The following is a 57472-nucleotide window of genomic DNA, read 5'->3' as shown; positions in this document are numbered from 1 at the left end:
ACCTTCAATGGACGTGACAATGACAAATGGCGTAATGAACGCCCTCGTCCGGTCGCCGTTCGCATGATGCAGCGCTTCAATGACCGCTTCCGCCCCTTTCAGGACATCCTCGTATTCCACTTCTTTCGTCATTCTCCTGCCGTCTTTCCAGCGACTGTAAAGCTTTGGCCAGACGGGATTTGCCGGACCGGTGCAGACGATCTCGCGGATGCCGACCTCGTTATAAGCCTTTGCATGATTCAACGCGAAAATGGGGTCGTCTGATCTCGGCGTAGAGCCTATTACGGAAACGCCTGTAGTAATGCCGGCTTTCAGCCGTTCAAGCGCAGAGATCTTCCCTTCGTAATACCAGAAGTCATCCGTAACGTAATGGTTGTATGTATTGGTCATGACCGGCATCCATTGCTCCAGGTTCTCCATAGCAATCGTTTTGAACATGGAATGCCCCCCGTGTCCATGGACATCGATCAGACCAGGCAATACGCAATGATGGCTGCAGTCAATTGTCTGTTGCGCTTCGTATTTCTCCATCAATTCCGCAGAGCTTCCCACTTCCAAAATTCTGCTTTCATGGACCGCTACTGCTCCCCCGTAGATGATCCGGCGGCTGGAATCCATCGTAATTACCGTTCCATGCACCATAAGCAAATCAATCATCGTTTCCCTCCTCTTCAGTCGCTGTATGCCTGTGTTGATTATTTAGTATAGAGATTGGGCTAAAATATTAATTGCGCAAATAATACAACTTTTTAAACTATTTATACCTTTTTTCGGATTCATCTCTTTTCAACACAAAAAAGGCCTTCCATTAAGGAAGGCCTGCTGATTTGAATTGGTCGTACCGGTATTGAATATGGAATGCAGCGGCCATACGTGCAGCGGCTCGCGTATCCGGCACCGCCGCGTTTCTGTAACCGCTGCATTTCTCTTTCTATACCCGATTTTTGCATTCGAAACCTTTTTGGTTCAAGAAATTTACACCACGGGGTATAATAAGGGGGCTTGATGCTTTTTGATGAATTTTAATGGAATTATACGGCGGTTCGTTGGTTTTTTGGCCATTTCCATTCTTTTCAGCCAAAATCCCCGTTTTATGACAAAGGTCTTAAGACCCGTTCCTGTTGCTCAAATTCGACACAAATAGAAAATTTTTAATAGTGTTCACCAAATGCGGTTGACTTTCTCAATTGCGTCCCTATAATTGAGACTGAGAACAGTTTTCAATTACATAGCAAAGGGAGAATCAGTGATGAAAAAACTTTTTTATCTATTAATAGCATTCGTGCTTCTAATCTTGACGGCTTGCGGAAGCGATACGGCATCCGAACCGGCTGCTACAGAAACTCCGGAAGAATCAACTGAAAGCAAAGAAGTCAATCTCTACACGGCACGCCACTACGACGTGGACGATGAACTATACAAGAAATTCGAAGAAGAAACCGGCATCAAAGTGAACCTCATCAAAGGCGAAGCAGACGAACTGCTTGAACGCATCAAGCGCGAAGGAGACGGCACGGAAGCCGACTTGTTCCTGACTGCTGACGCCGGACGCCTGTTCCGTGCAAAAGATGACGGTTTGCTGCAGGCCGTTTCAAGTGAAACGCTGGACAAACAGATTCCGGAAAACTACCGTGATACCGACCAGATGTGGTACGGTTTGACGAAACGTGCACGCGTCCTTGTCTATAACAAAGAAACGGTGAAACCTGAAGAATTGTCAACTTACGAAGCGTTAACGGAAGACCAATGGAATGGCCGCGTGTTGATCCGAAGCTCTGAGAACGTCTATAACCAGTCGCTGCTTGCGTCATTCATCGAAATCGATGGCGAGGAAAAAGCGAAGGAATGGGCTGCCGGCCTTGTGAAGAACTTTGCCCGCGACCCTGAAGGCGGAGACCGCGACCAGGCGAAAGCAATTGCTGCCGGTGTCGGCGATGTCGCTGTCATGAACAGCTATTATTTCGGCCAGATGCTGAATTCCGAAGATCCTGCAGAAGTGGAAGTGGCTGAAGGGCTTGGCCTGTTCTTCCCGAACCAGGAAACAACTGGAACACACGTCAATGTCAGCGGTGCCGGCGTTGTCAAATCAGCGAAAAACAAAGAAAATGCCATCAAATTGCTTGAATTCCTTTCTGCACCTGAAGCTCAGGGAACATTCGCAGAAGCCAACTATGAATATCCGGTAAACGGAGAAGTTGAACCTTCCGAGTTGCTGAAATCATGGGGCGAATTCAAGGAACAGGATATTCCGTTGTCCACTCTTGGAGAGCACAATGCGAAATCGATCTTGATCTTCAATGAAGTCGGCTGGAAATAAACCATAAACAATAAGCAATCCCCTTGCTGCAGCTTTTTGCGGCAAGGGATTTCTTGCGATTGGAAGGGAGGAACAAAGACATGCAAAGAAGAATGGCGAACATCAATATTTGGACAATCGGCGCCCTCGTCATTATTGCCGCACTGTTCTTGCCGAATCTGACGATTGTATCGGGCTTGTTCACTCCCTCCAATGAAAACTGGGAGCACATGAAGGAATTCGTTCTGGCTTCATTTATCAAGAACTCCTTGATCCTCGTCACGGCGACCGCGGCTTCGACGATTTTTATCGGGCTGAGCCTCGCCTGGCTGATCGCCCAGTACGAGTTCCCTTTCCGGCGGTTTTTGAAATGGGCGTTGATCCTGCCCCTCTCCATCCCGCCGTTTATCGGCGCTTATACGTACCACGGCATCGTCAATTACACCGGCGTGGTGCAGACAACGCTGCGGGAGCGTTTCGGGATGGCGCTGGATCCGGCGTTCTTTGACATCATGAACTTGCCGGGCGCTATTTTCATCTATACGGTGTTCCTGTACCCTTACGTCTATACCATTACGCAGGTTTTTCTGTCGCAGCAATCCGCTTCCCTGATCGAAAGCACCCGGCTCCTCGGCAAAGGCCCGTGGCGCACGTTCTTCCAGGTGGTGGTTCCGATATCCCGGATTTCGATCATCGCCGGCGCCAGCCTGGTGGTCCTCGAAGTGCTGAACGATTACGGCGTGGTGAAATACTACGGCATCCAGACATTCACAACGGCGATCTTCCAGACCTGGTTCGGTTTGGGCGACATCGAATCGTCAATCAAGCTCGCCGCATCACTGATGGGCTTTGTCATCATCATCCTGCTGATTGAGAAGGTGCTGCGCGGCAGACGCCAGTACAGCTATTCGACCACGAAGGTCCGGCCTTTGCCGCTGATCCGGCTGAAAGGCTGGAAAGCATTCGCCGCTACCGGCTATGGCTTGACGGTCTTGTCGCTCGGGTTCTTCATCCCGATCATCCAGTTGATCGACTGGACGATCCTGACATTCGGCACCATTCCGGCAGATGAGTTTCTCTCCTATATCAGGAACTCCGTCTTTGTGGCCGGATTCAGCGCCGCCGCGATCATCGTCTTTGCGTTGATCGTCGGCAATTTCGCCCGCATGGTCCGTGGACGGGCTGCGAAGCTCTTGCCGAAGCTGACCGTGCTCGGCTATTCGATTCCCGGTGCAGTCATCGCGGTTGCGGTCGTCACAGCCTTCATCGCTTTGGACGGGTTCCTGGCGCCGCTCTACCGAATGGCCGGGCTCGATACGACGCTCGTCCTCAGCGTCAGCATCGTCCTTCTCATGTCGGCGTACATCATCCGGTTTTTCGCTATCGGCTACAGTTCCATTGAGACCGGCTACGACAAGATCGGCACCAACTTCCGGGATGCTTCCCGCCTGCTCGGTGCCGGCCTGACGAAAACCTTCTTTAAAGTGGACATGCCGATGATGAAAGGCGCCATCGCCAGCGGCTTCATCCTGGTGTTTATCGATGTGCTGAAGGAAATCCCGCTGACGTTGATCCTGCGCCCATTCAATTTCGATACGCTTTCCACGAAAGCATTCCAATACGCCAGCGATGAAAAGATCATGGAGGCTTCCCAGTCTTCACTCTTGATCGTCGGCATCAGCGCGTTAGCCATTATCGTATTCTATAAGTTTCTGGAAAAGGAGTCGGATTAATCATGTTTGTATCGATTGAAAACTTATGTTTTTCGTACCCGAACGCAAAAACCGCCGCACTCGACAATTTCTCTTTGCAAATCGAAAAAGGCGAAGTCATTTCCATCCTTGGCCGCAGCGGCAGCGGAAAAAGCACCGTCCTGCGCTTGCTTGCAGGATTGGAAATGCCGGCTGCCGGCAAAGTGGCCATCCAGGAACAGGTCCTCTTTGACGACCGGACATTCCTGCAACCTGAAAAGCGCGGCATCGGCATGGTGTTCCAGGATTATGCCCTGTTTCCCCATATGACCGTTGCCGAGAACATCTTCTTCGGACTTTTCCGGATGAAAAAAGCGGAAAAGAAGAAGCGCCTTCAGGAAGTGCTCGAACTGGTTGAATTGGAGGGCTACGAGAAGCGCTATCCGCATCAATTGAGCGGGGGGCAGCAGCAGCGTGTGGCAATCGCCCGCGCGCTCGCCCCGAACCCGCACCTTCTGCTGCTTGATGAACCGTTCAGCAATCTGGACGCGGAATTGCAGGAGAAGATCCGCAAGGAACTGCGGGACATCTTGAAAAAAGCCGACATCACGTCCATCTTTGTGACGCATGACGAAAAAGATGCCCACATCCTGGCAGACCGGATCGTCAAGATCAAAGACGGCTGCACCGATTTCATCGGCCGCCCGTGCGACCTGCTGGACGTTTACCGCCAGGAAGCGAAAGCTGCACAGGCTGAGAGCGAAACAAAGGAATTAGTGCAAATCTAAAAGAGCAAAAGAGCTGCTGGGAACTCCCGGCAGCTCTTTTTTTATTTGCGGTCCGTCCTTGCGGGTTGTCCCGGAATCCTTATACGGTTTCAACAACTTGTTTGCATAGGTTCTTCATCAGGCTCTCCAGCAGATAGGGTGTGTGGACAAATGCGCTTTCCATATGCAGCCGTTCTGTATACTGGTGGGCGTCTTTCCCGAACGGCCCGACGTTCAATACTGGCGCCTGCAGCTGCAACATGCCTGAAAACGGGATGCTGTAGGTTTTTCCCCAGACCGGCGTGTTGCGCTCATAGGAGCTCCAGCCTTCTCCGCTGTCTTGGTAATTTACATAGCTCAGATCGCAGAGTCCGTTAAAGTAATGGATCTGTTCCACTTCGATGCCGATTTCACCGGCTGCCTGTTTCACGGTGGCCACACATTCCTCAATCAGCGGATCTTCCGAAGAGTTGACCGCCGGGTAATAAGGAGGAGCGAACAGCAGAACGATGGCTGGCGCCAGTTCATGGCATTGAATCATCAATTTATCGGCGATGCGGAGGGATTTTTCACGTTCATCCCAATCTGTATGCTGCAGAACTTCGACCTTGAGACTGCTGACAAAAGCCGATCCGCGTTTGTTTTCTGCATACGCCAGCAATTCCTCATAGCGCAGAACCCGAACCTCGCCGATGCCTTGTATGCCTTCCCGCTTGCAGAGCTCGCCATATGCTGTATTGCACAACAAGGCGGCCTGCTCTGCGGCTTGTTGGAACAGTTCCATCACTTCCGCGGCATTGCGCTTCATAAGGAAAATATTATAGAGAGCAGTTCCCCGATAAGGCGTCTGGGTTGAATACTGCGCCTTCAAATCTTTCTGCTGCAGCGAGACCGGAAGCGGCGTGTTTTCACCAAAAGCCGTCTCGTGGAACAGCTCGCTCCATTCCATCGCCTGGGTCAGGTACGAAGCGATGTAATTTGCCGTCATTCCCTTCAGCGGTTCCCCGACATGCGTTTCTTTCCCGTAGAACAAAGCAGCGGGCATGATTTTACCAAGCGTCCCCGAATAGATGTAATGCTTCTCGTCTCCCGGCTTTTGGGAAAAGGCCGGTTCGCTGTTGAAGAACATTTTATACGTCAGCCCGTGCAGGGCGCGCAGTTTCACCAGTTCCTCGACGGCTGCGCGCATGCCAGCTGAATTGACTTCTTCATCCGGCACTGTAAGCAGAACCAGGTTGATCGGCCACTGTTCCACACTCGCCCGTTCGATGAGCGCCATGTGCAGCGCCAAGCCCATTTTCATGTCCATCGTGCCTCGGCCGAAAAGATAATCACCCGATTCGAGATCGAGGCGCGCCTCTTCAGGCAATTCACTCTTGCGGCTGTGCAGTATATGCGTCAGCTCTTCCGGGCGGCAGGACAGCGGTTCAAGATCTCCGTATTCTTCTGTCTGCACCGTATCGAAATGACTGATGAGGACAATGGTGTCGGCTGCTTCCGGGTGCTCATAGAGTGCCATCAGCAAATTCCTACCAGCGTCCGCTTCATGGACTGCCAGGAGCTCGGGATGCTGCTGGAAATACCGGAGGCCAAGCAGCTTTTCCCTGACTTTATAGGGAAATTCTTTTTCCCCTTCCGTCAATGTCCGGCTCTCCCAACTGACCAGCTCACACAACAATGATTTCAACGATGCAGGCGACCCCCAAAACAGTCTTTCCATTCCCATTTCCTCCTTATTTGACAGGCTCCGCTTCCACTTCCACTTCGGACGGGGCACCATTCACTTTTTCCAATTTCACTTTGTAGAACACCATGCAGGCAACGAAGAATCCGATGCCGTACAGCAAGCCGATCCGCTGCGTCGGGTCGAAAGCCAAAAACCCGAGGATCAGCAAGCAGAAAGCGATACAGAAAATCGGCACGAACGGATAGAATGGAACCTTGAATTTAAGGTCCTCCGTCTTACCGCCCGCCTTGACATACCGGTAGCGGAACATCAGCTGTGATGCGGCGATGCCCATCCAGGAAATCGTGACGGAAATCCCCGCAATGGACATCAGCAGGATAAAGACGGTATCCGCCTGCATGACACTCGTCAATAGCGACAGCAATGAAAACGACATCGTGAAAATCAATGCCATGAGCGGAACCTTCCGATTGGTCAGTGTACTGAAAATCCGGGGCGCCATGCCTTCATTGGCCATTGCCCAAAGCAGGCGGGTCGAAGCGTATAGACAGGAATTCCCCACTGACAAGATCGCTGTCAGAATGACAAAGTTCATGATGCCTGCAGCGTACGGGATGCCTGCCACTTCCATGAGCGTGACAAACGGGCTTGCAAGCAGGCCGAGTTCTGACGCTGGGAAGATGGCGGACAGAATAATAATGGAAGCGATATAGAAGACGATGATCCGGAAAAGGATATTGCGTATGGCTCTCGGAATGTTTTTTTCCGGATTTTCCGTCTCCCCTGCAGCGATCCCCACCAGTTCCGAGCCTTGATAAGAGAAAATGACATTCATCATGGTTACGAAGATGATGGCGATGCCAGCCGGGAACAGCCCTTTCGGAGCCAGATTCTCCATGAACGGCGCAGGGCGGTCAGCCAACGGAATGAACCCGAATATCGCCATCGCCCCGATGCCGATGAACAGCAGAAGCGCGACCACTTTGATGCCGGCGAACCAGAACTCCGCTTCGGCAAATCCTCTTGTCGTCAGGGCATTCAGCAGGAACAGGAGGACTACGAATACAGCACACCATATCCAGATCGGCGTTTCCGGAAACCAATATTTCATCAGGATGCCGGCAGCGGTGAACTCAACTCCTGCCGTGGCGGCGGATCCCACAAAATACATCCAGCCCAGCGAAAAACCTGCTGAGGGGCTAATATATTTGGAAGCATAGACTTGGAAAGAACCGGTGACCGGCATATGGACAGCCAGTTCCCCGAGGCACACCATGACCATGTACAAAATCAACCCGCCAATCAAATAGCCGATCAATGCGCCTCCGGCTCCCGATTGGTTGATCGTATACCCTACATTCAAAAACAATCCGGTCCCGATGACGCCTCCCAGTGAGAGCATGAACAGGTGGCGGCTTTTCATGGAACGGTTCAACTGGTTCGCAGCAGGCACTTCCGGTGTTTTAATCATTTACATTCCCCTTCCCCAATGTTTTCTTGCACCCCTTATTGCTTTTTAAAACCGCAGCGACAAGCAGCTCAGGCCGCCGTCATGCTTTTGGAATTCCGACATTTCCAGTTCGATGGTCTCCAGTCCGCGTTCGGCAAGTTTGCGTTTTGTCTCCTCAAAGCCTTTTGGAATGATGACGAAGTCGTTCACTTTGATGCAGTTTGCAGAGTATTCGTCTGCATCCGGAATTTCCACTTTTTCATACTCGGCAAAATCGGGATGATCCAAAAATTCGCCGGCCGCAGCAATCGTATTGTCCCCAAGATAAGCGATGCCTGTTTTCAAGTGGAAAAATTCCTGCAGCTCCACAATCGTTGCGGTATACCCTTCCGTTTCGGCAATGTTCTTGAACTGCTCAGCGCCTTCACGGTTTGTGCGTTCTGAGATGCCGACATAGAAATGCTTGTCCACTTGCAGGACGTCTCCCCCGTCAAGCGTTCCCGGCGGCGTAATGTAATGGAATTTGGAATAGAAATTTTTCAGCACCGCTTCGATTTCCTCTTTTTCGCCGTTGCGGCTTTCCGCTCCCGGATTGGTGATGATGGCAAATTCCGGTGTCACGACCGCCGCGTCTTCCACAAACGTCGAATCGGGATATTCCTCGCTTTCGGCCAAGTGCGTCACTTCGACGCCGCATGCTTTCAGCGCTTCGATATATGCGGCATGCTGTTCAAGCAGTCGCCCGTAATCCGGTTTGCCCAGATCCGAAGTGGTCAATCCATTTACATAGCTTTTTCCTGGTGTTTTAACAATGACATTTTTAAACATGCGTCAATCCCCTTTTCTCTTTTATTGGCACTCTTACCGCCGGACTTGTCAGGCAGGTCGGCCCGCCGGTTCCTTTGATGCTGATTTCTTCCCCTTTGTATTCGTATACCGTCGCCCCTGCCTGTTCCAATTGCTGTTTGGTGGAGTCATTCCCAGCCACCATGATGCAGACGCGCGGGGCAACCGCGAGCACATTGCAGCCAAGAAGGTCGTATTCCGCTTTCGGCACTTCGATGAGTTTTATCCCCCGCGACAGCAGCAGCTTCCTGAAAGCGACCGGCATCAACGGCGAATAAACGACTGCCAGGTCTTGATCAACCAGGCTGATGAATGACATCAGATGAAGGCACTCTTCCTCACCGTCTGCATGCGGCAGCTGAACTTCAATGAATTCATCAACAAGGTGCGCCGTCATCTCCTTGATCTGGCGGATCGCTTCCGCATTGGTCCGGTAACCGTTTCCAACGGCCAGCACCCGGTCGTCGAGCCAGACGATGTCTCCGCCGTCCGCTGTCGCATCACCGGTTAGTTCCCCAATGACAGGGATCCCTTTTTCTGCAAGGAACTTCTTATACACTTCGGCTTCCGGCTGGCGCAGGGCCTTTCCGGATTTCAGGATGATCGCCCCCTCCGGCGTGAATTTGACCGGATCGTGTGCATAGATGGAATCCATGCTGACGGCATTTGATTTGGGCAGATAATCAATGGTTATTTCGTGCTTCTCCAGTAGCGCGATAAATTCGGCGAATTCTTTCTGGGCCTCTTCAAAATCGGGTTCTGAAAGGTAATTGACTTTGCGCCATTCTTTTTCAATATGCTCCTGACTGATGAAAGCATCAGCCGGGTGCTTGACAATCACCCGTTCCAACGGCTCAAACATTGATGAACTATATCTCATTGCCAACCTCCTTTTCCACAATACGGAAAACTATTCCATAATGCGAAAACATATTTTTAGTAATATAAAATAGCCGTGTTATAATGTCAATAAGTTTTAAATGTTCCAACAACTTTATTTTTCAAAGGACAGGTGTGGATTATGCAGTCAATCGACCGGGCTATGGGAATTGTGAAATTATTGGTGGCGAATGCCTCAGAGGATGGATTGTCCATCACGGAACTCGCCAATGAATGCGGGCTTCCCGTGAGTTCGATGCACCGCATCTTAAAAGCGATGGCGGTCCACGGAATGATCGAGCAGGATGAAAGAACGAAGCGCTACAACCTTGGCAACATCTGGCTTGAATACGGTCTGCATATGTATGACACGATCGATTACGTCAGTACGATCCGGCCTGAATTGGTGCGGCTCGCGGAACTGACCGGAGAAAGCGTCTACCTGAGCCAGCCTATGGGGAATGAGGCGCTGATTACCGAGCGCATCGACAATGAGAACCACGCCATCCGGGTTTATGACAAGCTCGGCTCCCGGATCCCGATGCATATCGGAGCCGCCAATAAATCGATGCTTGCTTTCATGCCGAATGGCGATGTAAAGAAAATCCTCAATGCGTTTATTGCCAAAGAAGACCACGCCGCTTTCCGCCAGCTGCTGGAGCAGATACGGGAACAGCGCTATGCAATCAGCCACAGCGAACGGACGGAAGGAACCTCTTCTGTCGGCGTACCGATCCTGAACCGGTTCGGCAAGGTACAGGGAGCCCTCAGCATCGGCGTTGTGAGTTATACCCTTACAGATGAACGCCTCCATTATTTGATTGATCAGGCGAAAGAGACGGGCGATCGGATTTCCGTTAAACTTGGCTACAGAGCTTGATTTTTCCCCAATTGAAAAGAGCATTCCGGAAAATCGGAATGCTCTTTTTGGTTTATTCTTCTTCTGCAACTTCCAGGATTTTAATCGTCTTGAAGCCGAGAATCACTTTAAAGCGCAGCCCCCAGTTTGCGGAGACGACTTCCAGCTCGGAATCGGTGACTGTGAAATGGAGTACGGTATCCTGCTCGTAATCCACCAGGATATAGTCGTTGGCGTTGGAGAACAGTTTGAAAGATTTGTCCGCAATCAATGTCCAGCCGTGTTTCAGGCCGTGGCTTTTCGTTCCCATCACTGCACCCCCCTGAAGATTCCAAACGGCGAACGATTTCCGCCCCGTTTCCTCCATTATAGCGGCTCGCCAAGGAAAAAAGCAGGCGCAATTGCACCCGCTCCGAAATTTTAAGCTCTTCTGCCGGTCCAGCCGGTGGATTTGATGGGGTTTGTCAGGAATCCTCCGTTATACCGGTTCGGTTCGTACGAAATGATGAACGCTTTTGGTGACTGGTCCGTAACAATATCGCGCAGCTTTTTCTCGTTTTTCCGCTTGGCCAATACTTTCATGCACATCCGCAGGCCATCCTTCCCTTCCGCCGGCCACGCAGTGACGCCGTAGCCTTTCTCGCGGATGAGCGCGGGCAAGCTGGATTCATGCGCATCTACGATGATGTCGAATACGATATAGCCGAGCGCCATGCGGTTTTCAATGATGCCGCCAAGATAGACCCCAAGCCCCCAGCCGGCACAATATGCGGCAATGTTCACTGGATCATCCAAATTATCAAGCACGATCGTCAATCCCATCAAATAGATGAATACTTCGATCATGGACAGGAAGGATGCCGTTTTCCGGTAGCCCTTGATGACCAGGATCAGCCGCAGGGTGAACAGCGTCATATACGAGACATTAATAATGATGATGAGAAAAAAGATGGAATTCACAGGGTCACCTGCCTATCTCCAAAATGGCCTCAATTGAAATCGCGTTCAACTTCAAAATTACGGGTGGTATCGTAAACCACCACATCGCCTTCCAACGCTCTGAGTTGGCTAGAGACATAGAACTTCCTTTCGTCCGCCTTCATGGTGCTCGTCGATTCCAGGCGAGTCTGCCATTCTCCACGGCCGACTGTCAGGGTCCAGTCGCACTGGACGGAAGCAGACAGCGGATCGCCTTCTGTGATGCGATAGATATTTTGGTTCGTGCTGCCATATTCAAGGCCGTTTGCCGGCAGGCGCCGGCAGCCTTCATCCGAAAAGTCATCCAGGATCCATTCGTTCGTCACGGTGTTGTGGCGGATTTCACGGGTACGGCCGGATTCGCGCAGCACTTCCCGCTCCATGACTGCTGCCGTTTCCGGACGTTCGAACGGAACAATCTCCGCTTCTTCCGTGGTGTTTGTGTAATCCGGCAGAATGAGCCGCGTATCTTTATCCTTCACCACCGTGAGTTCCACTTCTTCCGCCGTTGGCCACATATGCGGCCAGTAGACGGGCGACAATGAAACTTGCACCCTGTGGCCTTTCGGCAGTTTATAGCCGATCGCATCCAGCTCCACTGTCACGATGAACTCTTCCCCCACCGGCACATCTTCCGGGAATTCATGGCTGTTCCGGTGCGTGAGGTTCAGCTGTCCCCAGGAAATCAATTTCGACGTTCCGGAAGGCGACAAATCGCTTAGACGCACGGCAAGGTTTGCCCTTTTGCTGCTGCTTAGGAGTTTCGCCTGCATTTTCGGGAAACCGAGGATTGCCAGCTCTTCCACCAGCGGCTCGCTTGTAAATGTGTTCGACAGCCCGTTTTCGATTCCCTGGTCAGAAGGCATATCCCCTTCCTGGCCGAACGGACAGAATACCCCGGCATAAAGCCCGTGGTGCTGATGCGTCATCAGTGTTTCCGTCCCCTGTCCCGGCTCTTCGGACAGCTGCTGGCTGGCGAGGTAGTAGGCCTTTTCCTGCACATTCGGGCTCGGCCAGCTGTTTTCCAGCACCCACTCGCCCGGACGGACATGGTAATCGGTCTTCGGCGGCACGGCATCCTGCAGCCACACGCGAAGGACCGGCTCGTCCATGATGCCGGTTTCCTCTTCTTTCAACCACTGATCCCACCAGCGGAGGCATTCCTGTAAAAAGCCGATTTGTGGTCCGGGAACAGCGACTTCGGGATATTCATGCGCCCACGGCCCGATCAGCCCCTTCTTCGGCCCTTTCAAGTTCTGGATCATGCGGAATACGGCATTGGTATAGCCATCCGCCCAGCCGCCCACGGCATAGACCGGAATTTTGATGGCGCTGTAATCCTCACACACCGAGCCGTGCTTCCAGTACCCGTCCCTGCGCTGATGGCGCATCCATTCTTCGACAAATGGCGGCGTTTTTTCCAGCCGCTCGAGCCAGTTTTCGCGCCACGCGCCCCCGACATGTGCCGGGTCGGCCGGCCGTGCATTATAGACGAGCATCGTGGACGCCCACCACAGCATATCGGATGCCAGCAGGGCACCGCCTTTATAATGCACGTCGTCTGCATAGCGGTCATCGGTCGAGCATAGCGTGATGATCGCTTTCAGTGCCGGATGCTGCAGCGCGGCAACCTGGAGGCCGTTGAAGCCGCCCCACGATTTGCCGATCATTCCCACCGAGCCGGTTGCCCAGTCCTGCTTTCCGATCCAATCGAGCACTTCGAGTGCATCGTCCTGTTCCTGCTTGGCGTACTCGTCTGTCAGGATGCCTTCGGAATCGCCGCATCCGCGCATGTCCACCCGCACACTCGCATAGCCGTGGCCCGCAAAATACGGATGGCGGATCGAATCCCGGAGCGCAGTGAACTCATTTTTGCGGTAAGGCAGGTATTCCAGGATGGCCGGAACCGGATGGACGGTTGCCCCTTTCGGAATCCACAGCTTCGCAGACAGGCGCGTGCCGTCGGACATCGGAATCCAGACATGGTCCGTCACTTCCACTTCATGCGGAAATTCCCTTCTCGTGCCGCGTGTGCTTTCCCGTACGTTAAAAACCATTATTCCTTCACCTCTTTAGCTTGTCTCAGAACGACTTTTGATGCGTTTTTCTCTCTTCCTTCAGCGGCTGTGTGGCGGATTTCCTGCACTTCTGCCGGCTCACGGGCAGGCACTTCCGGGTAGTCCTGCTTCAGCCATCTGAGCAGCGACAGCGTCAGAAGGACATAGAGGACAATGACCGGCACCGAGACGATGACGGACGAAGTCTGGATGACTTTCAGCCCGCCGATCATCAATAGCGAAATCGCCAGGACCGCCAGCACTGCTCCCCACAGCATCCGGTGCCAGCGTGCCGGTTCCTGTTCGCCGACCAATTCTTTGGTGGCGATGGCCGATAGGATATAAGTGGCCGAATCAAGCGACGTCGCCAGGAAGATGAAAGCGAGAACCGCGAAGAACGGCAGCACCAAAAAGCTGAGCGGGATCGTTTTCAGAACCTCGACGATGGCTGCCGGACCGCCGCTGCTATTGAGTATTTCCACGACATTCAATTGATTGGTCAATTGCAGGTTCAGTGTGTAGCCGCCGAATATGCCGAAGTAAATCCAGCTGCCGAGCGAGCCCCATAACAGGATGTGGATGATCAGCTCGCGGATGGTGCGGCCTCTGGAGATGCGCGCGACAAACAACCCGATGAACGGTGCCGTCGCAGCAAACCAGGCCCAATAGAAGACGGTCCATGCCTGCGGGAATCCGCCTTTGGCGACCGGATCTGTCGAAAAGCTCATCATCGCAAAATTCTGCAGCATCAACCCGAAACTATTTGTGAAGTTTGAAAGGATAAACAAAGTCGGACCGGCTAACAGCACGAACAGCGCAAGGCCCAGCGCCAGGTAGACGTTCCAGTCGCTCAGTTTCCGGATGCCTTTGTACAAGCCCATATAAGCGCTGGCACTGTAGATGACGGTCCAGATGATAATGATGATGATGCTCAGCTGCAGTGATTGCTGGACGCCGAATATTTCGCCGATGACTGCAGAGACCATCGGAACACCCAACCCGAGCGAAGTCCCGAGGCCGCCCACAAGGCTCCAAATCACCAGGATATCAATGATTTTGCCAATCGGGCCGTCTGCATGCCTGCCCAAAATGCCGCGGCACGCTGTGCTTATTTTCAGCGAGCGGTTTTTCTTCACAAAAAAGGAATACGCAATCGTCACTGTCGGCAGTGCGTAAAGCGACCAGGCGGAAATTCCCCAATGGAACATGCCGTATGCGACAGCCCATTCCGCGGCTTGTCCGCTGTTCGGCTCGATGCCGAATGGCGGCCCCATATAGTAATACATCGGTTCCATCATTGACCAGAACATGATGCTCGTCCCCATGCCTGCACAAAACAGCATGGCGCCCCAGCTGAATGTGGAAAACTCCGGCGCTTCTTCCCCCAAGCGCACTTTGCCGTAACGGCTGAAGACCAGCCAGATCAGCAGGATGAACAAGCCGAACGTCAGGAATTGAAACGTCCAGTCCAGATTATAAGTGATGCCTGTCATCATTTTGTTCAGTACCGGTTCAGCGGAATCTTGAAAAATGACCAGCGTCAGAGTTGCTACAACGATGACGCTCAACGATAACCAAAATACTAGTGGATCAATCTTTACTTTCCCCATGAATACTCCCCCTTTGAATTCTCCCCAATAGTAATCGAAGTTATTTTATAATCATGATTACTTTTGTTGTTAAATAGGGTATCATGAGACTATAATAATAATCAATGTATTTTCAAAATATTTTAATTTCAAGGATGTGCGGGCATTATGAATAATAAAGAACTCAAGAAAAGGCGCATGTGGACGTTCTTTATCGACGCCACTGAAGAACTGATCAAGACTGAAGGTTTCCAGCAGGTGACCATCCGGAAAGTCGCGGACAAGGCGGGCTACAACAGTGCCACCATCTATAATTACTTCGGCGAACTCTCGCATCTGCTGTTTTTTGCTTCCTTGAAGTTTTTGAAGCCATATCTGGAAACAGTCAGCCGGGAAATGGAAAAGACCGATGACCCGGTTGAGAAGTACCTTATTGCCTGGGAATGCTTCAGTGAATATTCGTTCAAGATCCCGGATATTTTCCAGACGGTCTTCCTGATGGACCTGGGAGACCATCCAAAAACCCTACTTGCAAGTTATTATGAGCTTTACCCATCAGATTTGATGGCTATACCGGAAGAACTGCAGCCGGCATTGATGGAGCGCAATATCGCAGACCGCGGGCGCTTTACGATCGGCCCACTTGTAAAAGCCGGACTATTGAGCGAAATCCAGGCCGAAGAAGTGAACGAACTGACCAATCTCGTCTGGCAAGGGATGTTCACCACCTTGCTGAACAACCGGAACCATTACACGCCGGAGGAAGCCCAGAAGCGGACAATGAAGTATATCCGGGAAATCGTGGAACACAAAGTCGGACTCAGCAAAACCGAGCCTGCCCGGAACGCGTAGCCGCGCTTTTCCCTTGTTTTTTCCGGTTCGATTTCCGGAAAAGGTTTTCTTTCCCTTTCTTTTTCTTCTATAATGAGGAGAGTCTTAAACAAAGAAGGTTTTACCAAATGGAACAAATTTTATGGTTTATCTATGCAGCTATCCTCGGCACTGCAACCGTCGGATTCATCATCCACAGCGGGCCGCTGAATTTTCCGGTCAAATTCGATTTGGCCGTCTCAGTCGTGACATGGATCGGCCTGTTCGGCTTTGTCACGGGCAACCAGTTTTTCGAACCGATTGTCTGGAAGTTCGTTTTTTTCGGCGGACTGCTCTGGGACATCCTTTTCGCATTCAAGCTCAAACAGGAATTCGCAGGCGAACGCGAAGAAGTCGCCGGCTTGACCGGCACGTTCTTCCTTGCCCTGTCGACGGTGATCCTGCTCGGGCCGCTTTATTACGGTTTGTACCAATATGCATTCTAAAAAACAAGGACTTCCCGGGAATGGGAAGTCCTTGTTTTCAATTTGCGGCGTCCATGTGGCATTCGAAATAAACAATTTTCATGCCGCTTTTCTTGATTGCCGGGAAGCCGCCTTTTTCATAGCAGGCGTCCGCCACAGCTGTGGTTTCCTTGTAGCTGAAGTAGGCTTGGGCCGACAGCAAGACGGCAAAAAAGACCGCTCCCGCTGCCAGCAGAAGCACCAGCTTCTTGGCATTTCCACTCAAAATAAAACCTCCCTCGCTTATGCACCGTTTCCATACTATCATTTTTCACTGCCGGAATCTCTTCCCACTATTGTCAATCCGTTTCCAACAGCATATGATGAAAAGAAACTGTGAACGGAGGCGCTTATGAAAAAACTCCATGGCATCTTGCTGCTGCCGCTCTTCTTGCTTGCCGGCTGCTTCAACGGCCCTCCGTTGATTACCGGCGAATACAGCCGCATGGAAGCTGAAGAAGACGGGCTTTAGCCTGTTTTAATGGCTTGCTCTGCATTTTTTTCTCGTTTTTTGACTACCTCCGCTAGCAAGCTTCCGGCAATCATAAAAATGAAGCCAATTGCAGAACTGAAAAACATCGCCTGGAAAACGTGCTCGACAGTGCCTGTGCTTGTCAGGAACATATAGCAGCTCGCGCCGCTCACCACAGATGCAATCGCCCCCGACTTATTGGCATGCTTCCACAAATAGCCGAGGCTGATCGGTGCCACGATTCCGCTGATGATGGCCGATGTGCCGAAGCTGGTCAAGAGAGCCAGAGAATCCGGCCGGCGGAACGACATGTATAATGACACCAAACCGATAAAGACCAAGGAAACTTTGGAAGCTTTTAGCACTTTGCCGTCGAGTTCCTGTTCCGTCAATTTTTTGTTTTTATACAGTAGCGGAACCGCCAGCACTCTATACAAATCATTGCCGATACTATTGGTGATGCCTAGATACAGGCTATCGGTCGTCGACAGGATGGCAGAAATCAGCCCCATGACCATCAAAGCGATAAGGATGACCGGGAAAGCTTCCATGATATAGGCCGGAATGGCACTGTCGGCTGAAGCGAGTCCTGGCAGAATCACGCGTGCAGCAAGGCCCGCAAACACGGAAAAGACGGACAGGACGAACAGCGAAATACCGGCGGTTAAGGTAAATGTTCGTAGATCCTCTTCTTTTTCCACCGTCAGCACTTTGTTCATCAAATGCGGCAGCAGCACGAACGAAAACAACAGCCACTGGATGCTCAGGATAGCAAAGCCGCTATAGAAAGGTCCACCGGTGGAAAGCGGTGCCACCAGTGCCGGATCAATTGCACGGAGTTCGGTTTGGAGTGTGCCGAAAACGTTCCATCCGCCGCCAATCGTCCACAGCAAAGACACGAACAAAAGAATTGAAACCACTGCCATCACCGTGCCCTGTATCCCGTCGCTGACGATTTGGGCAAAAGCGCCGCCGAGACTGACATAGACAATCGTGATCCCGACGCCTATAGCAATCCCCCACATATATGGAATGCCGATGACTGTTTCAAACATCGTCGCCAATCCGACGTTCTGGCCGACAATATAGTAAATATTGAACAGCACCAAAAGCGCCACAAGCACCTGCAAGGTTTTGCTTTTGTAGCGGTTGCCGAGCCACTGTGGAAGCGTTAGGCTGCCGCCGTTTTTCTGCCCATAGCGCCAGAACTTCTTGGTGAACAGCAGCAATCCGAGCCATGTGACGCCAAAGCAGCCGATTGTATACCATAATGTCGACAAGCCGTATGTATAGGCCCAGCCTGGAACGCCAAGGAATAAATTCGCGCTCGCATAGGAAGCGCCGAAACTGATGCCGACGATTGACGGCCTCACTTTTCCTCTAGCAAGGGCGAAACCTTTCATTGAACCGCTATGGACCGATCCTTTCCGGCCAAGCCATGTAGTCCATATAAAGTAGCCGATCAACATTATAACGATAAACGGCAGTAGCCATGAAGTCTCTTCACGCATCGCCTTCTCCTCCTTTCCGTTTCGGTTTGGGATAGGTTTTATTCCACAGTGCCAGTCCGGCAACCCAGAAAATTGCGACGCTGACCCAATAAGCTGTAATCATCTCCATTCCCCCTCTTAGTTTTCGACCGGCTGCTGCAATTGCTTATAGCCTGCGCCAGGATGCGTTCCTTTCAACCGGTTTTGGCCTTTGCCGTAAATCTTTTCTCGGTATGTGCCTTCTGTGTATTCTTTTTGTACTCGGCCGCGCTCCTGCAGGACAGGTACGACGAGTTCGACAAAGTCCTCAAAGCTTCCCGGAGCCAGTGTATAAGCGAGATTGAAGCCGTCGACGCCTGTTTCTTCAACCCAGTATTCGATTTCATCGGCAATTTGTTCCGGCGTTCCGACTGCGACTGGGCCTCTTCCGCCAATGCCGACAAACGTGGCAAGCTCTCGGATGGTCCATTTGCGGTCCGGGTCAGCACGTGTAAATACTTCGACCGCTGATTGCATCGCATTGCTTTGGATGTACTCCAATGTATCTTCGGGATCGTATCCTGAAAAATCGATGCCTGTCCACCCGCCGAGGAGGGCAAGCGCGCCTTCGTAGCTGACATAGCTTTTCAATTCCTCGTATTTGGCCTGCGCTTCCGCCTCCGTCTTGCCTATGATGGCAGTGAATGTCGTGTAGACGATGACATCCTCGGGATTGCGGCCATTTGCTAGGATCCGTTCACGAAGGGCCGCGACCCCTTTTTTCACAACCTGGGTGGTCGGGCCGGCAGTGAATACCGATTCCGCGTGCTTAGCCGCAAATTCCCGGCCGCGCGGCGAAGCACCTGCCTGGAACAGGACCGGCGTTCGCTGCGGCGACGGTTCTGACAGATGGGCACCGGGAACTTTAAAGTATTCCCCTTCGTGGCGGATATCATGGACTTTTGACGGGTCCGTGTAGACTTTCGCTTCTTTATCGCGTAGGACCGCGCCGTCTTCCCAGCTTCCTTCCCACAGCTTATAGCAGACTTCCAAGTATTCTGCTGCATAGTCGTAGCGCTGGTCGTGGCTCATCTGGTCCTCAAGTCCGATATTGAGAGCCGCGCTTTTCAGATAGGAAGTGACGACATTCCAGCCAACCCGCCCTTTGGTCAGATGATCCAATGTCGACATGCGCCGTGCAAATGTATAAGGATGTTCATGACTGACTGAAGCTGTAACCCCGAAACTCAAATGTTCAGTGACCGAAGACATCAGCGGCACAATAAGCAGCGGGTCATTGACCGGAGATTGAACCGCATTTCGGAGAGCGGCGTCCCGTGAACCGTTATAAACATCATAGGTGCCCAGTACATCCGCCAGGAACACGGCATCGAATTTTCCTTTTTCCAATAGCTTGGCAAGTTCAATCCAGTATTCGCTATCCGTGTATGTATGGGACCGGTCTTCTGCATGGAGCCATAGCCCTGGAGATTGGTGTCCTCCGGCACAAGCCATTTCAAATGCGTTCAAGTAAATCCGTTTTTTCGTCATGTTCTTCCTCCTCATGTTTGATAGTTTAATTTGCACGGCTCCGCCAGCAGAAAAGATAAAAGCCCTCTTTTTCTCAAAAAATGAGAAAAAGAGGGCCGCATAAATTAAATGGACGGTTTCCGCTCTCTTATCTCCCAAGAAAAAATCTTGCTGGAATTAGCACCTTTCTGACAAATGTCAGAGGTTGCTGAAGCGTCAACGGGCCAGTCCCTCGGCTTCTCTGGATAAGATTATTAAATTTAAATCCTATCATAATACTAGGATATGGATAAGTCAACCAAACATTTAAAATTTTTGATTTATTTTATTGTAAATTATTACCTTTCGGTATAAATTTAAGAGAATAGTAAAGGAGATTACCATGAAAAATATAAGCAGAATCGCTGCGCTCGGGCTGCCGCTCTTTCTGCTGTCCGGCTGCTTCAATGCCCCTTCTTTGATTACTGAAGAGTACAGCCGCATGGAAGCCGAAAGGGACGATGCCCTTCTATTTGAAACCGGAGATTCACGCGAGATTGAAGAAGCCATTGATGCCATCAACAGCGGGCGCCGGGAGGAGACGCACGAATGGGAGCTGCCGGAACCCGAAGGCACCCTCACCTTCTCAAACGCTAAAGAGGAGTTGGTACTGACACTTTTTGACGATGGAGAGACCATTGATGAATATTTCGTCTACGTTGAATTGGATTTGGAGTGACGCACAAACCCCCGTCCCAGGAACTTTCCGGAACGGGGGTTTTAGGTTTTATTCGGTTGCTTTGACTGCTGCGAGGTTCCGGATAATGGCTTCCGTCACACCTGCTGTGTCGTGCGTGCCGCCGATGTCGCGCGTCATGATGCCTTGGCGCGTTGTTTCGGCAATCGCCCGGTTGAGCTGTTCCGCTTCTTCTTCGAGCCCAAGATGGCTGAGCATCATCGCGGCGCTGGCGATCGAGCCGATCGGGTTGGCAATGCCCTGCCCGGCGATGTCCGGCGCCGAGCCATGGACCGATTCGAACATGCTCGGCGCTTTCCGCTCCGGGTCCAGGTTGGCGCTCGGCGCAAGGCCGAGGCTGCCGGCAAGCGCACTGCCGAGATCGGAAAGGATGTCGGCAAATAAATTCGACGCCACCACTACTTCTAGCTCTTCCGGACGCAGCACGAAGTGGGCGGCGACGGCATCGACCAGCCCCTGTTCCGCTTCGACGTCCGGGTACTCTTTGCTGACACGGGCGAATACTTCATCCCACAAGACCATGCCGTATTGCTGGGCATTGCTTTTCGTGACGCTGAGCACCCGTTTGCGCTTGCGCGTGCGGGCTAGTTCAAACGCAAAGCGAATGATGCGCTCGCAGCCGTGTTCCGTGAAAAGCGCGGACTGGACCGCGACTTCCTTGCCCGGGCCGCGTCCCGCGAAATTGCGGCCGCCGATGCCGGAGTATTCCCCTTCGGAATTCTCGCGGACAAGCACCCAATTGAGCGTATCGACATCGGGATGGTTGAGGCGCCGCGGCACCCCGGGCAGAAACTCGATCGGGCGCACATTCGCCCATTGGTCAAGCCCTTGGCAGATCGCCAGTCGCAGTCCCCACAGCGATACATGGTCCGGCACGCCCGGAAATCCGACCGCCCCGAAATAGATGGCGTCGTAGCCCTTCATCTTTTCCACGCCGTCTTCGTCCATCATCTTGCCATGCTCGAGATAGTATTCGCATCCCCACGGGAAGGTGTCCTTTTCAAAAGCGAAGCGGCCACCTGATTCTTCTGCTATATGGTCCAGCACCTGAAGCCCTGCAGCGATCACTTCCTTGCCGATGCCGTCTCCCGGTATCACGGCCAATCGAAACGTTTTTGTCTCTTCCATCCGTCCATTCCTCCTCAGATTCGTCAGTTGAAGATTTTTTCAGCTTTCGTCAATCCGATTAATTCTTCCAATTGGCCCAGTTCTTCCATCCGGTACATCAGGCCGCGCAGCGCTTCCGCCCGTTCCGCTCCGATAATCGGATGCACCAGGTTGTTGAACTTGCGCTCCAGTGCTGCGTCGTCCATCGGATTCTCGATGCTGCCGGTGGCATATTTGACGGTGTGCTCGATGATGCTGTCGTCTTTCAGGTACGCTTTCGCATACACTTCTTCTTCTTTCACGGAGTGATCGACTTTCGGTTTGATTTTCTCCCGGAATGCCACCACCGCCGGATCACGGACTTTCTCATCTGCGTACTGCGCTTCGGCGGCATCGCCTTCGAGGAATGCAATGGCACCGGTGTGGTAGATGCTGAATTTGCCGGCAAGCCCGGTCGGCGGCGTCGGTTTCCCGGTCAGCTCCAGCACATATGGATTGACGGTCAATTCGATGCGTTCGATGTCTTCCGCTTTCGCCTGTTTTCCGAGTGCAATGCACGCGTCGATGGAAGGATGCAGAACAATCCCGCATGCGTATGGTTTGAAGGCGTTTTTTAAAAGCTCCCAATCGGTGCCCCAACGGACGTTCACTTTCGACAAATCATGCTGCGGCGCCAGGACATTCGCAAACCCGCGTTTTGCTTCCAGCACTTCCGTGGAGCTCGTGAAGTTCTTCTTCGCCAGAAGCGCCGCCATGAGGCCGTTCTGCGCCGCTTTCCCGGGATGGAACGGCTTGGTCATCGTGCCGAACATCTCACGCAGGCCGAACGATTGCGTACCGGCGATGCCCAGAGCCCAAGCCATCTGTTCTTCGTCCAGCCCGAGCAGGATGCCCGCCGCGACAGCCGCTCCGAATACCCCGGTGGAGCTCGTGATGTGGTAGCCGAGATGGTAATGGCTTGGATAGACGGCGTTCGCAATGCGCAGTTCCGCCTCACAGCCGAGGATGAATGCATGGAGGACCTGTTCGCCCGTCAAATTCATCTTCTCTCCGAGCGCCAAAACGACCGGAGCCACCGGGCCGCTCGGATGGTGAATCGTATCAAGGTGGGTATCGTCATAGTCGAAAATATGCGAGGACATGCCGTTGATCAGGCTTCCCAGCAAGATATCCACTTTTTCAGTGCGACCGAATACCGAAACCTGCCCCGCCGACCCGATATCCTCTTTCAGCCCCAGCACCATATCGACTGAAGGGTGATGGGCCGCGCCGATCGCCACACCCATCCAGTTATAGAGGCTCTTTTTGCCATGGAGTTTGACCTCTTCCGGAATATCGTCCATCTTTGTCTTCAATAAGTTTTCCACCAATTGTTGTGTCACCATCTTCATTCGCCTCCTGCTAATTTTTTCATTGCGTGTTCACGCGCTTTCCTTACATGGTGCTTGGCGATGCTTTCCGCGAACTCCCCGTCGCCTGAACGGATGGCGTCAATCAGCCCCTTGTGTTCTTCGATGTTCTGCAGCGGCCGCCCGGATGTAGACAAGGAAGCCGACATCATCAGGCTGATCTGCGTCTGCAGCATGTTCATGATCGTTTCGAGGTAGACATTGCCTGACAAGCGGGCAAGTGCCAGATGGAATTCCGAATTGATCTCGGCCAATTCCCTGATATTGTTTTCGACCGCTTCTTTTTCCGCCCTTTCGATAAAACCGCGCAGCTCTTCGATCATCTGCGGCGTCTGGCACTCCGCGAGCCTGCGGACAGCAAGTCCTTCGAGCAGCTCCCGCACATCATAGAGCTGCGCCACTTTTTCTTCTGACAGCGTAATGACCTTCACGCCTTTATGCGGTTCGTGCGTCACGATCCCCTGTTCTTCGAGCTTGCGGATCGCTTCGCGCACCGGTGTGCGGCTGACGCCGATCTTCTCGGCAAGCCCCCGCTCCGTCAGCGTCTGTCCCGGCTTGATGTCGCCAGAACGGATGGCATTGAAAAGGTAGTCGTAGACGGAGTTCTTTTTCACTTCATTCAGTTCAATCATAGGAAAACCCCTTGTTCTATAAAATGGTATACCATATTAATCTTAATTATATAGATAAGTCTTAAAAAAGGCAATATTATTACTGAATAAAATAAAATGGTATGCCAAATAAAAAACCACCGCTCTTATGAACGGTGGTTTCTCCCTTATAAGCCTCTTTCCTCGAAGCGCTTTAAATCATCCCGGTGCCCCATGACGATCAGGACATCGTTCAGCCGGACCGGATCGCTTGGAACCGGTGCGATGTTCACTTCTTCTCCCCGCTTGATGGCAAGGACGATGCATTTGTAACGGTCCCGGATATTCAGCTCCGACAGCGATTTGTTGGCGATTTTGCTTGTCGCCGCAAACTCGAGGATGCTGTAGTCTTTCGACAAATCGATGTAATCGACGATTTTCTCGGAGCCCACATGCTGCGCAACGCGCACGCCCATCTCGAATTCCGGCTGGATGACCCGGTCAGCGCCAACTTTCTCAAGGATTTTCTGGTGCTGCAGGTCGCGCGCTTTGACCCAGATTTTCGCGACGCCGATTTCTTTCAGCATGAGTGTACACAGTACGCTCGCCTGCAGATCATCGCCGATTGCGACGATGGCGTGTTCGAAATTCCGGACGCCGAGCGACTTGAGCTCGCTTTCGTCGGTGGCATTTGCGACAACTGCGTGCGCCGCGAAGTCCCGGACCGCGTCCACCCGCTCCATATTTGAGTCGATTCCCAGTACCTCGTGGCCAAGGCGGTTAAGCTCTTTGACGACACTGGTCCCGAACCGGCCAAGGCCGATGACCACCACTTGCTTTTTCACGTGCATTCCCTCTTTTCTAAGATGTCCATAAGATCGCCTGCTGAACTTATCCTCAGCATGCTTCGTTAGCTAAAATCTACTCGCATTGCCCCGCGTTGTCAAATGGCTTCCATAGAAAAGCGGCTGCACGCTTCATGTCTCTTCCAAAGGCCTGCCCCGCATGCAGAAACGGGCCGCCAATCCCTTCGTTCGGATTGGCGGCCCGGATGGTCCTCTTTTTCTGCTGTTCAAGCGCCCGCTTCCCGGGCAATGCGCGCCAACCCTTCCACCACTGCCGCCGCTTCCGTTTCGCTTACCGTCCGGAAATCGATGCAGACCTTGTGTTCCTGCACCCGGGTAATGACCGGCGTCCGGCATTCGCGGAGCCGGGCTGCAAGCTCGTGCGCCGGCATATCGCCATGGCTGACAGCCGCGACAAAAGTCGGCAATTCGACGCCCGGCATCGTGCCGCCGCCGATCTGCGAGGTGCTTTCCAGCACTTCCAGCCGGTATGCGGATGTCCGCGCTTCCAGGTTCCGGATAAACGCTTCGGCCTGTTGCCGGATCGCTTCAGCCGGCCGCATGATATCCCGCACAGCCGGAATTTCCCGCTCGGCGCTTCCATCGAGGTAAGCTTTGAGCGTTTCTTCCAGTGCGGCAAACGTCAGCTTGTCGACCCGCAGCACCCGTGCAAGCTGGTGTTTTTTCAAGCGGTCGATCAGGTCCTTCCTTCCGGCAATGATGCCGGCCTGGGGGCCGCCCAACAGCTTGTCGCCGCTGAAGGAAACAAGATCGGCGCCGGCTGCAAGCACGTCCCGGACCAGCGGCTCGTCCCCGATGCCATACTTCTTGAAATCATAGAGGGCCCCGCTTCCGAGGTCTTCGTAAAAGATGACATCCCCGCTTCGCTCCTTCAATTCCGCCAGAGCTTCGGTCTCCACCGTCTCCGTAAAACCAAGCATCAGGAAATTGCTCGTGTGGACTTTCATGATCATGGCGGTGTCGCCGCTCAGCGCCCGCTCGTAGTCAGCCAAGTGCGTCTTGTTTGTCGTGCCCACTTCCACCAGCCGGACGCCGCTTTCTTCCATGATCGAAGAAATGCGGAAAGACCCGCCGATTTCAACCAGCTGGCCGCGCGAGACGATGGCTTCCCGGTCCTTCGCCAGCGCATTCAGCACCAGGAACACTGCCGCAGCGTTGTTGTTTACGACCATAGCCGCTTCCGCCCCGGTCGCCCCTATGAGCAGATCTTCCAAGATATCGTGCCGCGAACCGCGCTTGCCTTCAGCCGTCCGGTATTCAAGGTTCGAATAGTTCTCTGCTGCACGGACGACATGGTCCACCGCCCGTCCACTCAACCTGGCCCGCCCAAGATTGGTGTGCAGCACCGTCCCGGTTCCGTTGATGACCCCTTTCAGGCGGTCGCCGGTCCACAAGGACGCCTTCTTGCTTGCCTCGCTGAAAATAAGGCCGCTGAAATTTTCCAGGGACGGAGAAACAGGCGCCTCTCCTTCGAGCAGGCTGTTGCGCAAAAGGTCCACTTCCTGCTGGATGAATTTTGTTCCTTGTTCGGCAGAAAGTCCGGATGCGGCCAAAAGTTCCTGGAAGCGGCGGTCTTTCTGCAATTCATGTATGGGGGGGAGCTGGCGCAAATATTGTTTCATTTTGGGATCCTCCATCTATTAACTGCTTTGCCTGGGGCGTCCCGTTTCTCCTCCAGCTGCAGCATTCATGTCTCAATTGCCCGGATGACTTCATCAAGCACCGGGTATTGTTTGGTCTCCAGTTTCGAATGGATCTTGTGTCCATCCACAAAAACTTCAAATGCCCCGCCGGAACTCGGGACCAGTTCCAGTGATGCGATGTCCGTGCGGAAATGATTGAACAGTTCTGCCGCAAAACTTGCGGCTTTGGGTGCGTAGTTTCATTGCATACAAAATTCGATTCTGATTTCGTGCTTCATGCGTGCCACCTCCTTTATTGTGCCGGATCCGCCCAGCGGCGCTGTTCGTCTTCGCGCACTGTGGCGCCAAGCGAGTCGAGCAGCTCCAAAAATGGAATCAGGTATTTTCTCGAGACGCCGAGTGCGTCTTTCGCCTCTTTCAAGCTGAACGCAGCTCCAGTGCCGCTTTTCAGTTTGGAAACCGATTCGGTAAATGCGGTCCGGTGAATCAGCTTGTCTTCCGCCAAGCGGTAAGCCTCTCCGCTCTGGAGCAGATAGGCGGTGAAATCCGGGATGCCGCCTTTTGGCAGCGGCGTCCCTTCTATATATTCATCCCATTTCTTCGCCTGAAGCCCGTCCTTCTCAAGCGACGCGATGATCCCTTCCATCCGTGCTTTCCATTGTTTCGGCAAGTGCGGGCTGAAACCAGCCAGCGCCATGAATTGGCCGTCCTTCCGCACTTCGCCCTTTTCGGACAGCGCGTTCAGGCTGTATTCAATGAACGTTTTCGGATAGCCGGCTCCGAGCGACTGGAGCAATTCCGCTTTCGGGATGCCCTGCCGCATCGGAAACTCGGCATGGTAGCTTTCGAGCCGTCCGGTGATTTCACCCCGGATTTTCGAGAATGTTTTGGCGAGGGCGTATTTCTGCTGCGGCAATTCGAGCAGCCGCCCGCTGTCCAAGCCGGCCGCAATCGCTTCCTGCAGCACGTGTTCATCGAGCGACGTCCCTTGGATCAGCCCCTTCGCATCCAGCAGGATCGCTTTTGCAAGCGCGTCTTCGACCAGATCTTCCGGCGTCCCTTCTTTCATTGAACGGAGCTTTTCCACCGTTTCTGCGCCGAACCGGTATTTTCCGCCTTCAGGCTGGATGATCCAGCCTCCGCCGAGCGTCTCGACGGGCGTCGGCCGCCGCAGGATAAAACGGTCGCCGCGCCGGACGACAATCTCTTCATCGAGGCGGATCTGGCACAGCACTTCCTCGTCCGTGCCGCTCAGTTCGTTGCGGTCGAAAAAGACGATCTTCCCCATCACTTCCGAAGTGCCGGTATGGACTTTCACCGGTGCCCGCTGTTTGAGCGGCGTGAACTTTCCGCCAGCAAGCGTGAGCGCCACATCAATCGTGCCGGTCGCAAGAAAATGATCGGACGCAACGAGAACGTCGCCCCGTGCCACTTGGTCCCGGTCGACTCCGCCCAGGTTGATCGCTGTCCGCTGGCCTGCCCGTGCGTCCTCCTGCTCCTCATGATGGACCTGGATCTGGCGCGCCTTGACTTTCAACCCTTTCGGGAGCAGCGTCAGCTGGCTGCCCCTTCTGATAGCCCCTTCGTAGATCGTGCCTCGGACGACGGTCCCTTGCCCCTGCACCGTGAAGACCTGGTCGATCGGCAGTCGGAATGAACCATAGGCATCGCGGAACTCCACCTTTTTCAGTTCTTCGAAAATCGTTCGCTTCAATTCAGGGATGCCTTTTCCCGACAGGCTGTCGACCATGACGCTCGGCGCTCCATCGAAAATGGTCCCCGCCAGGCGCTCTTCAATGTCTTCCTTGACCAGTTCCAGCATGACGTCATCCACCCGGTCGATTTTGGTGATCGCGACGATGCACTGTTTGATGCCGAGAAAACGAAGGATTTCAATATGCTCTTCGGTCTGCGGCATGACGCCTTCATCCGCTGCTACCACAAGCACCACCAAATCGATGCCGGCCACTCCCGCAATCATCTGGCGGATAAAACGTTCATGCCCGGGAACGTCGATGATGGAAATGTGCGTGCCGTCTTCCGTCTGCAGCGGCGCATAGCCCGGTTCGATTGAGATGCCCCGTTCTTTTTCTTCTTTCAGCCGGTCCGTATCGACGTCTGTCAGCGCTTTCGTCAACGCTGTCTTGCCGTGGTCGATATGCCCGGCCATGCCGATTGTGTAGTAAGTCTCTTCCATGCCCTCACGCGCCTTTTTTGATTGATCTTATCTTCACTTTAAGCTTCCGCCGCAGGGGTTTCAAGCGAGGGGCGCGCTGAATCGCAAAAACGGCTTTCCGAATGGTCCGGCATGCTGTTTTCCGGAGCACCTTCCTTGCAGTTCAGGCCGTTCCGATATACAATTAATACGCTTTAACGATACGGGGTTGGATGGGTGACTGGTGTCTTCCTGGGTCTTCAAAACCCTGAGGGGCCTGCGTGCCAGGCTCGGTGGGTTCGATTCCCACACGATCCCGCCATACATACTACACGACGGATCCGAAGGGGCGAGGCGCCCGAGTCCGGATACTAAATAGAGAGCGGAAGAATTGTATTTCTCGAGCACTCAAAAAGGCCGCCTGCCGGGCGGCCTTTTTCTATCAAAATAATCCGGCTGGCCGGAGGGTCCAGAGATGACAAACTCCCCTAGTTTCAGGATAATCAAAGGATGGAATGAATACTTCCGCCGTTTGGCCACATGCCATACTGTACGGAGCAGAAAAAGGGGGGTGATTCTTCCATGAAAATCGTATTGGCCGCGCCCAATTACCCGCAGCCGCGGGGCAATACTGTTACGGTCCGGCGAATTGCCGCAAACTTGGAGAAACTCGGCGTCGAGACCGAAATCGTCGCTGCGACCGGCAGCCACAGGGCGCATTCGCTGCCCCCTGCCGACCTGGTGCACGGCTTTCATGCTTATTATTTCCATCAGTTTCTGCAGCAACTCGGCCAACAGCCGGATGCCTATATCATCACGATGACCGGCACCGATCTGAATGTGGACCTGTACCATCCCGAGAAACGCAGCGGTGTCCTGGAAGCGCTGGCCGGCGCAAAAGCGATCCACGTGTTCGACGAAGCGGCTAAAGAAGCGCTTCTTAAGGAAGCGCCGCAATTTGACGGCAAGGTATTCCCGATCCCCCAAGGCGCCGGCGAATTTCCTTCCGGCCATCCGGAAATCCGCAAGGAAGCGGGCACGTTTTTATTCGTGCTGCCGGCAGGGATCCGCAAAGTGAAGAACATCCCCTTCGCCATATCGGCGCTGGCCAAGCTGCACGCGGAGTTCCCGCAGCTGCGGCTCTGGCTCGTGGGTCCGGTGCTTGAAGAGGCGGAAGCGGAAACCGTGCTCCGCCTTGTCGAGCAGCATGCCGGCTGGGTCCGCTATCTCGGCGAACTGCCCCACGAAGAGATGGGTGCCGTTTATGAAAATGCCGATGCCGTGCTGAACTCTTCCTTATCGGAAGGCCAGCCTGCCGCGATTACCGAAGCGATGGGCTATGGATTGCCGGTATTGGTATCGGACGTCCCCGGCAACAGCGGCATGGTTGAGAATGGCAGGACCGGGTATTTGTACAAGGATGAGGAAGAATTCCTCCACTTTGCCCGAGCGCTTATGGACAACGGCGACGCAAGGCGCCAGATCGGTCAGCAAGCGAAACAATATGCCGCCGATCGGCATTCCGCCTCATGTGAAGCGGAAGCTTTGCTGGAAATATACCGCAGCATCCTGCAGCAAGAGCGTTAAAACAAAAAGAAAAGAGGCGAATCGAAATGACTGAAAAAGATATGGTTAAATTGACATCTTTATCATCTAAAGGCGGTTGAGGCTGCAAAATTGGTCCTGAGGACCTGGCGCAGGTTCTGCGCCATTTACCGAGAAATGTAGAAGACCCTAATCTGCTCGTCGGGCTGGATACAGCCGACGATGCAGGCGTTTATAAAATCAGCGAGGACGTCGCGCTCGTCCAGACATTGGATTTCTTCACGCCTATCGTGGACGATCCGTACATGTTCGGACAGATCGGCGCCGCCAACTCGCTCAGCGACGTCTATGCGATGGGCGGCAAACCGCTGACCGTCATGAACATCGTCGCGTTCCCGATCAACACACTTGATAAGGGCATCCTCGCAGACATCCTGGCCGGGGCTTCCGATAAAGTGAAAGAATCCGGCGCCACCTTGGTCGGCGGACATTCCATCGATGACCAGGAGCCGAAGTTCGGGCTCTCGGTCACCGGCACGATCCATCCGGACCGCATCCGCTCCAATGCCGGTGCACGCCCGGGCGACCGTCTGATCCTGACAAAACCGATCGGCGTCGGCATCCTGACGACTGCGCTCAAGCAGGGACTCTTGGACAAAGAGGATTTGGATGAAGTGATGAACGTCATGGCGACGCTGAACAAAGCGGCAGCAGAAGCCATGGACTCTTACACGGTCAACGCCTGTACGGACATCACCGGTTTCGGCCTGCTCGGCCACACGATGGAAATCGCCAAAGGCGGCAGCGTCGGCGTGACCATTTCGAACCAAGACGTGCCGGTCCTTTCAAAAGCGAAAGAGCTTGCGGAAAAGAAAGTCATCCCAGGCGGAACGTATAAAAACCACAGCTGGCTGGCCAAAGACATCGATTACGATGAAAGCATCTCCATGCTCGACCAGTTGATCCTTTGCGACGCTGTGACGTCCGGCGGATTATTGATTTCCCTGCCGGCTGCAGAAGCCGACGCTTTGCTGCGCGACTTGCAGGCGAAAAACGTCCAGGCAGCTGTCATCGGTGAAGTGACCAGCGAAAACGCCGGCCGCATCCACGTGATTTAATTCTGGAACAAGGACTCAAGCCGAGTCCTTGTTTTACATAATGCCCAAACGCATAAGCTTTTATTGGCCCTATGGGGCAGGGCTACTGTCCGGACCTTGGCCAAGCTGGCGTCGTTTTGCGGAATAGCGGATGGAAAAACCATCACTTTTTATATGAAGAAAATAAAAAACAAAGCGAGGTGCTCCCATTGAAAAAATGGAGCCTATTAACCTTCCTCTTGTGCCTGACAATCGTCTTGGCAGCTTGCGGAAGCAGTTCAGAAAAAGAAGAAAATGCAGCATCGGGCGGCGAAGCGGAAAAGGATGCCTTTACAATCGGCGTCATCCCTGCCCAGACTGAAGGGGAAATGGATACGGCAATGAAAAAACTCCAAACCCTCCTGACAGAGGAATTGGGCCGCGAAGTTTCCATCGAAGTCTATCCCGATTATAACGGCGTCGTTGAAGCGATGAACTATGACCAGATCGACATGGCTTATCTTGGGCCGTTGACGTATGTCATTGCAGAAGCAAACAGCAACGCAAAAGCGATCATCACGCAATTGATCGACGGCAAGCCGTTCTACCATTCATATATCATTACCCATAAAGATAGCCCGTTGGAATCCATTGAAGACCTGGTGGCCAAAGCCGGCGAAACCGATTTTGCATTCGGCGACCCGAACTCGACTTCCGGCTCCCTGATTCCTTCAATCGAATTGCAGGACCGCGGCGTCTATACGTCGGAAGATGACAACGAATTCGCCACAGTCCGCTTCACGGGTTCACATGACGCGACAGCGCTGTCGGTCCTGAACAAGCAAGTGGATGCCGGCGCCATCGACAGCGCCATCTACGACCAGCTGGTTGAGTCCGGAAAAATCGACGGCAGCCAATTCAAAACCATCTGGAAATCTGAGGAGTTGTTCCAATACCCTTGGGCAGTCTTAGAGAGCACAGATGAGGAAACCATCAAGACATTGCAGGAAACGTTCCTGGCCATCGAAGATCCTGAAATCCTCGACGCTTTCGGAGCCAGCGGCTTCACGGAAGCCACCAATGCCGATTACGAAAGCATCAAGCAGGCAGCCATCAAGCAGGGAATCATTAAAGAATAGAGTTGATTACGGGTGTGGTTTAAAAAAAGCAATCTACTGACATTGGCTATATTGATCCTGTTCGTGTTCCTCAGCATGCGGCTGACGGAATTCGATCTGTCGAAATTCAAGGATTTCCGCAATATGATCGACTTCCTGTCGCAATGGTTCCCGATGGACTTCTCTTTGCTGCCGGACATGGTGCAGGATACGCTCGAGACCTTGGCAATGGCCTTTCTCGGCAGCGTGCTCGGCCTTGTAATCGCATTGCCGATCAGCTTTATCGCAGCCCGCAACACGTCGCCTTCGCCGTTTTTATTCCAAACCTCGCGCATTGCGCTGAGCTTTGTCCGCTCGATTCCGGAGATCGTCTTCGGGTTGATCCTGCTGACGACGCTCGGGCTTGGACCGTTTCCGGCCGTGATTGCCATCATGTTCCATAATGTCGGCGTCTTCGGCAAATTGATTTCCGAATTGATCGAAGCGGCAGATCCGGGGCCACAGGAAGCGATGAAAGCGGTCGGCTCGAAAACCTGGGTCGCCAATCTTTTCAGCATCCTGCCGCAAATCTGGCCGAACGTGCTATCCCAGTTTTTCTACCGCTTCGAAGTGGCCATCCGCACGTCCCTGATTTTAGGGTTTATCGGCGGCGGCGGAATCGGGCAGCGCCTGTTCAACGACTTTAAAACCTTCCAGTACTCTTCCGTCTCACTGGACGTGCTGATCATCATGATCATGGTCATCATCATCGACTTCCTGGCCAGCTCCGTCCGGAAGCGGATTATATGAAGGAGGCCTTTTCCATGATCGAAATAAAAAACCTCTCCGTCCTGTATGAGGGAAATACCGAGGAATCGCTTTCTGACGTGAACTTGTCGTTTCAGAAAGAGGACTTTATCTGCGTGCTGGGTAAAAGCGGCGCCGGCAAGTCCACGTTCATCCGGTGCATCAACGGCCTGCAGAAGCCGACGTCCGGGGAAATCCTCCTGGATGGCAACACCATCACGAACGCCAGCGAAGACGAGCTGCGGAAAATCAGACGCGAAATGGGGATGATTTTTCAGCATTTCAACTTGATCCCCCGCCTCAGCGTGCTGCAGAACGTATTGACCGGCACGTTCGGCTACCGGCCGTCGTTCAAAAACCTGATCGGCTGGTTTTCCGCCGAGGAATTGGAATTTGCAAAGAGCGTCATCGCCGAAGTCGGCCTTTCCGAAATGATGGACCGCCGGGTCGAACAGCTGAGCGGCGGGCAGAAACAGCGCGTCGGCATCGCCCGTGCCCTGATCCAGCAGCCGAATGTGCTGCTCGGGGATGAGCCGGTCGCAAGCCTGGACCCTGGGACGTCCAACCGGATCTTCACGCTGCTGAAAGAGATGCACGAGCGGCATGGCCTCCTGACGGTCATCAATGTGCATGACATCGAACTTGCCAAGCGCTATGCGACCCGCATCGTTGCGCTGAAGGATGGCAAAGTGATTTTTGACGGCCTGCCGCAAGATTTCACGGAAGCGGAATACCAGGAAACCTATGAATCTCAGTCCCAGGATTATTTCTTTGGCGCTGAAATCTGAACGGACAAGGAGGAACGGGCATGACCAAAAGCCCTTGAGCAGTTGACTTTTCCAGAGTCGTGTACGGCTCTTCCAACCCTGACATCCTGACACATAGCCCTTCACCGGGCAAAAAGAGCGTTGTTCTGACATTTGATGACGGCCCGAGCCGGGCACTGCCGCGCATTCTTGACGCTTTGCAGGATGCGGATGTGCAGGTGGTCTTTTTCTGGCAAAGCCGCCTCCTGCACCCCTCGCGGCCATGGAAGCGCGTTTTGGCGGAAGGCCATCAGATCGGCTCGCATTCCGTCAAGCACAACAATCTGGCGGCTCTCCCGTATGCCAAACAGCACGATGACATCAAGAACAGCGTCGAAAAGATCCGGCTCGTAACTGGGGGCAATGTGAAATATTTTCGTCCCCCGTTCGGCCAGTTCAATGACGATACGCTGAAAGCGGCAAAAGCTTTGAACATGGTTCCGGTCATGTGGCGCGTGGCTTCGATGGACTGGGAGCTTCAGAAATCGCCGGAAAAGGTGATTTCGACCGTCATCGACAACCTCGAAGATGGCGCCGTGATCCTGCTTCACGAACTGCAGCACACCGCCGATCTCCTGCCGGAACTGATACAAGCCATCCGGGACCAAGGCTACGGATTTTCTTTGCTGCCGAATTTTTAAAATCAAATGCAAAAAGAAAGGATTCCCTTAATTTGGGAATCCTTTTTTTTGATTACGAGCGGGCAAATTCGATGATCGCCTCTTCCGGAATAAAGCCGACCGACCGGTTCGCTTCCTCCCCGTCTTTGATCAGGATCAATGTCGGGATGCTTTGCACACCGAATTGCCGGGCCAAGTCCGGCGATTGGTCAACGTCCACTTCATAAAAATCTGCTGAATCCAGTTGTTCAGCTGCGCTTGAGACCACCGGCCCCAAAAAACGGCAGCTGGGTCACCAGTCGGCAGTGAAATCGAGCACGAACGGCTTGCTGTTCTTCACGCGCTCGGCGTATTCTGCTGAGTCTATCGCTTTCACCATGTTTTGAACCTCCTTCCGCTTGATAAGTTATTGCTTTTTCAGTGTATCGGCTGCCAAGCAGTGCTTCAAATGTTCCGGCTTTCTAAAAAGATATCAGAGTTATGGAATCATAAAATGCTCTATCTCTCCGGAAAGAAGTTCTTCATCCCACGGATACCATAACCACTGTCCGCCTTCGTTGTAAATATGGAAGGCGTGGGCAAACGGTTCATCGGTATAGAGGATCATTTGGTAAATTTCGGGGTCCTCTTGGCTGTAAGCCCGGTCTCCAGCGGGAGGTTCGGCTCCTTGCTTCAACAACTCTTTGAAGGTATCCAGCCTCTCTCCCTCAATGCGGTTCAGCAGTTTCGGCTCATTGGCGGTTGTGTATATTTCAACAAGGTCCACCGATTCGAGTTTAACGTCTTTGAAATGATGGGGAAATTCTTCACCCTTCGGTTCTGCCAAATAGAGCCGGTAGCCATTCACTTTGCTTTCATCGGCGATAGCGAGGAAGTCCGGCATCTCCTTGACGCCGAAAAGCGCGGTGCCCTCCTTCCAAAAAGCCGCATCGCCATTTTTAACTTTGTAATACGGGTCATTAATGTTGTCTGCCATTTGGAAAGCTACAACTCCAATCTCCTTTCCGATGCTGTTCTTTTCGGCAAGGACAGCAGAGTCGGCTGAAACATAATGCGTGCCTTCAAATTGGACGAAATCCACCCAATCAATGATAGTCGCCGTTTCCTCCTTTTGGTGCAATTTCTGTTTTTCAACATCTTCCCCGCTCTGGTTGGGGACAGCATTAGCCGATCCGCAAGCTGAGAGCATTATGGAAAAGAGCAATAAAAATGATAATTTTTTCATGGAAAAACCCCCAGTGGTTTTATAATTCACTGAGTAGACGCTTCCAGGAAAAAAATGGTTACAGGAAAAGGTGCATTTTTAAAAATTCAGGCTGTTACGGATTTTTCCGCCTCTTCTGTACCGGTTTTATTCCCCCACCATCGCTTCTGCAATTGCAGCGGCATGGATTTCCAGTGTATCCAGCTGACGGATTTTTGTGTCTTCCGGCTTGATGAGCATCGGCAGTTCCGTACAGCCCAGGATGATGCCATCGATTCCATCCTCTTCCACCATCCGGGAGATGATGTTCAGGAATTCGTCCTTCGTCTCCGGCTTGACGATACCCTTTTCCAGTTCATCGACGATTTTTTCGTGGATGTAATCCTGTTCATCCCCATTCGGCACCACTAGCTTCTTACCGTTCGCCAGAAAGGGCTCTTTGAAAAAGTCGTTTTCCATCGTAAATTTCGTGCCGATCAGTCCTACATTTCCGAGATTCAGCCGGTCCGCTTCTCGGAACGTTTCCTCAACGATGCTGATCATTGGAACGCCGGTTTCCTGCCGGACTTCCTCGAAGACGATATGCGGCGTATTGGCAGCGAGCACGGCGAAATCGGCTCCTGCTTTCTGCAGGTCCTGGACAGCTGCCGCTAAGTATGCCACCAGTTCCCCTTCTTCACCACTGTCCACCAAGTCGAAGATTTTATACATATTGATGCTGTGAATCAAGAATTCCGGGAGTTCTTCCGGGTTGCCGGTTTTGTCCTGATAGCGCTTGATGATTGCCTGATAGTATTCAACTGTCGATTCCGGGCCGGTCCCGCCGACCATTCCAAGTTTCGGCATGCCTTCGCCTCCTTCGTAAATTTCCCTTTGCTCTCCGTATACCCGTTCCGGTTCGGAGCTAGCCCTATTTCCCGGGAAATGAAAAAGGCGAATCCCGAAGGACCGCCTTTTGTTCCTATCCCTGATGGAGCGGCCGCACGATCACTTCGTTGACTGCCACGCCGAGCGGCTGCGAGGCGGCATAGAACACCGCGTTTGCGATGTCTTCGCTGGTCAGCGACGGGATGTTCGGGTCTTCAAAGCGCGGTTTGACGTCTGCGTCGGTGATGAATGACGCCAATTCCGTCTCGACGACCCCCGGTGAAATGCTTGTCGTCTTGATGTTGGTCTGCGCCAGTTCCTTGCTGAGCCCTTCCATGAAGATGCGGACGGCGTATTTCGTGCCGCAGTAGACGGTTCCGGACGGGAAGACCCCATGGGCTGCAACTGACGCGGTCGTGATGATGTGTCCGCTGTTGCGCTCCTGCATATGCGGCAGCACCGCCGCGATTCCGTAGAGCACCCCTTTGATGTTGACGTCGACCATGCGGTCCCATTCGTCGACTTTCAGCTTGTCCATATACGACAGCGGCATCAGGCCGGCGTTATTGAACATGATGTCGAGCTGGCCAAAAGTGCCGATCGCGAATTGCGCAAGGTCTTCCATCTCTTGGCGCGACGTAACGTCCGTCACTTTCACTGCCGCTTCGCCGCCCCCTTTTTCAATGGACGCCTTCAGCGCATCCAGCCGGTCCGCGCGGCGGGCAGCAAGCACCACTTTTGCCCCTTCCTCTGCGAATTTTCGTGCTGTCGCCTCGCCGATGCCGCTTGACGCTCCGGTGATGACGATGACTTTTCCGTTCACTTCAGACATCTCTTCCCCTCCTTATTCAATTAGCCCTTCAGCAATGCGGCATGCTTTCAGGAGTCCGTATTCGACTTTATTGAGCCGCCTTTTCAGGAATGTCTGCCATTCCAGCTCCTCTTCACTTCCCGGTTCCGCCGAAGCGAGCCGGCCGATGTCTTTCAGGAGCGGCACTACCGGCTGGTTCATCGCCAAATCCTGCTCGAACCGGTCCCCGCTGATGTAATTGAGCGGAATGAGCTCATGTGCGATCGAAAGCATCCCGCTGTTGAACGCTTTGGCCGCTTCGTCGGTCCAGTCCCTCTCTTCCACGGCTTTCTTGAGCTCTTCACCAAGCCATTCGAGCAAGGCAGCCCTTTCAAGCGCCCGCGACAAGTCCAGCCTGCCGGCGGCAATTTGCTGATAGCCCTCAAGCGCGATCCGGATTTCCCTGGCGCCCGCCGCATGGTCGAACGGCAGGACCTTCCGCGTACAGGCATCGTGGATCACCGACACATAGACCTGGCAATCGCGGCGCAGGTTGGCCGGGTCCAATTTGTCGAGCGTGTCTTCGGTCGTATGCCACCACCAGCCGAAACCGCCGGATTTGATGCCGCCGAACAGCCGGACCAGCGTCTGCGAAGCCACATCGTCGCTTAAGGGCTGTTCGGACATGCCCATGAACAGCGCCGGAATTCCCGTTCCCCAGAAGGACTGGTCGCCGCCCCGGCCAAAGCGCTTGCCGATGAATTCTTCGCCGGTCAGCGCCTTGACGAATGAACCCCCGTACTCGCGGGTTTCGGCCATGCAATTGCTTTCGCCGAGGATCACCGCACCTTTGCCGCCGAGCGAATCGGCGTAAACGTGCAGGAGGCAGTTTTCATGAAGCTCTTCCCAGTGCATATCGTTGTAATAGGCGGATCCCGAATAGCGGCCATGCGAATGCCCGGACCAGAACGCGAGCCGCAGCGTCCGGCGGAGGGGCGTTTTCGCTTCTGCCAGCACTCTTGCCGTCTCCAGCATCGCCGCGTTCGCGCTGCCGTTGTCCATCGCCCCGTAATGCCAGGAGTCGATATGCCCGCTGAACAGGATGAATTTCTCGGGTTCGGTTTCGCCCTTGAAGTCCGCAATCAGCGTCGGAAGCTTTCGCCATCCGGTATCGACCACCGTTTTCAGCCACGCTTTCACCGGTTCGCCGGAGCGCGCCAATTGCTCAAGCAGCACCGCGCCTTCGGTTTCCGTGACCGACAGCACCGGGATTTTTGGAAATTCGCCCTTCGTTTCCGGGGTCGGATTGCCCCATACACGCGACACAGTCATTTCGTGGGTAATCGACCCGTTGATGAAAATGCCGGCAAGAGCCCCCGCTTTCTCCAGGGCTTCCACTCCGCCGGGCGTCGCAATGCCGTCGGTCAGCACAATTTTACCCGCCGCTTCCATGCCCGGTGCCAACGATTTTTTGTAAATCAGTTCCCCTTCCATCCCTCCATCGCCGGTCGAAACGGACATCGAATGGGTGATGCACGGAAAGCGGACGCCTCCGGCTTCGAGTTCTGCCGAAACCGGCAGACTGATCAGCCCGTCATGGAACGTCAACGCGGTTTCTGCTCCGAAGCCGTCAAGCACCCCTTTCACATATTCGAACGCCCGCAGTTCTTCGGGCGAACCCGAAAGCCGCACTTCTTTTGCGATTTCCGCAGTGAAGGCCATCAGCCCCTCGGCAGAAACGGCCTCCACCAGACCCTTTTGCAATTCATTCAAATCGGTGGCCATGCCAACACTTCCTTTCTCTGACAAGCTGCCTTTGCCCTCCGGCGATTAAAGGACGAAATCCTCTTTGGCGGTCTTCACCTGTTCAAACGGCTGGAATTTCCTGCCGCTCAACTCGCTGACGGCATCAATGAAGGTGTTCGTGGTATGCGGTGTGTCGTAAAGGATTTTGAAAAAGTCGGCGCGCTGTTCTTTCGAAACCGAATCATACGCTTTGCCCACCATCCACCGGCCATAATAATAGGACGGATAATAAGTTTTCTGGATGGGGTCCGAAAAGAACCGGTAGCAATTGTTCGCCTCGATTTCCCCGAGCAGCCCTTTCTCCATCATGTAGGCGACCGCTTCCGCCTTGTCCATCTCGCCGGTATTGAACAGATAGCAGGCGTTTGTCATCGCCATGCGCTGCATGTCGATCCAGTCGCGCGCAAGCTTGTATTGCGCTTTTTGGGCAAGCGGAATCCCTTCCGTCTCTTCTTCGTCCCGGTCCCAGCCGAGGAAATGCAGGGCGCTTTCCGGCCCGCCTTCGAACAAGGCGTTTGTCGGGGTGTTGATGAGGTAGTACGACGCTTCAAGCGGCAGTTCTCCTTGCTGGAACAAGTAATCCCAGCGGCAATAGAACGCCTGGTGGCCCGGATAGCCTTCATGCGTCATAATCTGCGCCAGTACCGGTTCGGTCCACGGGCGGTCGATATTAAATGTCAGGTTTCCGCGGAAATCGCCGGTGTACTTGGAATAGCCGCTCCAAAACACCCCGCGGATGGACTTGATGTAATCGATTTCGTCCTCTTCCGGCAGCCCGATGACACGCTGCAGCGTGCCGATTTTGCTTTTGTCTTTCATCGATTCCGCCACTTCGACCACTTTGTCCGGCGCAATCAAGGTCTCCTTCAGCCAGCTTTCCGCTTTTTCCTTTAAAGTTCCCTGGTAGCCGAGATTCGTGAGCCCCTCTTCCACCAGATTGCGGTGCCTGGCCATGGCCTCTTCCGGAATCAGCGTAGATGGAAGCTCCTGGATGTTCGCGATGTATTCGGCATATGGCAGATCGTCGCCTTGCAGGCTGCGCACGAAATAGCCTTTGGCGTTGAGCATCGAACGCAGGTACCTGCCCGGGTGGCCTCCGAGGTTCCGGATGTCCTTTTCCACCTCTTCGATTTTCCGGGCGATGGCATCGAGGCTTGTAAGCGACGGCTTGAAGCTGCTGTAGCTTGCCGTCGCCACTTCGGTTCCGTGCATCGCTTTCGCCTGTTCGTTCAAGCTCAGTACAATATCGACAATCGCATCGCCTGTCGGCTGCGGAGTCCAACGTAACGTCATTCTTCTATCCCCTTTCGAGTTGCTGTTCAATTTCCCAAAGCGTGTCGATGTCTTGGAGCACCAAATCGACCATCATGCGGTATAGCTGCTCGCCCTTTTCGGCCGTCGCCGCTTCTGCATTGCCGGAAAAGGCTTCCGGGTAGAGGGCGATGCCGCCGTTCTTGAACCGGAAGCGCTTCGCCAGTGGAATTTCATGGCTGCCGACCCCTTCAGTGAACGCATAGCGCTCATCGATCGCCAGGACGAGCGACGTCTCATCTTCCCCCGCATGGCCGGGATCCGGGGCGATTTTCTTGATGTCTTCGCGGTAGTCGATGTACCAATTGATCGTCAGCGTCCGCACCCCGAGGTCTGCAAGCTTCTCCGTCACAATGTCGAGGCTCGAGATGTTGCCGCCGTGCCCATTGAACAGGATGATGTTCGTAAAGCCGTTCTGGTGGAACCCTCTGCAAATCTCTAATACGTAATTGCCGAACGCTTCCGCGGAAACGTCGATCGTCCCCGGAAACGGCGCAAGGCCCCAGGAATGGCCGTATGCCACTTCGGGCGCCATCAGGATGCGGTCCCCTCTCGCTTCTTCCAGCCGCCGTACGAATTCGCGCGGAATCAGCACATCCGTCCCGAGCGCGCAATGCGGCCCGTGCGCTTCGATCATGCCGATCGGCAAGAGCACCGTATTGACGGTTTTCTGCATTTCTTCAAAATCGCTTAAATTCATTGTCATCATATCCATTAGCGGCATGCTCCCTTCAGTCCAAATGGCGTGCAAGCAATTGCGCAATCAAAGCTGCGCGGTACGGCAGATTTTCAAGCAGGACCTGTTCGTGCACGGCATGGGCGCCGTCTCCGACCGGTCCCAGCCCATCGATAGTCGGAATGCCGAGCGCTGCTGTAAAGTTGCCGTCGCTCGCCCCGCCGGAGCCGCCGTGTCCGAGTGCATAGCCGTGCTCTGCGGCAATGGCTTTCAGCTCGCTGTAAAGCGCGAGGACCTCCTCGGTTTCTTCCATCGGATAGCGGTTGATGCCGCCTTTGACGTGGACAGCCGCTCCCGCCGTGAATGCCGGACGGCTCCGAAAAGCAGCTTCGAGCGCCTCTCCTTGTTTCCGGGTCCGGAAACGCACGTCAATCACGGCTTCCGCATAATCGGCCACGACATTCGTGCGGGTGCCGCCAGAAATCGTGCCGATGTTCACCGACACGCCGGCTTCCCGGTCATCGAGACCTTTCAGGTCCTGGAGCTGCAGCACGAGTTCATCGATCGCGCTGACGCCCTCCCAAGGATTGATGCCGGCGTGTACCGCCTTGCCGCTGACTTCGAGCCGGAAGATGCCGATCCCTTTGCGGAATGTCTTCACCGCCCCCGAATTTGAGATGCTCGATTCCGGCACCAGCACCAATTCGCTCTTTTTCGCTTCTTCCTCGATCAGCGTGCGCGAATGGAGGCTGCCGATCTCTTCGTCCGACGTCACCAGGAAGACGACTTTTTTATTGAACGGTACGCCCGCATGCTTGAGTGCCTTCAGCGCCCATAAAGTAATAGCAAGCCCGCCTTTCATGTCGAAAACCCCCGGGCCGTAAAGCAGCCCGTTTTCTTCGCGCAGCGGAATGTCGCCCTCGTCCCACACGGTATCGTAATGGCCGATGATGAGGATCTGCCCGGGGCCGCTGCCTAACGTGAAGCGGTACTGATTGCCGACGATTTGCTGTTCGATCATTTCCGTTTCGCCGCCGACAAGTTCATTGAACAAATCCGCCAGCACCCGGCCGCAGCGGTCGGACAGCCGCTTGTTGCGCGACGGCGATTCTGCCCGGGCGAGCCGGACCAGCGTCTCTTCCATATCTGTCGAATGCTGTTTCAGGTATTCCAGAATAGTTGGCATCGGCTAAACTCCTTTTCTGATCAATGGCGGTTTCGGCATCTGCCGCCGCTCTTCAAGCTGATGGGCGGCCCGAAGGAGTTCGATGTCCTGGAAATGCGGGGCGATCAGCTGCATGCCGACCGGCAGCCCGTCTTCCGTGAACCCCATATTGACAGTGACTGCCGGATGGCCGGAAACATTGAACGGGCCCGTGAAGACCATTTCGTCTTCCTCTTCGCTTCCGATGACCGGATCTTCTGCCGGCGCCGCAAATGCCACCGTCGGCATCATCAGGAGGTCCGCTGTCGTGAACAGCTCCGATACCGCGTCCGTATATTGCCGCAGGCCGCGCAAGCCGTTCAGGTAATCGACCGCTTTCGCTTCCAGCCCCATCTGGATCTGCCGGTACGTCATCTCGGCGTAGTCGGCTTTCAGTGCGAGCCATGGCTGGTGGATCTGCGCCGCTTCCGGGAGCAGTACGTCCATGATGATCGATTCCGTGTGCTGCCAGCCCGGAATCACCACTTCTTCGATGTGCCAGCCAAGCGCCTCCATATGGCCGAGCGCCTCTTTGTAGACGCGGCGGACATCCGGCGAAAGCCCGGCAAGCAAAGGCTCGGGCAGCACGCCGACATGCTTGGCACCGAGCGCCGCAAAATTTCCGGCATCCACTTCCCCGAGGCTTCCGGCGCGCGAATGCGGATCTTCCGGATCAAACCCGGCGATCGCTTCGAGCACGACGGCCGCATCCAGCGCATTGCGCGCAATCGGCCCGGCATGGTCGAGCGACCACGACAGCGGAAAAACGCCGTGCGTGCTGACCAGGCTGCGGGTCGGCTTCAAGCCGACCACACCGCAGTACGACGCCGGAATCCGGATGGACCCTCCGGTATCGGTGCCGAGCGAGAAGAAGCCGATGCCGCTCGCGGTTGCTGCCGCCGAGCCGCTTGACGAGCCGCCGGAGGTTTTCGTGAGGTCCCACGGATTGTTGGTCTTGCCGAAATCGGGATGGACAATGCCATAGGCGAATTCGAGCATGTTGTTCTTGCCGATCAGCACGGCGCCCGCTGCCTGGAGCTTGCTGATTGCAGTGGCGGTATAGTCGGGCACAAAATCCTTCAGCACGTTCGAGGCGCAGGTCGTCCGGATGCCTTTTGTATAGAACAGGTCTTTCGCAGAATACGGAACCCCGGTGAGCAGATGGGACGGCTTATGCGCCAAAAACCGCTTTTCCGCCGTTTTCGCCGCCAACAGCGCATCCTCTTCCGCCAGTTCAGTGAATGCGTTGAGCGCGGGTTCTAGCTTCCGCTGCCGCTCGAAAACCAGTTTTGTGATTTCGACCGGCGACACTTCGGTCTTCCGGTACAGCTTGGCAAGGTCGGTTAGCGGGAGATCCAGGAGATGATCCATAGCTACGCCCCCACCGCAAGCAGCGGATCGTTTGGATTGATGGCGAGCGAACTGACAAGGAACAGGACGACTCCCGAGGTATTTGAATAAACTTCCCGGACCGTCTCGCCGAATTCATCTGCTAGGCGGCCCAGAAGCTGCCCTTCTGCCACCCGCTCCCCGATGCTGATTTCCGGATACCAGAGCCCCTGCAGATCGGAACGGTACCAGTCGAACACCGCAATATCCGTCTTCTCACCGGCTTCGGTTCCGCCTTCCAGGACGCCGATGGACGCAAGGATCTTCCAGACGCCGTCCTGCAGCACCCGGGATTCTTCTTTGCCCAGAATCCCCTGCTGCCCTGCTTCTGCGATGATGGCCGGAATTCCCCGTTCCGCGGCGCAGCCGTATGTAGACCCGGGCACCTGGCCGCTGCTGCCGATCACATACTCGATATCAAAAAGGGACGCCATTTCCTTCGAAGCCTGTTGGACTCCCTTGTCTTCCGTAACGTGATAGATGGTGAACGGCACGAGCGCTTCAATCATGTCGCCTCCGTGAAGGTCGATGATGTAATCCATTTCACTGAAGACCGCTTTGTTGAGCCAAAAAGCCAGCCGCTCTGCGTCCGTCCCGTGTTCACTTCCCGGAAACATGCGGTTCAGGTTTTTTCCGTCACGCGGATGCACATAGATGCTGCGCGCGTAAAAGGATGCCGGATTGGCAATCGGCAGGACCGCCACTTTCCCTTTCAGCTTTTCCGGTTCCAGGGCGGCCCCGATTTTCAAAGCAGCGTCGATGGATGTGTATTCACAGCCGTGGATGCCACCCATCACCAGGACAGCCGGCCCTTCTTGGGATCCATTCGCCAAAAACGCCGGCAGTTTCTCCTCGATTGACGGCAGCTCCAGGCGGCCTTTTGTTTTTTCCTCGGCAGCAGCTGATAAATTGGCAATTTTCCAGGTGTCTCCCATACGAGTCTTCCTCCCTTCAGCATTGTTCAAGATGCACTAAATTCCATTTTCTAAAAAAGAGGGAGGCAGCTGTGTGTCCACAACCGCTCCCAGTCTGCCTATTCTTCTTTTGTGATTTTGTGGAACGGGACGTACCACGAGTTCATCGGGTTCAATTCATACCCTTTGACCCAAGTGCGCATCGGTGCTTGCACTTTCGGCTGAGCGACAAAGATATATGGAACTTCTTCCGCCATGATGTTCTGGATTTCCACGTAGTTCTTCTCGCGGAGCGCTTCATCTGTCGAAGTCCGCGCTTCCTCTAAGAGGCTGTCGACTTCGCTGTTTTCATAGAACGCCAAGTTGAATCCCGGGCCTTTGCTTGATGAATGGGCAAAGTACCACAAGTTATAATCGGGATCCGGATAATCCGGCGTCCAGGAAACCAGGCCGAAATCGTGCTTGCCGCTTGTCACCAGATCCAGGAATGTCGGCCATGCGTACGTTTTGATGTTCAGCGTCACGCCGACTTTTTCCAGGTCGGACTGCAGGAGGAGCGCGGTGTTGCTCCGCACTTCGTTGTCTTCGGAAATCGCGATTTCTAGCGTCAGGCCGGATTCATGGCCTGCTTCTTTCAGCAGCTGCTTCGCTTTATCAAGGTCATAATCATAAAGCTTGGCTTCTTCGCTGAACCCGAACATCCCTTTCGGAACCGCTCCGACAATGCGTTCTGCTTGGCCAAGATAAACGCTTTCCAAGAGCGCATCGTAATTGATGCTGTGGGCGATCGCCTGCCGCACCTTCGGATCAGCCAATGCGCCTTTTTCCGTGTTCATCGGCATATAGTCGATCTGGTAGCTGTCCGCTTCCAGGATTTCAATGCCTTCCGTGTCCTTCATCTGTTCGAGTACTTCAGGCGAAATGACCGTGTTGTCGATCAAGTCGATTTCCCCTTTTTCCAGCATCAGGCGGGAAGTCGAAGCTTCCGTGATGAACCGGATGTTGACGGTTTCCATCGTCGGCGCTTCTCCCCAATAATCCGGGTTTGCTTTCATGACGAGCGTTTCGCCGCGGTCCCAGCTCTCGAGGACGTAAGGGCCGGATCCCATTTCGGCTTCAGCCAGGAAGCTTTCGCCCAGGTCATCGCCGTGGTTTTCTTCCAGCGCCGGGTTGATGATGTTCCCGAATGCCGTGCCGAGTGTGCTGATGAACGGTGCAAACGGTTCTTTCAAGGTGATTTTGATCGTATAGTCATCAATGATTTCAAAGCTGTCCTTGTCGATGACTTTGCTGAAGATCCCTGCTGCGGATTTCCCGACATCGATGGCGCGCGTGAAGGAATACTGCACCGCCTCCGCTGTCACCGGGGAGCCGTCATGGAATTTTGCGTCTTCGACAAGATGGAATGTGTATTCGAGCCCGTCATCGGATACTTCCCATTCCTTAGCCAGCATCGGCGTCGGATCAGTCGATGTGCCTTCATACGTCACCAGGCGATCGTAAAATTCATAGATGACACGGAACGTCGTATTTGCCGCTGATCCATGGGGGTCGAGCCCCGGAATGTCCTGGTTGGTCGCGAAATTGAAGACTTCTGCATCGAAGTTTTCATTCGACTCTGCTGCAGTGCCTTCCGGGGAATCCGTGCCTTCTGCACCTTCTGATTCTTCATTGTAATTCTGGCAGCCTGCAAGCACTAACACAGCGATGACAAGGAATAGGAATATTTTCGACCATTGGCTTTTGAACTTCACTGTATTTCCCCCTTTGTTTTGAATGGTGTTTACGGAAACTGCATCAGCAGACAACCTCTATCCCCCTTTCAATGGTTTCAGCACAGGCTCAGCGTTGTTTCGGATCCAAAATGTCGTTCAAGCCGTCGCCGAGCAAATTGAAGCCCAGCACGGTCAACAGAATGGCAAGGCCAGGGAACGTTGCCGCCCACCAGGCTTCGCGCAGTATTTCGCGGCTGTTCGACAGCATCGCTCCCCATTCCGGAGAAGGGGGCTGGGCGCCGAGGCCGATAAAGCTGAGGCCGGCAGCGGAGAGGATGACAAAGCCGAGATCAAGCGATGCCTGGATGGTGGCCGGCGCGATCGAGTTCGGAATGACTTCCTTGAACAGGATCCGGAACGGATTGGCGCCGAGCGCACGGGAAGCTTCGATGAATTCCGAATGCTTGATCGACAGCACCGACGAACGGACGATCCGCGTATACCAAGGCCACCAGGTGGCGGCAAGCGCCAGCATGACGTTCTCGATGGACGGCCCGAGCGCTGCCGCAATCGACATCGCCAGGATGATGCCCGGGAACGACAGGAACACATCGGTAATGCGCATGATGACCTGGTCGATGCGCCCACCCGCATATCCGGCGATCGCCCCGAGGATGGTGCCGATCGGGAAGGCGATCAAAACCACCAAGAGCCCGATGCGCAATGAAATCCGCGTACCGTAGATGATCCGGCTGAAAATGTCCCTGCCGACTTCATCCGTGCCGAAATAATGCTCGGCGCTCGGCGCTTCCAGCTTGCTGAGCAAATCCACTTCCGTTGGGCTGTGGGTGGCGATCAGCGGAGCAAACGCCGCCGAGATCACGATGACCAATACGATGAAAAGCCCAAGCACTGTCAACGGGCTGCTGAAGATTCTTCGCGCCAACTCGACCACTCCCTTCAATTATGTTTCAAGCGCGGATCAATGAAGAAATACAGCGTATCGACGATCAGGTTGACGATGATGAACATGATTGCAATCAGCATCGTCACGCCCATGACCGCCGGGAAATCCAAGTAGTTGATGGCATTGACCGCATATTGCCCGAGCCCGGGCCAGGAAAATACGGCTTCCACCAGGACGCTGCCGCCGAGCGCGTGCCCGAACGCCATCCCGAGCAGTGTGATGACTGGCATGATACCGTTTCGGAGCGCATGGCCGTAAAGCACCCGGTTTTCCGGTGCGCCTTTTGCAAAGGCTGTACGGATGTAATCGCTCTGCAGAACTGTCAGCATGCTCGAACGCGTCATCCGGGTGATCATGCCGACGGTCACGGCCGCAAGCGTGATCCCCGGGAGGATCAAATGCATAACGGCGGCGTAGAATACGGGCCAATTCCCGGTCAGGAGGGCATCAACCGTGTACATGCCGGTGATGTACTCCGGCGGGGACATCCCTCCGTCGAGCCGGCCGGACCCCGGAAGCACGCCCAGTTTCAGGTAGAAGAACAGCAGCAGGAGCAGGCCCAGCCAGAACGCCGGCATGGCCACGCCGATCAGCGCGAACACCCTGGTGAACTGGTCGGCGATCCTGTCTTTCCGGCTTGCACTGATGACGCCGAACGGAATGCCGACGAGCAATGTGATGAACATCGCGAACAGCGTCAGTTCGAATGTTGCCGGCGAATACCGCAGCAGATCGTCCATGACCGGGCGCTGGGAATACGTGCTTTCCCCGAGGTCGCCCTGGAAGATTCCGCCCATGTATTTGGCGTACTGTACATAAAGCGGATCGTTCAACCCCATATCTTCCCGCAGCGCTTCCAGCCCTTCGGGCGTCGCTTTCGGCCCCAGGATGAGCCGGGCCGGGTCTCCGGGAATGGTATTGGAAATAGCGAAAGTCAGGATGCTGATGCCGATCAGGATCGGGATCATCAGCAGCAGGCGTTTACCGATAAAGCGCAGAGCATGCATTGGGCCGTCCCCCTTTTCTTCACTTTTTTTCTACACGTGGATGCAGGCTGCGAAATGGCCAGGCGCCTTCTCTTCAAGCGGCGGGACGATCTCCGCACATTCCTTTGTGGCCATCGGACAGCGCGTATGGAACGTGCAGCCCGACGGCGGATTGGAGGGGCTTGGCAGGTCTCCCTGCAGGATGATCCGGCTCTTGATGCGGGTCGGATCCGGCACCGGAAGCGCCGACAGCAGCGCCCGCGTATACGGATGGAGCGGCGTATCATAGACTTTGGCGACATCGGCGATTTCCACCACTTTACCGAGGTACATCACCGCCACTTTGTCCGAAATGTGCTGGACGACCGACAAATCATGCGAAATGAACATATAGCTCAAGTTCCGCTCACGCTGCAGATCGAGCATCAGGTTGAGCACCTGTGACTGCACCGATACATCCAGCGCTGAAACGGGTTCATCCGCGATGATCAGCTTCGGATTGAGCGTGAGCGCCCGGGCAATGCCGATCCGCTGGCGCTGGCCGCCGGAAAATTCATGCGGGTAATTGCTCAGCTGCTCTTTGCGCAGCCCGATCTTGCCGGCGAGGCTTTCGATCAACTCTTTGCGGTATGCCTTATCCCCGGCACCATGGATGATAAGCGGCGCTTCCAGGATCTGGCGCACGGTACGCCGCGGATTCAGGGAAGCATACGGATCCTGGAAGACAATCTGCATCTCTTTGCGGAGTTCTTTCATTTCCTTCGCAGACATGCCGACGATTTCCTTGCCTTCGAATTTGATGCTTCCTTCGGTCGGTTCCACCAGGCGGAGGATGGAGCGGCCCAAACTCGATTTGCCGCAGCCTGATTCGCCGACGACGCCGAGCGTCTTGCCTTCATCGATCGTAATCGAGACGCCGTCGACTGCTTTGACCACCGTCTTGTCGCCCATAAAGCCTTTTTTAGTTGTGAAGTGCTGTTTCAAGTTCGTGACTTCCAGCAGCGGCATCCGCTTTCCCCTCCTTTTCATCGTAGAGCCAGCAGGCGGTCTGATGGCCTTCTTTGATGCGGATCATCTCCGGCGTGACGTTGCGGCAAATATCCATGACATGCGGGCAGCGGTCTGCAAACCGGCAACCCACCGGCATGCTCCCCGGCGTCGGGACCGTCCCCGGGATCGATCCGAGCTTTTCCTTGCGCTGTCCGAGTTTCGGGATGGATGCGAGCAGCCCTTGGGTATAGGGATGCTTCGGATTTTCAAACAATTCGACGACCGGCGCTTCTTCCACAATCTTCCCGGCGTACATGACGATGACCCGGTCGCAGACTTCCGCGACGACGCCCATGTCGTGGGTGATCATGATGATGCCCATCTGGGTCTGCCGTTTGATATCGTTCATTAATTCCAGAATCTGCGCCTGCACTGTGACGTCGAGAGCGGTTGTCGGCTCGTCGCAGATCAGCAACTGCGGTTCACAGGCCATCGCAATGGCGATCATGATCCGCTGCCGCATCCCGCCCGACAGCTGATGCGGGTATTCATCGATCAATTCCTCGGCACGGGGCAGCCCGACCGCTTTTAGGAGCTGCAGCACACGGGCCCGGCGCTCCCCTTTGCTTTTTTTCGTATGCAGAATGAGCGATTCCTCGATTTGGACGCCGACGGTCTGCAGCGGATTCAGCGAGGTCAACGGGTCCTGGAAAATCATCGACATCTGGTTGCCGCGGATTTTTTCCAGTTTCCGCTTCGAGTAGCCCGAAATCGCTTCCCCCTGAAGCTTCACTTCCCCGCCGAGCCGTGCTTTTTCCGGCAAGAGCTGCATGAGCGATAACGCGGTCATGCTTTTTCCGCAGCCCGATTCACCGACAATCCCGAGCGTTTCCCCCTGCTCCATCGTGAACGAGAGGTCTTCCAGGATTTTCGAGTATCTCCCTGCGCGTTTCAAGGCCAGCGACATATTGTGGACTTCCAATAACATGCTTCCACCACCCTTCAATCTTTGGTTGAAGATACTTTTGCCAAATCCTTCAGCGCTGCCGTGTAATGATTGGAGAACGCTTTTTGGATTTTTTTCTTGTCCCGCGTGCGCAAGGCATCCAGCAGGACACGGTGGTTCGCGACCACCTGGTCCACGCGCATCGGCACCTGGTTGGCAACGGTCAGGTACATGACCCCCACTTGCGTATCCAGATGCTTGTGGATGCTGATCAGCCGGTTATGCCGCGAAGCCGCCACGATTTTTCCGTGGAACAGGATATCGCATTGCACTTGCTGCTCAATGTCGTGGTTGTGCATCGCTTCCGTGAACGCCTCGATATACGCTTCGAGTTCGGCGAGATCCTGGCTCGTCAGGTTCGGCAGCGCCAGTTGGGCCGCTTCCCCCTCGATCAGCGCGCGCAGCGTATAGATTTCAAAGGCATCCTGTTCGGAAAGCGTGGCCACGAAAGTGCCTTTATTGGTCTCGTGCTTGATGAGCCCTTCGTTCTGCAGGAGCTTCAAGGCCTCGCGGATCGGCCCTCTCGATATATTGAACTTCTCGGCCAGCTGCGCTTGGTTGATCCAGCTGCCCGCCTGCAGTTCGCCGTTCAGGATCATTTTCCTGATGATTTTGGCCACGTCGTCCGATAAGGTTCTCTGGTCCGGAATAATCATTGCTTCCACTCCTATTCTCAACTTGCCTTGCGGGGCAACGATTCGTATATTTTCTGCAGTTCGTAGAGGTTTTGCCAACTCATTTTCCGTTCTCCGCTTTCAATCTCCTTGATGGCCGCCACCAGCGCCGACAGAAGCGGCATCTCCACCCCATGGCTTTCGCCAATCTCCAGGATGGGCACCAGCTGGGCGTCCACTTCCGTTTCGCGCTTCCGGACGGCCAGGTCACGCCAAATCCCGCTTTTCGTCTTTTTATTGGCTGCCATCCGTTCGGCCAGTTTCGCCAATTGGGCATCCAGCTTTTCGCTGTCCCGGGTTTCCCGCGGGTAGACCAGCGCCGGCTCCCAGTCGTCGAAACCGAGCGGCGTGATGCCTTCTTTGTCTGCGGTTTCCAGGATTTCCGAGCACAGCTCCATCAGCATGTCCCGCAGGTCGTGCCTCTCGACGACCGCGGCCATCGTCTCATCGACCAAAGCCGTGGCATACAATAAACCCGCATAGGACATCTTGCCCCATAAGTATCCCCAGATGTTTCGGGTCACCTGTGCCGGGCCCCATGCCTGAAGCTTGTCTTTGAGCGCCTCGATGCGCGCTGTAGCGGAGCCGTCGAGTTCGCCGAGATACAGGGAAGCGACTCCTCCGTAGAGGATTTTCCCGGGCCCGAGATAATCGGCCGAGAAATTCACGAAGCAGCCGATGGTGCGTTCCGGGCCGATCAATTTTGAAATTTTCCGTTCGCATAAGCCGTTCTGCAAAGAAACGACTTGGGAAGTTGAGGTTAAGTGGGGCAGAAAAGGCGTCAGCGCTTCTTCGGTGTGCTGGGCTTTGACGCAAAGGAAGACTGTTTCAAGCGGTTTACGCTTTTCGATCAGCTGAGATGGAGTGAAGGCTATGCCTTTTACGGTAAATGTTTCGTCCGGGCCTTCGATGGTCAGCCCGTCCTGGTTGATTTTATCGACATGGTCCTGTGCGATGTCGCAGAAGATGATGTCTTCTCCTGCCCGGACAAGGTATGCCCCGAGGACTCCGCCGATCGCACCTGAACCGATGATTGTAATTGCCATCTTGTGCCCCCCTAGAAAAGTTGTAGCCCGCCGTCAGCCGATATAATCTGGCCGTTCACGTAGCGGGAGAAATCAGAAGCGAAAAAGAGCACCGGATGCGCGATGTCTTCAGGTGTGCCGAGGCGCCTGGACGAAATGGACTCGATCAGCCCGTCCTGCTGTTCTTTGGACATCGCCTGCCATTGGCGTTCGGTCGACGGATTCGACAGGACGAAACCCGGCGCTACATTGTTCACCGTGATACCGAAGCGCCCGAGTTCCCTCGCCATCTGACGGGTCAATCCGATCTGTCCGGCTTTGGCGCTGGTGTAGGCCTGGATGCCGGTGAGGCTGCTGCTTCTTCCGGCGCCGCTGGAGATATTGACGATCCGTCCGTATGCCGCCTCTTTCATATAGGGGGCGAATGCCCGGATCATGTAGAAGGTGGTATTCAGGTTGATGTCGATGACTTTCCTCCAGTCGTCATCCGACACCGCTTCGATCGGCTGGTGCACTTGGCCGGCAACGCCGCCCGCCACATTCACCAGAATGTCCGCTTTGCCGAAATCTCTTACCACGCTTTCCGCCAGGCTTTTGACTGCGGCAGAATCGGCAGCATCGCAAGGGTAAAGGCGGATCGCTCCGGCTGATCCATGGGCGGCGATGGCTTCTTCTACTTCTTTTCCGGATTCATCGAGCGCGTCTTCGAGGATGTCGACGGCGGCCACCTGCGCACCGCGGATGGCGAGCTCCCGGCAGATTGCCCGGCCGATGCCGTGGGCCGCACCCGTGACGACGGCTACCCGATTTTCGAAAGTTAACTGTAAACTGTTAACACTTTGCACTGCCTCACCCCTTATTCCGCTGATTTTTTTTAGTATATTCTTATCATTTTTAAATTGCAATACTATTTTGAATATTAAATCTTTTATCCTTTTTTTGTTATTTCCCATCCCCTTTCGTTGTTTGCCCAATAAAAAACAGACGGCATTGGATTGCCATCTGTCCTTTCATTATTATACGGTGTACCTGCCGCCTGCTATTCCACTGGAAATTTTGATCCTAATGAAGCAAAACTTATATGGACAATTTCAATAAGGCTCTCTACTTAAAGGGCCGTTTTTTTAATTTCGGTTATGTGCCAGTTTGTTTTCCGTGCTCTCGTACGGCAAAGATGTTTGATGTTCTTCTCTTTCCGCATCAGTGACAATAAACCCATCGCAATTTCTCAAATGACTTTTTATACGGATCAACATAGACTGATCTCCGCTTCAACTGCTTTTAATTTAAATAAACTTGGTGTCCTAAACCTTCAAGTACTTCGAGCACCGCTTCAAGGCGTTCGGCAAAATGTTCCGGTGGTTCTTTCGATTCCATGCGAATGCAGACCAGGTTCGGATTCGTTTTCATTTTCTGGGAGTAATTGGTCGGCAGCGGAATCGGGTGGTTCCAAAAATTCTCCGCGAACACCGGAAATTCCTCGGGCAGCAGATAAATTTCCGCTTCATTCAAAGCAATGCCGTCTTCCTTCAAATGGCGGAAGGAAATATCCATATCAAGCTTGCAGATGAAACAGGACTTGCTTGCCCGTATTTCCAGCGTCCGCTTCTTTTTGACCTGGCACTTCCCGCTCTGAAGCTCCGTCTCCGCCTTCATAAGCAGGCCGACTTTTTCCGCTAACTGTTCCATGCCATTCATCGTGACCATCCCTTTCTTCTAGTCTGCGTATGCCCTGCTGCCTTCCGCCAATGTTGTCTGGGCGGAAACACAGTACGGACACCTGTGGTAAGGCTCCTTCGTTATCAGCCTTTCTGCATATGCTGGGCAATCAGTAAATTCACGCTGCCCGATCGGGGTGCTGGTGAACCCGCACCGGTCGCCAGCGTAGATCTGACGGTGAATCCTTTTTTTATCGTGGGCGATAAAATACATCATCGGAATCGCTCCTCAGCCTTAAATGATTCCAAACAAAAAACGCCGAAAAGAAATGGTGCGTCCTTTTCTGGCGTTGTTTCCAGCTCTATCGTCTGGCACATCCAACCTGAGTTATTTAATTGGCTTCTTCATTTGATGCTAAATGATATTTTTTCACATAAACGACATACTTTTTTGCTCTATCTGAATAATAAGTAAAATCAGGGTTAATGTAAAGCATTCGGATCAAAAAGATCTGCGGTTTTTTCCTGATTGCAGTACTGCGGTTAAAAGAGGAGTTACCACAAATTTTCCCGGTTCTTTTCGATTTTAAACCTGCTTGGTTGCGGCCGGCAATCGCTGAAGATCCACTTTCAGCCAGCCACGTACGCCGTTGATGAACCAGATAGCGTCCCAGTCGCCGAGGCTGTCTTTCAGAACTACCCGCTCGGTGATTTTGCCGGTGTCGAGAAGCTGCTGGCGGAATGTGCCGGCTAGAAGGCCGCATTTGGCGGGCGGCGTGAAAAAGCTGCCGTCTTTTTCCACGACGAGATTGCCGATCGTGAATTCCGTGAGTTCGCCGTTTTCATTCCACAGCAGGGACGCAAACGCATCGCCTGCTGCCCTTTGGGCGGCTTCATACACTTTCCGGTGAGTGGTTTTATGAAACAGGAACGGATCTGCCGAATCGACAGGTTCTTCTGCGAGCACCGCTTTCACCGGTCCCACGACAGGCAATGCCGGCTGCGCTTCTGCGGTGCAGGCGCCCGTGCGGTCCATCAGCAGGCGCACTTTGTGGATGCCGTCCGGACACTGTCCGGCAAGCTTCGCGAGCAGCGCTTCGATTTTGTCGGCATCTGCATGGAAGCCGAAATAAGCGGCGGATAAGGAAAGGCGCTTCAGATGATAGGAAAGCAGCGGATACTTGCCGTCCTCCAGCCGGAGCGATTCAAGCAGGCTGAACTCCGGCCTGCGGGCAGTCAGCACTTTCGCCTTCGCATACAATTCCTCGAATTCGCCATGCGGCGTCGAGTCCCACGTGATGCCGCCTCCGACGCCATATTGGGCTGTCCCGTTTTCCGAGTCGATGACCACCGTCCGGATCGGCACGCTGAAGACGGCATTCTTGTCCGGGGTAATAAATCCGATCGCCCCGCAATACACGCCACGCGGGGAGCTTTCAAGTTTCGCAATCGTCTGCATCGTGCTGATTTTAGGCGCACCGGTGATCGAGCCGCACGGAAACAGCGCTGAAAACCAGTCAAAAACGGACAGATTTGGCGAGAGTTCCGCTTCTACTGTAGAAGTCAGCTGCAATACGGTTGGATAAGCTTCGACTTCAAAAAGCTTGGAGACCTTGACGCTGCATGGGGCCGCAAGCCGGCTCATGTCGTTCCTCAGGAGATCGACAATCATCAGATTTTCTGCCCGTTCTTTTTCCGACGAGAGAAGCCGTTCCGCCTGTTCCCGGTCTTCTTCCGCGGTGCGACCGCGGACAGCCGTCCCTTTCATCGGCTTAGTGGTGATGCTGCCGTCGTCCACGCGGAAAAACATCTCCGGCGAAGCGGACAGGATTTGGTATCGGCCGAGGTCCAGATAGGCGCCGTAGCCCGCCTGCTGGTTTCGGGCAAGTTGGCGGTAGAACGCTCGGCTGCTGCCGGTGAAATCCGCCTGCAGCCGCTCGGTGTAATTGACCTGGTACGTATGCCCTTCCTCGATGGCATCCTTGATGCGGGCGATGCCGTTCCGGTACAGCTCCTCTGAGCCTGCCAAGCGCCAGTCCGCCACCTCGAACTCGTCTTCTTCCCCTTCAGTTTTCGGGGGTTCGGGTTTAGGGAAAATGCCGAACCAGACGAGCGGAAGTTCCGCTCCCTCGTGCACCACCATTTCCGGGTGGAATGCTGGAGCCGCTTCGTATGCCACATAACCGGCAGCGTAGAAGCCTTCACCGACCGCCTTTTCCACACTTTCCAGGATCGTTGGAACTTCAGACAGGTCATGCGTTTGGAGCACTTGGACCGGATCGGTGAAAGCGAGCGGTTCGGCCGCATCTTCTTTATTTTTAAACTCGAACATTAGGTAAGGGTTTGGCATTCAGGGCTGCTCCCTTCTGCGTTTCGCTTCCAGGCTTTTGCCTGGCTGTAACAGTTCCGAAGCATCGCAAACCCGTCATGGGTCAGGATCGATTCCGGATGGAACTGAATGCCGGCGACCGGCAATTCGGTGTGCTGTACACCCATGACCACGCCGTCTTCAGTGGCGGCTGTCACTTTTAGGCACGGCGGCATCGTTTCCCGTTCGGCGATGAGCGAATGGTAGCGCGTCACAGTCGCCGGATTTACGATACCTTCAAACAATCCGATTCCGTCATGGTTGACCAACGACACTTTGCCGTGCATCGGCTGGCGCCCTTTGACGACGCGTCCCCCGAAATGATCGACAATGGTCTGGTGCCCAAGGCAGACGCCGAGGATCGGGATCGTGCCGCTCAGCGAGCCGAGCGCTTCGCGCGTTGCCCCCGATTCGGCTGGACGGCCAGGCCCCGGCGACAACACGAGCAGGTCGGGCGACAGATCCGCAATTTCTGCAGCGGTGATCCCCCTATTTTGGTAGACCCGGACGTCCGGATCGAGCTGTTTGAAGTAATGGACGAGATTGTACGTGAATGAATCGTGGTTGTCGATGATGACAATCATGGGTGCACCTCTTTTTTCTATAGTTCAGGTGTGTCTATTATACCTGCTCTGAAATGCGAAGAGAATTATTATAAACAATGCAGTACCTGAAAAATCCCTCTTTCCTTCAAAACAAGTAAGTAATCTGATAATTTGCTATGATGGGTGATAACATCGAAGTTCCAGCATACATAAAAGCTACTAATGAAAAGAGGAGAAGGATCATGAAGAATGTCGTCATAATTGATTCCGTCAGAACCGCCATCGGCAAACTGGGCGGCACGATCGGCAATGAAACCGTCGATTTGCTCGGCGCCCACGTCATTGAAGAATTGCTGCGCCGCACCGGGCTCGAGCCCGCATCTGTCGAAGAAGTGATCATGGGCCAGGCGAAGCAAAGTGCGGACGTCTCGAACTTGGCGCGCGTCGCCTTGCTGCGGGCCGGTCTCCCGGTGGAAGTGCCGGGCTATACCTTGCACCGCCAATGCGGTTCGGGTGTGCAGGCCGTCAATTCTGCTGCCCAGCAGATCGGCATGGGCCTCGGCGACATTATCATTGCAGGCGGCGCCGAATCGATGAGCACCGCTCCTTATTACGTCAATAAAGTTCGCTTCGGCACAGGTTCCGGCGACGTCTTATTGAAAGACCCGAACACAGCGAGCCAGCCCGGTTCACAGCCGGTGGAAACCTACGGCGAATTAAATATGGGCATCACAGCGGAAAACGTTGCGGAACAGTACGGCGTTTCACGCGAAGACCAGGATGAATTTGCGCTCGAAAGCCAAGAACGGGCAGCGAACGCCATCCGGAACGGCTTGTTTGATTCCCAAATCGCATCTTATCCGGTGAAGACGCGCAAAGGCACGGTCCAATTCAAGGTCGATGAGCACCCGCGTGAAACTTCCTCCGAGAAACTGGCTTCGTTAAAACCGGTGTTCAAAGAAGGCGGCACGGTCACAGCGGGCAATGCCAGCGGGCGCAACGACGGCGCGGCCGCC

Annotated in this window: 54 protein-coding genes, 1 tRNA gene, 1 pseudogene and 1 riboswitch (2 of these 57 running past the window's edge); of the genes and pseudogenes, 15 read left to right on the top strand and 41 right to left on the bottom strand. The window is 54.1% G+C overall.

The genetic code is table 11. The annotated features are described in order from the left end of the window. Window positions 1-657, bottom strand: the start of a protein-coding gene (locus ACFSDB_RS00615) for an amidohydrolase family protein (RefSeq protein WP_204891573.1). The gene continues 858 nt to the left of window position 1, outside the view; the window shows 657 of its 1515 coding nt (coding positions 1-657); its start codon is at window positions 655-657; the stop codon falls past the left edge of the window. 592 nt (window positions 658-1249) lie between these two features. Here ACFSDB_RS00615 and ACFSDB_RS00610 point away from each other — a divergent pair. The 3 genes from ACFSDB_RS00610 (at window position 1250) to ACFSDB_RS00600 (ending at window position 4775) form a co-directional block, all read left to right on the top strand. Beyond that, window positions 1250-2317 carry a Fe(3+) ABC transporter substrate-binding protein gene (locus ACFSDB_RS00610; RefSeq protein WP_204891574.1) on the top strand — a complete coding sequence of 356 codons (1068 nt, stop codon included), beginning with the start codon at window positions 1250-1252 and terminating at the stop codon, window positions 2315-2317. 80 nt (window positions 2318-2397) lie between these two features. Next, window positions 2398-4029 carry an ABC transporter permease gene (locus ACFSDB_RS00605; RefSeq protein WP_204891575.1) on the top strand — a complete coding sequence of 544 codons (1632 nt, stop codon included), beginning with the start codon at window positions 2398-2400 and terminating at the stop codon, window positions 4027-4029. A 2-nt stretch (window positions 4030-4031) separates the two neighbouring features. Further along, window positions 4032-4775: an ABC transporter ATP-binding protein gene (locus tag ACFSDB_RS00600; protein ID WP_204891576.1), complete on the top strand. Its 744-nt coding sequence runs from the start codon at window positions 4032-4034 to the stop codon at window positions 4773-4775. Between the two features lie 79 nt (window positions 4776-4854). Here ACFSDB_RS00600 and ACFSDB_RS00595 read toward each other — a convergent pair whose 3' ends face one another. Genes ACFSDB_RS00595 through ACFSDB_RS00580 form a run of 4 tightly spaced genes read right to left on the bottom strand, consistent with a single transcriptional unit; the run spans window position 4855 to window position 9617 of the window. Then, entirely contained in the window at window positions 4855-6474 is a 1620-nt protein-coding gene (locus tag ACFSDB_RS00595; protein ID WP_204891577.1) for a M20/M25/M40 family metallo-hydrolase, read from the bottom strand. A gap of 13 nt (window positions 6475-6487) precedes the next feature. Next, window positions 6488-7912 carry an amino acid permease gene (locus tag ACFSDB_RS00590; protein WP_204891578.1) on the bottom strand — a complete coding sequence of 475 codons (1425 nt, stop codon included), beginning with the start codon at window positions 7910-7912 and terminating at the stop codon, window positions 6488-6490. Between the two features lie 45 nt (window positions 7913-7957). Beyond that, the gene (locus ACFSDB_RS00585; protein WP_204891579.1) at window positions 7958-8719 is read right to left on the bottom strand and encodes a dimethylarginine dimethylaminohydrolase family protein; all 762 of its coding nucleotides are present in this window, start codon (window positions 8717-8719) and stop codon (window positions 7958-7960) included. Further along, on the bottom strand, window positions 8712-9617 hold the full coding sequence (locus ACFSDB_RS00580; protein ID WP_204891580.1) for a dimethylarginine dimethylaminohydrolase family protein: 906 nt from the start codon (window positions 9615-9617) through the stop codon (window positions 8712-8714). Before ACFSDB_RS00580 ends, ACFSDB_RS00585 begins: the two co-directional genes overlap by 8 nt. Before the next feature lie 141 nt (window positions 9618-9758). Between ACFSDB_RS00580 and ACFSDB_RS00575 the strand changes: the two genes are divergently transcribed. Further along, window positions 9759-10496 carry an IclR family transcriptional regulator gene (locus ACFSDB_RS00575; RefSeq protein ID WP_204891581.1) on the top strand — a complete coding sequence of 246 codons (738 nt, stop codon included), beginning with the start codon at window positions 9759-9761 and terminating at the stop codon, window positions 10494-10496. A gap of 52 nt (window positions 10497-10548) precedes the next feature. On the opposite strand, the gene ACFSDB_RS00570 is transcribed toward ACFSDB_RS00575, so the two are convergent. The 4 genes from ACFSDB_RS00570 to ACFSDB_RS00555 all read right to left on the bottom strand — a co-directional run bounded on the left by ACFSDB_RS00570 (window position 10549) and on the right by ACFSDB_RS00555 (window position 15120). After that, window positions 10549-10785 (bottom strand): hypothetical protein, encoded by a 237-nt coding sequence (locus tag ACFSDB_RS00570; RefSeq protein WP_204891582.1) that lies wholly within the window; start codon window positions 10783-10785, stop codon window positions 10549-10551. A 110-nt stretch (window positions 10786-10895) separates the two neighbouring features. Further along, the gene (locus ACFSDB_RS00565) at window positions 10896-11435 is read right to left on the bottom strand and encodes a DUF2179 domain-containing protein (RefSeq protein ID WP_377338742.1); all 540 of its coding nucleotides are present in this window, start codon (window positions 11433-11435) and stop codon (window positions 10896-10898) included. A gap of 29 nt (window positions 11436-11464) precedes the next feature. After that, window positions 11465-13510 carry a CocE/NonD family hydrolase gene (locus tag ACFSDB_RS00560; protein WP_204891583.1) on the bottom strand — a complete coding sequence of 682 codons (2046 nt, stop codon included), beginning with the start codon at window positions 13508-13510 and terminating at the stop codon, window positions 11465-11467. Next, the gene (locus ACFSDB_RS00555; RefSeq protein WP_204891584.1) at window positions 13510-15120 is read right to left on the bottom strand and encodes a BCCT family transporter; all 1611 of its coding nucleotides are present in this window, start codon (window positions 15118-15120) and stop codon (window positions 13510-13512) included. Before ACFSDB_RS00555 ends, ACFSDB_RS00560 begins: the two co-directional genes overlap by 1 nt. A 147-nt stretch (window positions 15121-15267) precedes the next feature. Between ACFSDB_RS00555 and ACFSDB_RS00550 the strand changes: the two genes are divergently transcribed. Both ACFSDB_RS00550 and ACFSDB_RS00545 read left to right on the top strand, forming a co-directional pair. Further along, entirely contained in the window at window positions 15268-15951 is a 684-nt protein-coding gene (locus ACFSDB_RS00550; protein WP_204891585.1) for a TetR family transcriptional regulator, read from the top strand. 107 nt (window positions 15952-16058) lie between these two features. Next, the gene (locus ACFSDB_RS00545) at window positions 16059-16415 is read left to right on the top strand and encodes a hypothetical protein (protein WP_204891586.1); all 357 of its coding nucleotides are present in this window, start codon (window positions 16059-16061) and stop codon (window positions 16413-16415) included. A 37-nt stretch (window positions 16416-16452) separates the two neighbouring features. Here ACFSDB_RS00545 and ACFSDB_RS00540 read toward each other — a convergent pair whose 3' ends face one another. The 3 genes from ACFSDB_RS00540 to ACFSDB_RS00530 all read right to left on the bottom strand — a co-directional run bounded on the left by ACFSDB_RS00540 (window position 16453) and on the right by ACFSDB_RS00530 (window position 19925). Then, the gene (locus ACFSDB_RS00540) at window positions 16453-16659 is read right to left on the bottom strand and encodes a hypothetical protein (RefSeq protein ID WP_204891587.1); all 207 of its coding nucleotides are present in this window, start codon (window positions 16657-16659) and stop codon (window positions 16453-16455) included. A gap of 242 nt (window positions 16660-16901) precedes the next feature. Beyond that, window positions 16902-18416 (bottom strand): sodium:solute symporter family transporter, encoded by a 1515-nt coding sequence (locus ACFSDB_RS00535; RefSeq protein ID WP_204891588.1) that lies wholly within the window; start codon window positions 18414-18416, stop codon window positions 16902-16904. A gap of 117 nt (window positions 18417-18533) precedes the next feature. Next, window positions 18534-19925 carry an LLM class flavin-dependent oxidoreductase gene (locus tag ACFSDB_RS00530; protein ID WP_204891589.1) on the bottom strand — a complete coding sequence of 464 codons (1392 nt, stop codon included), beginning with the start codon at window positions 19923-19925 and terminating at the stop codon, window positions 18534-18536. Window positions 19926-20049: 124 nt separating this feature from the next. Beyond that, window positions 20050-20156: riboswitch (SAM riboswitch) on the bottom strand. A gap of 130 nt (window positions 20157-20286) precedes the next feature. Between ACFSDB_RS00530 and ACFSDB_RS00525 the strand changes: the two genes are divergently transcribed. Further along, complete coding sequence (locus ACFSDB_RS00525; protein ID WP_204891590.1) at window positions 20287-20622, top strand: YdbL family probable chaperone protein; 336 nt, start codon at window positions 20287-20289, stop codon at window positions 20620-20622. A 48-nt stretch (window positions 20623-20670) separates the two neighbouring features. On the opposite strand, the gene ACFSDB_RS00520 is transcribed toward ACFSDB_RS00525, so the two are convergent. The 7 genes and pseudogenes from ACFSDB_RS00520 to selB all read right to left on the bottom strand — a co-directional run bounded on the left by ACFSDB_RS00520 (window position 20671) and on the right by selB (window position 28452). After that, window positions 20671-21768 carry a tartrate dehydrogenase gene (locus ACFSDB_RS00520; protein WP_204891591.1) on the bottom strand — a complete coding sequence of 366 codons (1098 nt, stop codon included), beginning with the start codon at window positions 21766-21768 and terminating at the stop codon, window positions 20671-20673. 23 nt (window positions 21769-21791) lie between these two features. Beyond that, window positions 21792-23132, bottom strand: coding sequence for an MmgE/PrpD family protein (locus ACFSDB_RS00515; protein ID WP_204891592.1), 1341 nt, complete (start codon window positions 23130-23132; stop codon window positions 21792-21794). Window positions 23133-23134: 2 nt separating this feature from the next. After that, the gene (locus ACFSDB_RS00510; protein WP_204891593.1) at window positions 23135-23788 is read right to left on the bottom strand and encodes a GntR family transcriptional regulator; all 654 of its coding nucleotides are present in this window, start codon (window positions 23786-23788) and stop codon (window positions 23135-23137) included. Between the two features lie 146 nt (window positions 23789-23934). Beyond that, the gene (locus ACFSDB_RS00505) at window positions 23935-24597 is read right to left on the bottom strand and encodes a potassium channel family protein (RefSeq protein ID WP_204891594.1); all 663 of its coding nucleotides are present in this window, start codon (window positions 24595-24597) and stop codon (window positions 23935-23937) included. 221 nt (window positions 24598-24818) lie between these two features. Next, window positions 24819-26234 (bottom strand): L-seryl-tRNA(Sec) selenium transferase, encoded by a 1416-nt coding sequence (selA, locus tag ACFSDB_RS00500; protein WP_204891595.1) that lies wholly within the window; start codon window positions 26232-26234, stop codon window positions 24819-24821. Window positions 26235-26299: 65 nt separating this feature from the next. Then, window positions 26300-26482: pseudogene (locus tag ACFSDB_RS00495) on the bottom strand (Rdx family protein); the annotation flags it as partial. A 65-nt stretch (window positions 26483-26547) separates the two neighbouring features. Further along, window positions 26548-28452: a selenocysteine-specific translation elongation factor gene (gene selB, locus ACFSDB_RS00490; protein WP_204891596.1), complete on the bottom strand. Its 1905-nt coding sequence runs from the start codon at window positions 28450-28452 to the stop codon at window positions 26548-26550. A gap of 183 nt (window positions 28453-28635) precedes the next feature. On the opposite strand from selB, the gene ACFSDB_RS00485 reads away from it, so the two are divergent. From ACFSDB_RS00485 to ACFSDB_RS00455, 7 genes are all read left to right on the top strand, one after another. Then, window positions 28636-28732 (top strand) — tRNA-Sec (locus tag ACFSDB_RS00485). A gap of 260 nt (window positions 28733-28992) precedes the next feature. Then, a complete protein-coding gene (locus ACFSDB_RS00480; RefSeq protein WP_204891597.1) occupies window positions 28993-29997 on the top strand; it encodes a glycosyltransferase in 1005 nt (334 codons plus the stop codon). A gap of 26 nt (window positions 29998-30023) precedes the next feature. Further along, window positions 30024-31073, top strand: a complete 1050-nt coding sequence (gene selD, locus ACFSDB_RS00475) for a selenide, water dikinase SelD (protein ID WP_204891598.1) — start codon at window positions 30024-30026, stop codon at window positions 31071-31073. Window positions 31074-31261: 188 nt separating this feature from the next. Then, window positions 31262-32170 (top strand): phosphate/phosphite/phosphonate ABC transporter substrate-binding protein, encoded by a 909-nt coding sequence (phnD, locus tag ACFSDB_RS00470; protein ID WP_204891599.1) that lies wholly within the window; start codon window positions 31262-31264, stop codon window positions 32168-32170. 12 nt (window positions 32171-32182) lie between these two features. Further along, on the top strand, window positions 32183-32938 hold the full coding sequence (gene phnE / locus ACFSDB_RS00465) for a phosphonate ABC transporter, permease protein PhnE (protein ID WP_204891600.1): 756 nt from the start codon (window positions 32183-32185) through the stop codon (window positions 32936-32938). Window positions 32939-32952: 14 nt separating this feature from the next. Beyond that, window positions 32953-33723 carry a phosphonate ABC transporter ATP-binding protein gene (phnC, locus tag ACFSDB_RS00460; RefSeq protein ID WP_204891601.1) on the top strand — a complete coding sequence of 257 codons (771 nt, stop codon included), beginning with the start codon at window positions 32953-32955 and terminating at the stop codon, window positions 33721-33723. A gap of 59 nt (window positions 33724-33782) precedes the next feature. Next, on the top strand, window positions 33783-34382 hold the full coding sequence (locus ACFSDB_RS00455) for a polysaccharide deacetylase family protein (protein ID WP_377338729.1): 600 nt from the start codon (window positions 33783-33785) through the stop codon (window positions 34380-34382). Window positions 34383-34434: 52 nt separating this feature from the next. On the opposite strand, the gene ACFSDB_RS00450 is transcribed toward ACFSDB_RS00455, so the two are convergent. The 22 genes from ACFSDB_RS00450 to ACFSDB_RS00345 all read right to left on the bottom strand — a co-directional run bounded on the left by ACFSDB_RS00450 (window position 34435) and on the right by ACFSDB_RS00345 (window position 56495). Then, entirely contained in the window at window positions 34435-34638 is a 204-nt protein-coding gene (locus tag ACFSDB_RS00450) for a thioredoxin family protein (protein ID WP_204891602.1), read from the bottom strand. 201 nt (window positions 34639-34839) lie between these two features. After that, entirely contained in the window at window positions 34840-35616 is a 777-nt protein-coding gene (locus ACFSDB_RS00445; protein WP_204891603.1) for a hypothetical protein, read from the bottom strand. 96 nt (window positions 35617-35712) lie between these two features. After that, window positions 35713-36411 (bottom strand): aspartate/glutamate racemase family protein, encoded by a 699-nt coding sequence (locus tag ACFSDB_RS00440; protein ID WP_204891604.1) that lies wholly within the window; start codon window positions 36409-36411, stop codon window positions 35713-35715. Between the two features lie 115 nt (window positions 36412-36526). Continuing rightward, window positions 36527-37264, bottom strand: a complete 738-nt coding sequence (locus ACFSDB_RS00435; RefSeq protein ID WP_204891605.1) for an SDR family oxidoreductase — start codon at window positions 37262-37264, stop codon at window positions 36527-36529. A 12-nt stretch (window positions 37265-37276) separates the two neighbouring features. Continuing rightward, window positions 37277-39007, bottom strand: coding sequence for a M28 family peptidase (locus ACFSDB_RS00430; RefSeq protein ID WP_204891606.1), 1731 nt, complete (start codon window positions 39005-39007; stop codon window positions 37277-37279). A gap of 45 nt (window positions 39008-39052) precedes the next feature. Then, window positions 39053-40321: a hypothetical protein gene (locus ACFSDB_RS00425; RefSeq protein WP_204891607.1), complete on the bottom strand. Its 1269-nt coding sequence runs from the start codon at window positions 40319-40321 to the stop codon at window positions 39053-39055. A gap of 4 nt (window positions 40322-40325) precedes the next feature. Next, a complete protein-coding gene (locus tag ACFSDB_RS00420; protein ID WP_204891608.1) occupies window positions 40326-41054 on the bottom strand; it encodes a creatininase family protein in 729 nt (242 codons plus the stop codon). Window positions 41055-41070: 16 nt separating this feature from the next. Further along, complete coding sequence (locus ACFSDB_RS00415) at window positions 41071-42201, bottom strand: M20 family metallopeptidase (RefSeq protein WP_204891609.1); 1131 nt, start codon at window positions 42199-42201, stop codon at window positions 41071-41073. A 3-nt stretch (window positions 42202-42204) separates the two neighbouring features. Continuing rightward, window positions 42205-43590: an amidase gene (locus tag ACFSDB_RS00410; protein WP_204891610.1), complete on the bottom strand. Its 1386-nt coding sequence runs from the start codon at window positions 43588-43590 to the stop codon at window positions 42205-42207. Between the two features lie 2 nt (window positions 43591-43592). Beyond that, window positions 43593-44543, bottom strand: a complete 951-nt coding sequence (locus ACFSDB_RS00405; protein WP_204891611.1) for a M14 family metallopeptidase — start codon at window positions 44541-44543, stop codon at window positions 43593-43595. 98 nt (window positions 44544-44641) lie between these two features. After that, window positions 44642-46276: an ABC transporter substrate-binding protein gene (locus tag ACFSDB_RS00400; protein WP_204891612.1), complete on the bottom strand. Its 1635-nt coding sequence runs from the start codon at window positions 46274-46276 to the stop codon at window positions 44642-44644. 88 nt (window positions 46277-46364) lie between these two features. Further along, window positions 46365-47192, bottom strand: a complete 828-nt coding sequence (nikC, locus tag ACFSDB_RS00395) for a nickel transporter permease (RefSeq protein ID WP_377338720.1) — start codon at window positions 47190-47192, stop codon at window positions 46365-46367. 5 nt (window positions 47193-47197) lie between these two features. Next, window positions 47198-48211 (bottom strand): ABC transporter permease, encoded by a 1014-nt coding sequence (locus tag ACFSDB_RS00390; RefSeq protein ID WP_204891614.1) that lies wholly within the window; start codon window positions 48209-48211, stop codon window positions 47198-47200. Between the two features lie 30 nt (window positions 48212-48241). Continuing rightward, entirely contained in the window at window positions 48242-49198 is a 957-nt protein-coding gene (locus ACFSDB_RS00385) for an ABC transporter ATP-binding protein (RefSeq protein ID WP_204891615.1), read from the bottom strand. After that, window positions 49152-50168 carry an ABC transporter ATP-binding protein gene (locus tag ACFSDB_RS00380; RefSeq protein ID WP_204891616.1) on the bottom strand — a complete coding sequence of 339 codons (1017 nt, stop codon included), beginning with the start codon at window positions 50166-50168 and terminating at the stop codon, window positions 49152-49154. The genes ACFSDB_RS00385 and ACFSDB_RS00380 overlap by 47 nt, the downstream gene beginning before the upstream one ends. A 14-nt stretch (window positions 50169-50182) precedes the next feature. Next, window positions 50183-50842 (bottom strand): GntR family transcriptional regulator, encoded by a 660-nt coding sequence (locus ACFSDB_RS00375; RefSeq protein ID WP_204891617.1) that lies wholly within the window; start codon window positions 50840-50842, stop codon window positions 50183-50185. 17 nt (window positions 50843-50859) lie between these two features. Continuing rightward, a complete protein-coding gene (locus tag ACFSDB_RS00370; protein ID WP_204891618.1) occupies window positions 50860-51906 on the bottom strand; it encodes a ketopantoate reductase family protein in 1047 nt (348 codons plus the stop codon). An 11-nt stretch (window positions 51907-51917) separates the two neighbouring features. Next, the gene (locus ACFSDB_RS00365; RefSeq protein ID WP_204891619.1) at window positions 51918-52730 is read right to left on the bottom strand and encodes an SDR family NAD(P)-dependent oxidoreductase; all 813 of its coding nucleotides are present in this window, start codon (window positions 52728-52730) and stop codon (window positions 51918-51920) included. 436 nt (window positions 52731-53166) lie between these two features. Beyond that, window positions 53167-53583 carry a hypothetical protein gene (locus ACFSDB_RS00360; protein ID WP_204891620.1) on the bottom strand — a complete coding sequence of 139 codons (417 nt, stop codon included), beginning with the start codon at window positions 53581-53583 and terminating at the stop codon, window positions 53167-53169. Window positions 53584-53601: 18 nt separating this feature from the next. After that, complete coding sequence (locus ACFSDB_RS00355) at window positions 53602-53820, bottom strand: hypothetical protein (protein WP_204891621.1); 219 nt, start codon at window positions 53818-53820, stop codon at window positions 53602-53604. A gap of 309 nt (window positions 53821-54129) precedes the next feature. Beyond that, the gene (pabB, locus tag ACFSDB_RS00350; protein ID WP_204891622.1) at window positions 54130-55893 is read right to left on the bottom strand and encodes an aminodeoxychorismate synthase component I; all 1764 of its coding nucleotides are present in this window, start codon (window positions 55891-55893) and stop codon (window positions 54130-54132) included. Next, window positions 55875-56495 (bottom strand): anthranilate synthase component II, encoded by a 621-nt coding sequence (locus ACFSDB_RS00345; RefSeq protein WP_377338712.1) that lies wholly within the window; start codon window positions 56493-56495, stop codon window positions 55875-55877. Before ACFSDB_RS00345 ends, pabB begins: the two co-directional genes overlap by 19 nt. Window positions 56496-56698: 203 nt before the next feature. On the opposite strand from ACFSDB_RS00345, the gene ACFSDB_RS00340 reads away from it, so the two are divergent. After that, on the top strand, window positions 56699-57472 hold the 5' portion of the coding sequence (locus ACFSDB_RS00340) for a thiolase family protein (protein WP_204891623.1). 420 nt of this gene lie beyond the right edge of the window; the window shows 774 of its 1194 coding nt (coding positions 1-774); it begins with the start codon at window positions 56699-56701; the stop codon falls past the right edge of the window.

It is taken from the genome of Planococcus chinensis, assembly GCF_042681545.1.
Taxonomy (GTDB): Bacteria; Bacillota; Bacilli; order Bacillales_A; family Planococcaceae; genus Planococcus; species Planococcus chinensis.
The sequence above is the reverse complement of the archived record's forward strand: the minus strand, read 5'-3'. Positions and strand labels throughout refer to the sequence as shown.

Bases quoted from the DNA above. Each gene is read 5' to 3' on its own strand.
- ACFSDB_RS00610 (WP_204891574.1), top strand. From the start codon at position 1,250: ATGAAAAAACTTTTTTATCTATTAATAGCATTCGTGCTTCTAATCTTG.
- ACFSDB_RS00605 (WP_204891575.1), top strand. From the start codon at position 2,398: ATGCAAAGAAGAATGGCGAACATCAATATTTGGACAATCGGCGCCCTC.
- ACFSDB_RS00600 (WP_204891576.1), top strand. From the start codon at position 4,032: ATGTTTGTATCGATTGAAAACTTATGTTTTTCGTACCCGAACGCAAAA.
- ACFSDB_RS00595 (WP_204891577.1), bottom strand. From the start codon at position 6,474: ATGGAAAGACTGTTTTGGGGGTCGCCTGCATCGTTGAAATCATTGTTG.
- ACFSDB_RS00590 (WP_204891578.1), bottom strand. From the start codon at position 7,912: ATGATTAAAACACCGGAAGTGCCTGCTGCGAACCAGTTGAACCGTTCC.
- ACFSDB_RS00585 (WP_204891579.1), bottom strand. From the start codon at position 8,719: ATGTTTAAAAATGTCATTGTTAAAACACCAGGAAAAAGCTATGTAAAT.
- ACFSDB_RS00580 (WP_204891580.1), bottom strand. From the start codon at position 9,617: ATGAGATATAGTTCATCAATGTTTGAGCCGTTGGAACGGGTGATTGTC.
- ACFSDB_RS00575 (WP_204891581.1), top strand. From the start codon at position 9,759: ATGCAGTCAATCGACCGGGCTATGGGAATTGTGAAATTATTGGTGGCG.
- ACFSDB_RS00570 (WP_204891582.1), bottom strand. From the start codon at position 10,785: ATGGGAACGAAAAGCCACGGCCTGAAACACGGCTGGACATTGATTGCG.
- ACFSDB_RS00560 (WP_204891583.1), bottom strand. From the start codon at position 13,510: ATGGTTTTTAACGTACGGGAAAGCACACGCGGCACGAGAAGGGAATTT.
- ACFSDB_RS00555 (WP_204891584.1), bottom strand. From the start codon at position 15,120: ATGGGGAAAGTAAAGATTGATCCACTAGTATTTTGGTTATCGTTGAGC.
- ACFSDB_RS00550 (WP_204891585.1), top strand. From the start codon at position 15,268: ATGAATAATAAAGAACTCAAGAAAAGGCGCATGTGGACGTTCTTTATC.
- ACFSDB_RS00545 (WP_204891586.1), top strand. From the start codon at position 16,059: ATGGAACAAATTTTATGGTTTATCTATGCAGCTATCCTCGGCACTGCA.
- ACFSDB_RS00535 (WP_204891588.1), bottom strand. From the start codon at position 18,416: ATGCGTGAAGAGACTTCATGGCTACTGCCGTTTATCGTTATAATGTTG.
- ACFSDB_RS00530 (WP_204891589.1), bottom strand. From the start codon at position 19,925: ATGACGAAAAAACGGATTTACTTGAACGCATTTGAAATGGCTTGTGCC.
- ACFSDB_RS00525 (WP_204891590.1), top strand. From the start codon at position 20,287: ATGAAAAATATAAGCAGAATCGCTGCGCTCGGGCTGCCGCTCTTTCTG.
- ACFSDB_RS00520 (WP_204891591.1), bottom strand. From the start codon at position 21,768: ATGGAAGAGACAAAAACGTTTCGATTGGCCGTGATACCGGGAGACGGC.
- ACFSDB_RS00515 (WP_204891592.1), bottom strand. From the start codon at position 23,132: ATGGTGACACAACAATTGGTGGAAAACTTATTGAAGACAAAGATGGAC.
- ACFSDB_RS00510 (WP_204891593.1), bottom strand. From the start codon at position 23,788: ATGATTGAACTGAATGAAGTGAAAAAGAACTCCGTCTACGACTACCTT.
- ACFSDB_RS00505 (WP_204891594.1), bottom strand. From the start codon at position 24,597: ATGCACGTGAAAAAGCAAGTGGTGGTCATCGGCCTTGGCCGGTTCGGG.
- selA (WP_204891595.1), bottom strand. From the start codon at position 26,234: ATGAAACAATATTTGCGCCAGCTCCCCCCCATACATGAATTGCAGAAA.
- selB (WP_204891596.1), bottom strand. From the start codon at position 28,452: ATGGAAGAGACTTACTACACAATCGGCATGGCCGGGCATATCGACCAC.
- ACFSDB_RS00480 (WP_204891597.1), top strand. From the start codon at position 28,993: ATGAAAATCGTATTGGCCGCGCCCAATTACCCGCAGCCGCGGGGCAAT.
- phnC (WP_204891601.1), top strand. From the start codon at position 32,953: ATGATCGAAATAAAAAACCTCTCCGTCCTGTATGAGGGAAATACCGAG.
- ACFSDB_RS00440 (WP_204891604.1), bottom strand. From the start codon at position 36,411: ATGCCGAAACTTGGAATGGTCGGCGGGACCGGCCCGGAATCGACAGTT.
- ACFSDB_RS00435 (WP_204891605.1), bottom strand. From the start codon at position 37,264: ATGTCTGAAGTGAACGGAAAAGTCATCGTCATCACCGGAGCGTCAAGC.
- ACFSDB_RS00430 (WP_204891606.1), bottom strand. From the start codon at position 39,007: ATGGCCACCGATTTGAATGAATTGCAAAAGGGTCTGGTGGAGGCCGTT.
- ACFSDB_RS00425 (WP_204891607.1), bottom strand. From the start codon at position 40,321: ATGACGTTACGTTGGACTCCGCAGCCGACAGGCGATGCGATTGTCGAT.
- ACFSDB_RS00420 (WP_204891608.1), bottom strand. From the start codon at position 41,054: ATGGATATGATGACAATGAATTTAAGCGATTTTGAAGAAATGCAGAAA.
- ACFSDB_RS00415 (WP_204891609.1), bottom strand. From the start codon at position 42,201: ATGCCAACTATTCTGGAATACCTGAAACAGCATTCGACAGATATGGAA.
- ACFSDB_RS00410 (WP_204891610.1), bottom strand. From the start codon at position 43,590: ATGGATCATCTCCTGGATCTCCCGCTAACCGACCTTGCCAAGCTGTAC.
- ACFSDB_RS00405 (WP_204891611.1), bottom strand. From the start codon at position 44,543: ATGGGAGACACCTGGAAAATTGCCAATTTATCAGCTGCTGCCGAGGAA.
- ACFSDB_RS00390 (WP_204891614.1), bottom strand. From the start codon at position 48,211: ATGCATGCTCTGCGCTTTATCGGTAAACGCCTGCTGCTGATGATCCCG.
- ACFSDB_RS00385 (WP_204891615.1), bottom strand. From the start codon at position 49,198: ATGCCGCTGCTGGAAGTCACGAACTTGAAACAGCACTTCACAACTAAA.
- ACFSDB_RS00380 (WP_204891616.1), bottom strand. From the start codon at position 50,168: ATGTTATTGGAAGTCCACAATATGTCGCTGGCCTTGAAACGCGCAGGG.
- ACFSDB_RS00375 (WP_204891617.1), bottom strand. From the start codon at position 50,842: ATGATTATTCCGGACCAGAGAACCTTATCGGACGACGTGGCCAAAATC.
- ACFSDB_RS00370 (WP_204891618.1), bottom strand. From the start codon at position 51,906: ATGGCAATTACAATCATCGGTTCAGGTGCGATCGGCGGAGTCCTCGGG.
- ACFSDB_RS00360 (WP_204891620.1), bottom strand. From the start codon at position 53,583: ATGAATGGCATGGAACAGTTAGCGGAAAAAGTCGGCCTGCTTATGAAG.
- ACFSDB_RS00355 (WP_204891621.1), bottom strand. From the start codon at position 53,820: ATGATGTATTTTATCGCCCACGATAAAAAAAGGATTCACCGTCAGATC.
- pabB (WP_204891622.1), bottom strand. From the start codon at position 55,893: ATGCCAAACCCTTACCTAATGTTCGAGTTTAAAAATAAAGAAGATGCG.
- ACFSDB_RS00345 (WP_377338712.1), bottom strand. From the start codon at position 56,495: ATGATTGTCATCATCGACAACCACGATTCATTCACGTACAATCTCGTC.